Annotated in this window: 47 protein-coding genes and 1 tRNA gene; 20 read left to right on the forward strand and 28 right to left on the reverse strand. The window is 71.1% G+C overall.

Going from position 1 to position 53,867, the window contains the following annotated elements; genetic code table 11:
• Positions 1–152: 152 nt before the first annotated feature.
• From MHY49_RS08735 to MHY49_RS08750, 4 genes are all read right to left on the reverse strand, one after another.
• Positions 153–1,640 carry an FAD-dependent oxidoreductase gene (locus tag MHY49_RS08735; protein WP_239203623.1) on the reverse strand — a complete coding sequence of 496 codons (1,488 nt, stop codon included), beginning with the start codon at positions 1,638–1,640 and terminating at the stop codon, positions 153–155.
• Positions 1,641–1,916: 276 nt separating this feature from the next.
• Positions 1,917–3,200 (reverse strand): Gfo/Idh/MocA family protein, encoded by a 1,284-nt coding sequence (locus MHY49_RS08740; RefSeq protein ID WP_239203624.1) that lies wholly within the window; start codon positions 3,198–3,200, stop codon positions 1,917–1,919.
• A 172-nt stretch (positions 3,201–3,372) separates the two neighbouring features.
• The gene (locus MHY49_RS08745) at positions 3,373–4,050 is read right to left on the reverse strand and encodes an AIM24 family protein (RefSeq protein ID WP_228359320.1); all 678 of its coding nucleotides are present in this window, start codon (positions 4,048–4,050) and stop codon (positions 3,373–3,375) included.
• A gap of 174 nt (positions 4,051–4,224) precedes the next feature.
• Complete coding sequence (locus tag MHY49_RS08750) at positions 4,225–6,201, reverse strand: hypothetical protein (RefSeq protein ID WP_239203625.1); 1,977 nt, start codon at positions 6,199–6,201, stop codon at positions 4,225–4,227.
• 540 nt (positions 6,202–6,741) lie between these two features.
• Between MHY49_RS08750 and MHY49_RS08755 the strand changes: the two genes are divergently transcribed.
• A complete protein-coding gene (locus MHY49_RS08755; protein ID WP_239203626.1) occupies positions 6,742–8,757 on the forward strand; it encodes a DUF6020 family protein in 2,016 nt (671 codons plus the stop codon).
• Positions 8,758–8,901: 144 nt separating this feature from the next.
• Here the strand turns inward: MHY49_RS08755 and MHY49_RS08760 are convergent, their stop codons facing one another.
• From MHY49_RS08760 to hemE, 10 genes are all read right to left on the reverse strand, one after another.
• The gene (locus MHY49_RS08760; protein ID WP_239203627.1) at positions 8,902–9,399 is read right to left on the reverse strand and encodes a hypothetical protein; all 498 of its coding nucleotides are present in this window, start codon (positions 9,397–9,399) and stop codon (positions 8,902–8,904) included.
• 627 nt (positions 9,400–10,026) lie between these two features.
• Positions 10,027–10,100 (reverse strand) — tRNA-Met (locus MHY49_RS08765).
• Positions 10,101–10,463: 363 nt separating this feature from the next.
• Positions 10,464–11,846, reverse strand: coding sequence for a glutamate-1-semialdehyde 2,1-aminomutase (locus MHY49_RS08770; RefSeq protein WP_239203628.1), 1,383 nt, complete (start codon positions 11,844–11,846; stop codon positions 10,464–10,466).
• A 115-nt stretch (positions 11,847–11,961) separates the two neighbouring features.
• A complete protein-coding gene (hemB, locus tag MHY49_RS08775) occupies positions 11,962–13,026 on the reverse strand; it encodes a porphobilinogen synthase (RefSeq protein WP_255719809.1) in 1,065 nt (354 codons plus the stop codon).
• 7 nt (positions 13,027–13,033) lie between these two features.
• Entirely contained in the window at positions 13,034–13,924 is an 891-nt protein-coding gene (locus MHY49_RS08780) for a uroporphyrinogen-III synthase (RefSeq protein ID WP_239203629.1), read from the reverse strand.
• Positions 13,921–15,000 (reverse strand): hydroxymethylbilane synthase, encoded by a 1,080-nt coding sequence (gene hemC / locus MHY49_RS08785; RefSeq protein ID WP_370646068.1) that lies wholly within the window; start codon positions 14,998–15,000, stop codon positions 13,921–13,923. Before hemC ends, MHY49_RS08780 begins: the two co-directional genes overlap by 4 nt.
• On the reverse strand, positions 14,997–16,292 hold the full coding sequence (locus MHY49_RS08790) for a ferrochelatase (RefSeq protein ID WP_239203630.1): 1,296 nt from the start codon (positions 16,290–16,292) through the stop codon (positions 14,997–14,999). The genes hemC and MHY49_RS08790 overlap by 4 nt, the downstream gene beginning before the upstream one ends.
• Before the next feature lie 76 nt (positions 16,293–16,368).
• Positions 16,369–17,136, reverse strand: a complete 768-nt coding sequence (hemQ, locus tag MHY49_RS08795; RefSeq protein ID WP_239203631.1) for a hydrogen peroxide-dependent heme synthase — start codon at positions 17,134–17,136, stop codon at positions 16,369–16,371.
• Positions 17,133–18,668: an FAD-dependent oxidoreductase gene (locus MHY49_RS08800; RefSeq protein ID WP_239203632.1), complete on the reverse strand. Its 1,536-nt coding sequence runs from the start codon at positions 18,666–18,668 to the stop codon at positions 17,133–17,135. The genes hemQ and MHY49_RS08800 overlap by 4 nt, the downstream gene beginning before the upstream one ends.
• Positions 18,665–19,843 carry a uroporphyrinogen decarboxylase gene (gene hemE, locus MHY49_RS08805; RefSeq protein WP_370646069.1) on the reverse strand — a complete coding sequence of 393 codons (1,179 nt, stop codon included), beginning with the start codon at positions 19,841–19,843 and terminating at the stop codon, positions 18,665–18,667. The genes MHY49_RS08800 and hemE overlap by 4 nt, the downstream gene beginning before the upstream one ends.
• A gap of 143 nt (positions 19,844–19,986) precedes the next feature.
• Here hemE and MHY49_RS08810 point away from each other — a divergent pair, with 143 nt between their 5' ends.
• Both MHY49_RS08810 and MHY49_RS08815 read left to right on the forward strand, forming a co-directional pair.
• Positions 19,987–21,582, forward strand: coding sequence for a glutamyl-tRNA reductase (locus MHY49_RS08810; protein WP_239203634.1), 1,596 nt, complete (start codon positions 19,987–19,989; stop codon positions 21,580–21,582).
• Positions 21,583–21,612: 30 nt separating this feature from the next.
• Positions 21,613–21,900 (forward strand): hypothetical protein, encoded by a 288-nt coding sequence (locus MHY49_RS08815; protein WP_239203635.1) that lies wholly within the window; start codon positions 21,613–21,615, stop codon positions 21,898–21,900.
• 29 nt (positions 21,901–21,929) lie between these two features.
• Here MHY49_RS08815 and MHY49_RS08820 read toward each other — a convergent pair whose 3' ends face one another.
• The gene (locus tag MHY49_RS08820; RefSeq protein WP_239203636.1) at positions 21,930–22,454 is read right to left on the reverse strand and encodes a GrpB family protein; all 525 of its coding nucleotides are present in this window, start codon (positions 22,452–22,454) and stop codon (positions 21,930–21,932) included.
• On the reverse strand, positions 22,451–23,164 hold the full coding sequence (locus tag MHY49_RS08825; protein ID WP_239203637.1) for an HAD family hydrolase: 714 nt from the start codon (positions 23,162–23,164) through the stop codon (positions 22,451–22,453). The genes MHY49_RS08820 and MHY49_RS08825 overlap by 4 nt, the downstream gene beginning before the upstream one ends.
• A 316-nt stretch (positions 23,165–23,480) precedes the next feature.
• Here MHY49_RS08825 and folP point away from each other — a divergent pair, with 316 nt between their 5' ends.
• Complete coding sequence (gene folP, locus MHY49_RS08830) at positions 23,481–24,362, forward strand: dihydropteroate synthase (protein ID WP_370646070.1); 882 nt, start codon at positions 23,481–23,483, stop codon at positions 24,360–24,362.
• 50 nt (positions 24,363–24,412) lie between these two features.
• On the opposite strand, the gene folE is transcribed toward folP, so the two are convergent.
• Both folE and MHY49_RS08840 read right to left on the reverse strand, forming a co-directional pair.
• The gene (gene folE, locus MHY49_RS08835; RefSeq protein ID WP_255719814.1) at positions 24,413–24,958 is read right to left on the reverse strand and encodes a GTP cyclohydrolase I; all 546 of its coding nucleotides are present in this window, start codon (positions 24,956–24,958) and stop codon (positions 24,413–24,415) included.
• A 55-nt stretch (positions 24,959–25,013) separates the two neighbouring features.
• Positions 25,014–25,484 (reverse strand): hypothetical protein, encoded by a 471-nt coding sequence (locus tag MHY49_RS08840; RefSeq protein ID WP_239203639.1) that lies wholly within the window; start codon positions 25,482–25,484, stop codon positions 25,014–25,016.
• 123 nt (positions 25,485–25,607) lie between these two features.
• Here MHY49_RS08840 and MHY49_RS08845 point away from each other — a divergent pair, with 123 nt between their 5' ends.
• A complete protein-coding gene (locus MHY49_RS08845; protein ID WP_239203640.1) occupies positions 25,608–26,342 on the forward strand; it encodes a helix-turn-helix domain-containing protein in 735 nt (244 codons plus the stop codon).
• Positions 26,343–26,361: 19 nt separating this feature from the next.
• On the opposite strand, the gene MHY49_RS08850 is transcribed toward MHY49_RS08845, so the two are convergent.
• Positions 26,362–26,571 carry a DUF2945 domain-containing protein gene (locus MHY49_RS08850; protein WP_239203641.1) on the reverse strand — a complete coding sequence of 70 codons (210 nt, stop codon included), beginning with the start codon at positions 26,569–26,571 and terminating at the stop codon, positions 26,362–26,364.
• Positions 26,572–26,701: 130 nt separating this feature from the next.
• Here MHY49_RS08850 and MHY49_RS08855 point away from each other — a divergent pair, with 130 nt between their 5' ends.
• A complete protein-coding gene (locus MHY49_RS08855; RefSeq protein ID WP_239203642.1) occupies positions 26,702–27,418 on the forward strand; it encodes a hypothetical protein in 717 nt (238 codons plus the stop codon).
• 432 nt (positions 27,419–27,850) lie between these two features.
• On the opposite strand, the gene MHY49_RS08860 is transcribed toward MHY49_RS08855, so the two are convergent.
• Entirely contained in the window at positions 27,851–28,960 is a 1,110-nt protein-coding gene (locus tag MHY49_RS08860) for a Gfo/Idh/MocA family protein (RefSeq protein WP_239203643.1), read from the reverse strand.
• Positions 28,961–29,298: 338 nt separating this feature from the next.
• Here MHY49_RS08860 and MHY49_RS08865 point away from each other — a divergent pair, with 338 nt between their 5' ends.
• On the forward strand, positions 29,299–31,314 hold the full coding sequence (locus MHY49_RS08865; RefSeq protein WP_239203644.1) for a SpoIIE family protein phosphatase: 2,016 nt from the start codon (positions 29,299–29,301) through the stop codon (positions 31,312–31,314).
• 15 nt (positions 31,315–31,329) lie between these two features.
• Complete coding sequence (locus MHY49_RS08870; protein ID WP_239203645.1) at positions 31,330–32,043, forward strand: GAF and ANTAR domain-containing protein; 714 nt, start codon at positions 31,330–31,332, stop codon at positions 32,041–32,043.
• 28 nt (positions 32,044–32,071) lie between these two features.
• Here MHY49_RS08870 and MHY49_RS08875 read toward each other — a convergent pair whose 3' ends face one another.
• The 6 genes from MHY49_RS08875 to MHY49_RS08900 all read right to left on the reverse strand — a co-directional run bounded on the left by MHY49_RS08875 (position 32,072) and on the right by MHY49_RS08900 (position 38,541).
• The gene (locus tag MHY49_RS08875; RefSeq protein ID WP_239203646.1) at positions 32,072–33,886 is read right to left on the reverse strand and encodes a thiamine pyrophosphate-requiring protein; all 1,815 of its coding nucleotides are present in this window, start codon (positions 33,884–33,886) and stop codon (positions 32,072–32,074) included.
• A gap of 66 nt (positions 33,887–33,952) precedes the next feature.
• Positions 33,953–35,593, reverse strand: a complete 1,641-nt coding sequence (locus tag MHY49_RS08880) for an FMN-binding glutamate synthase family protein (protein ID WP_239203647.1) — start codon at positions 35,591–35,593, stop codon at positions 33,953–33,955.
• A gap of 121 nt (positions 35,594–35,714) precedes the next feature.
• Positions 35,715–36,041, reverse strand: coding sequence for a hypothetical protein (locus tag MHY49_RS08885; RefSeq protein ID WP_239203648.1), 327 nt, complete (start codon positions 36,039–36,041; stop codon positions 35,715–35,717).
• 184 nt (positions 36,042–36,225) lie between these two features.
• Complete coding sequence (locus MHY49_RS08890; protein ID WP_239203649.1) at positions 36,226–36,426, reverse strand: stress protein; 201 nt, start codon at positions 36,424–36,426, stop codon at positions 36,226–36,228.
• A gap of 128 nt (positions 36,427–36,554) precedes the next feature.
• A complete protein-coding gene (locus tag MHY49_RS08895; RefSeq protein WP_239203650.1) occupies positions 36,555–37,355 on the reverse strand; it encodes an SDR family NAD(P)-dependent oxidoreductase in 801 nt (266 codons plus the stop codon).
• 1 nt (position 37,356) lies between these two features.
• Positions 37,357–38,541 (reverse strand): NAD(P)/FAD-dependent oxidoreductase, encoded by a 1,185-nt coding sequence (locus MHY49_RS08900; RefSeq protein ID WP_239203651.1) that lies wholly within the window; start codon positions 38,539–38,541, stop codon positions 37,357–37,359.
• Positions 38,542–39,049: 508 nt separating this feature from the next.
• On the opposite strand from MHY49_RS08900, the gene MHY49_RS08905 reads away from it, so the two are divergent.
• Both MHY49_RS08905 and MHY49_RS08910 read left to right on the forward strand, forming a co-directional pair.
• Positions 39,050–39,622, forward strand: coding sequence for a TetR/AcrR family transcriptional regulator (locus MHY49_RS08905; RefSeq protein ID WP_239203652.1), 573 nt, complete (start codon positions 39,050–39,052; stop codon positions 39,620–39,622).
• A gap of 266 nt (positions 39,623–39,888) precedes the next feature.
• The gene (locus MHY49_RS08910) at positions 39,889–40,125 is read left to right on the forward strand and encodes a hypothetical protein (protein ID WP_239203653.1); all 237 of its coding nucleotides are present in this window, start codon (positions 39,889–39,891) and stop codon (positions 40,123–40,125) included.
• Positions 40,126–40,142: 17 nt separating this feature from the next.
• On the opposite strand, the gene MHY49_RS19345 is transcribed toward MHY49_RS08910, so the two are convergent.
• Positions 40,143–41,459, reverse strand: coding sequence for a cytochrome P450 (locus MHY49_RS19345; RefSeq protein WP_239203654.1), 1,317 nt, complete (start codon positions 41,457–41,459; stop codon positions 40,143–40,145).
• Positions 41,460–41,618: 159 nt separating this feature from the next.
• On the opposite strand from MHY49_RS19345, the gene MHY49_RS08920 reads away from it, so the two are divergent.
• The 10 genes from MHY49_RS08920 (at position 41,619) to MHY49_RS08960 (ending at position 52,196) form a co-directional block, all read left to right on the forward strand.
• Positions 41,619–41,855 (forward strand): acyl carrier protein, encoded by a 237-nt coding sequence (locus MHY49_RS08920; RefSeq protein WP_239203655.1) that lies wholly within the window; start codon positions 41,619–41,621, stop codon positions 41,853–41,855.
• Between the two features lie 104 nt (positions 41,856–41,959).
• Positions 41,960–42,859 (forward strand): SDR family oxidoreductase, encoded by a 900-nt coding sequence (locus MHY49_RS08925; protein ID WP_304502669.1) that lies wholly within the window; start codon positions 41,960–41,962, stop codon positions 42,857–42,859.
• A 44-nt stretch (positions 42,860–42,903) separates the two neighbouring features.
• Positions 42,904–45,138: a catalase gene (locus MHY49_RS08930; RefSeq protein WP_304502670.1), complete on the forward strand. Its 2,235-nt coding sequence runs from the start codon at positions 42,904–42,906 to the stop codon at positions 45,136–45,138.
• Between the two features lie 37 nt (positions 45,139–45,175).
• Positions 45,176–46,363: a zinc-dependent alcohol dehydrogenase gene (locus MHY49_RS08935; RefSeq protein WP_239203656.1), complete on the forward strand. Its 1,188-nt coding sequence runs from the start codon at positions 45,176–45,178 to the stop codon at positions 46,361–46,363.
• A gap of 393 nt (positions 46,364–46,756) precedes the next feature.
• Positions 46,757–47,041 carry a GlsB/YeaQ/YmgE family stress response membrane protein gene (locus MHY49_RS08940; RefSeq protein ID WP_239203657.1) on the forward strand — a complete coding sequence of 95 codons (285 nt, stop codon included), beginning with the start codon at positions 46,757–46,759 and terminating at the stop codon, positions 47,039–47,041.
• Positions 47,042–47,427: 386 nt separating this feature from the next.
• On the forward strand, positions 47,428–48,333 hold the full coding sequence (locus MHY49_RS08945) for an arginase family protein (RefSeq protein ID WP_239203658.1): 906 nt from the start codon (positions 47,428–47,430) through the stop codon (positions 48,331–48,333).
• Between the two features lie 327 nt (positions 48,334–48,660).
• The gene (locus MHY49_RS19350) at positions 48,661–49,203 is read left to right on the forward strand and encodes an adenylyl-sulfate kinase (RefSeq protein ID WP_370646072.1); all 543 of its coding nucleotides are present in this window, start codon (positions 48,661–48,663) and stop codon (positions 49,201–49,203) included.
• Positions 49,200–49,967, forward strand: coding sequence for a class I SAM-dependent methyltransferase (locus MHY49_RS08950; RefSeq protein ID WP_239203659.1), 768 nt, complete (start codon positions 49,200–49,202; stop codon positions 49,965–49,967). The genes MHY49_RS19350 and MHY49_RS08950 overlap by 4 nt, the downstream gene beginning before the upstream one ends.
• Entirely contained in the window at positions 49,967–50,797 is an 831-nt protein-coding gene (locus MHY49_RS08955; protein WP_239203660.1) for a sulfotransferase domain-containing protein, read from the forward strand. The genes MHY49_RS08950 and MHY49_RS08955 overlap by 1 nt, the downstream gene beginning before the upstream one ends.
• A gap of 58 nt (positions 50,798–50,855) precedes the next feature.
• On the forward strand, positions 50,856–52,196 hold the full coding sequence (locus tag MHY49_RS08960; RefSeq protein WP_239203661.1) for an MFS transporter: 1,341 nt from the start codon (positions 50,856–50,858) through the stop codon (positions 52,194–52,196).
• Between the two features lie 219 nt (positions 52,197–52,415).
• Here MHY49_RS08960 and MHY49_RS08965 read toward each other — a convergent pair whose 3' ends face one another.
• On the reverse strand, positions 52,416–53,666 hold the full coding sequence (locus MHY49_RS08965; RefSeq protein ID WP_239203662.1) for an MFS transporter: 1,251 nt from the start codon (positions 53,664–53,666) through the stop codon (positions 52,416–52,418).
• Positions 53,667–53,867: the final 201 nt, after the last annotated feature.

Consider the following 53,867-nt stretch of genomic DNA (forward strand, 5'->3'; position numbering starts at 1 on the left):
GGGGGTGGGCCTGGGGCCGGCTTCGATGTCGCTGAGTGAGGTCTCAACGCCTATATGGGCTTGAGACCTCACCCAGCGACATCGCAGGGTCCGCCGCCCTCGGCTGCGCCGCCCTCAGGTACCGCCGCCGTCGGCCGCTGGCCCGACAGCCCTCAGGCGTCGGCCGAGGCGCTCTCGTGCGCGCGCTGGCCCTCGCGGGCCACGCGCACCATCTCCTCGCGCGGCACCACCTTCACGCGCGGGCGCGGATTGCCCTCGCTGTCCTGGACGGCCGCACCCAGGCCGATCTCGTGCTCCTCGAGGGCGGTCCAGCCCTGCCAGGTCGTGAACTCCACGCCCTTGTCCTCCAGCAGGCGCAGGATCGAGTCGGGATCGCGGTCCGAGGCGCTGGGGATGCGGCCGGCCTCGAGGTCCTCGAGCAGGCTCGCGACGGTCTCCGCGGCGTCGGACTTCGTGGCGCCGATGAGGCCGACGGGACCGCGCTTGATCCAGCCGTTGGCGAAGAGGCCGGGGATGACCTCGCCGTCGGCCTCGGTGACGCGGCCGGCCTCGTTGTGGATGACGCCGCGGGACTCGTCGTAGGGGACGCCGGGCAGCTCGGAGCCGAAGTAGCCGATCGCGCGGTAGACGGCCTGGAGGTCGTAGTCGACGAGCTCGCCGGTGCCCTGCATGGTGCCGTCGGCGTCCAGACGGGTGCGCTCGAAGCGCATGCCGGCGACGCGGCCGTCCTCGCCGAGGACCTCGACGGGCTTGTGCCAGAAGTGCAGGTGCAGGCGACGCTGCACGGGTCCGCCGTGGGCGTCGGTGGGCTCCTCGCCCTTGGCCTCGCGCTCCTGCTGCGCGTGCAGCCAGCCCTCGAAGGTCGCAAAGACCTGCTCGCGGCGGCGGTCGGCGCGGATGGCCTCGCGCTCCTCGGGGGTGATCATCGCGAAATCGGCCGGGTCCATGACGATCTGCACGCCGTGGGGGTGGGCGAGCTCGCGGGTCTCCAGCGGCGTGAACTTCGACTGCGCGGGCCCGCGGCGGCCGAACACGTGCACGTCGGTGGTGCGCGCCGAGGTCAGGCCCTCGTAGACGTTCTCCGGGATCTCGGTGCGCAGCAGCTCGTCGGCCGACTTCGAGAGCATGCGGGCCGCGTCCAGCGCCACGTTGCCGTTGCCGATCATGGCGACCTGCTCGGCCTCCAGGGGCCAGGTGCGCGGGTAGTCAGGGTTGCCGTCGTACCAGGCCACGAAGTCGGCGGCGCCGTAGGAGCCCTCGAGGTCGATGCCGGGGATGTTCAGCTCGGCGTCCTTGAGGGCGCCGGTCGCGAAGATCACCGCGTCGTAGCGCTCGCGCAGCTCGGCGGCGGTGAGGTCGGTGCCGAACTCGACGTCGCCCAGGAAACGGATGTCCCCGCGGTCCAGGATGCGGTGCAGGGCGGTGATGATGCCCTTGATGCGCGGGTGGTCGGGGGCGACACCGTAGCGGATCAGCCCGAAGGGCGTCGGCAGAGCGTCGAAGAGGTCGCACTGGACCTCGAGCTCGCCGGACTTCACCTGCGGGGAGCGCAGCAGCGTCTCGGCGGCGTAGACGCCCGCGGGGCCGGAGCCGATCACGGCGAGTCGCAGGGGCTGGGCGGAAGGCTGGTTCGTGGTCATCGCACCTCGGGTTCCCGGGGCGAGCGCCCGCGGGCGCTGCACGCGTCCGGCGAGAGCGGCGTCGCCGTTGGTCTCGATTTACGCACCAGCCTATACGCGAAAATCACTGACCTGCAGACCCCGGGGGCCCGGAGCAAGCGGGATCACGCTCCGGGCCGCCCGGGGGACGCATCGGGGCGACGGATCGGCCGGCGGGGGCCGCCGGCGAGCGGCGGGCCGACGGGTCGGGGCCGACGGGCCGGCCGACGGCCGACGGGCCCGTCGGCCCCGAGCCGCTCAGACCTCCGCGAGCAGCGCCTGGATGCCGGCCTCGTCGAGGGCGGGCTGGTCGGCGTCGAGATTCTGGACCGGCAGAGGGCAGTCGCCGAGGTCGCGGATCGGGAGGCGGGCGCCGCCCTCGCGCATCGACTGGTGGGCGATGATCCCGGGCAGGGTGTAGCGGGCCGCCTGCCAGGCGTTGACCATCGGCTGCTTCCCGTTCGTGACCGCGCGCGCGAAGTCGTCGACCAGGAAGTGGTGGGCGCCCTCGTGGCCGTTGGGCTTGCCCTGGAACTCCGCGGGCAGGCGCTCCTGGTGGTGGGAGCGGGCCGCGCCGGCCACGAAGGCGTCGCGCAGGGTGGGGGAGACGTCCTTCAGGCGGGGGTCGTCCAGGCTCATGGTCGAGGAGGTGCTGATGAGGTCGGTGACCTCGAGGACCGACTTCTTGTCGTGCCAGTAGGTGACGTCCACGGTCTCCTCGAAGCTGCTGGCCTCGCCGAAGAAGCGGAAGCGGGACTCGCGCTTGTGGCTGGGGTAGCCCACGCGGCGCAGCTCGTTGGTGCGGAAGGCGCCGCCGTTGTCCATCTCGAACAGCGCGAAGGCGTTGGAGACGTCGTTGTCGAACATCGAGACGTCCTTGTCGAAGACGCCGTCGCCGCGGGTGTCGGGCCGTCCGAGCGCCGAGACCGAGATCGCGTGGCGGTCCTCGAGCACGCCCAGGATCCCGCCGATCGAGTGCGTGGGGTAGAGCAGGGGCGGGTAGGAGGCGGTCGACTTCCAGGCGTCGCCGCCGGAGTACTTGTAGGCGTCGTAGAAGCCCAGGTCCATGTCGTGGACGTAGTCGCCCTCGGCGTAGAACACCTCGCCGAAGGCGCCCGAGCGCTCGATCCGCCGGGCCAGCACCACGGCGGCGTTGTACTGGCTGGTCTCGCCCATCATGTAGACCAGGCCGGTCTCCTGCACGAGGCGGGTGATCTCGCGGATCTCCTCCTCCTCGATCGCCATGGGCACCGCCGAGTAGACATGCTTGCCGGCCTGCAGCGCCTGGATCGCGATCTTCCCGTGCGTCCAGCGCTGGGTGAAGATCGCGACCGCGTCGACGTCGGAGGCCAGCAGCTCCTCGACGCTCGAGAAGCGTCCGGCGAAGCGCACCGGGTTCTGCTCGCGCTGCTCGATCGCGTCGATGCGCTCGGGCACCGAGTCCACGGCATAGACCGCGGAGATGTCGGGGTGGGCGCTGAAGAGCTCGGCGAAGTGGGTGCCGAACTGGCCGATGCCCACGATGCCCAGGGTGAACGACATATTTCCTCCTTGAAACAAAGTGTGGGTCACACAGTAGCGCGCACAGTGCGCACGGGGGAAGGAGGAATCGAGGGACGGGAACCGACGGGCCGACGGCCGACGCTCGGGGTCCGGCCGTCGGCCCCGATCCAGGCTCGGAACCGCGCCCGGATCCCGAGCTCGGATCCCGGACTCAGGAACCGGTCGTGACCGGCGCGCCCTCGGAGGGCTGGACCACGACGAAGCCCGGGCCGTGGAAGCCCAGCTGGAAGGACTCGCCGGAGCCGCGGCCGATGAGCGAGCCCATCTTGAAGTCGTTCTTGATCTGCGGGGTGAGGTTCGCCGACCAGCACACCGCCGCCTGCGGGTCCACGTACGTGGGCTGCTGCGAGCAGTCCAGCAGCATCGGCGGGCCGTCGGACGTCACGGCGACCAGGCCCTGGCCCTGCAGGAACAGGTTGAACAGGCCGCCGGCCATGAAGCCCGCGCCGCCCGTTCCTCGGATGTCCCACTGGATCGAGGAGTCGAAGGCCAGCAGGTTGCGGGTGTTCAGGGTCAGCGCGTCGCCCTCGAGCTGGATCAGGAAGATCTCGTCGGCCCGACGGGCGAAGAACACCTCGCCCTGGCCGCGCACGCGCATGAGGTTCCCGCCCTCGCCCGTGGTCATCTTCTTCAGCAGCTTCATGCCGCCGCCCGAGCCCTGGTACGAGAAGTCCATCTGCCCCTGATAGGCGACCATCACGCCCTGGGCGGCGATGATCTCGGGGGACTGCGGCTGCAGAGCGCAGCGCAGCATCTTGGAGGACTGCAGGACCCAGCGCTCCTGGGTCTGCTTCTCCTGGTTCGAGGCGTCGAAGAGGGTGCTGCGCATGAGCGGTGTCCTTGTCTGGCGGGGTCCGGCGAGCGGGTCGTGGGGCCGGTCAGGTCGGGCATTCCGGGAGATCGTCTCACGGTCGCGTGGCAGCGGTCACTGGTCGGGCGGTCGGGCGATCGGCAGGTCGGGCCGACGGGTCGGCCGGGCCGGCCGGGCCGACGGGCCCGGCCGTCATGTCGCCAGGGCGCCCTCCCGGGCGAGCTGGTGCTGGAGGGAGCCGGGGAGCACCCAGAGGCGGTAGCCGTAGCTCGAGCCGCCGGTGACCGGTCGGGCACCCAGGTCCTTCATCGTCGACCCGTTCTTGCACGAGATGACGAGTTCGGTCGTGAAGGGCCGGCCCTTCGGCGGATCGGCGATGCTCACGGTGCGCGGCGAGAACCAGAAGCCCGACCAGTTGAGGATCTCGGCCCTGTTCAGGCCGGAGCTCGCGCACGAGAGGTCGACGTCCACCGGCAGCGGGCCCGTGTCCCCGCTCGCGGCGTCCGCCTTCTCGAGACTCGCACCCAGCTTGGCCGGCACGCGCCGTTGCTGATCCTGGTTCGCGTTCAGGGACATCGCGGCGGCGCCGACGAGCAGCAGGGCCACGGCAGTGCGCGGAAAGCGCCGCAGCACGAACAGCGCGGCCAGGGCGATCGCCGTCGCCAGCGAAGCCCATATCCAGAAGCGGTTCGCGTTGTCGAGCGTGGGCGTCAGCGGACGATGGAAAGGATGCTCGGGGAACATGCCCTGCCAGCTGTTCACGGCCGCCGTGTTCGTCCCCAGCCCGTACCACATGGGCACGTGCGGGGCGACCTTCAGCACCACGGCCGCGGCCCCCAGCACGAACACCACCAGGGCGATGCCGATCATCGGGGCGCTCACCCGGCGCAGCAGCGCGGCCGCGGCCACCATCACGACCAGGGCCGCGACCTGGTCGATGTAGCGCGAATAGAGCCAGGCCTCGAGGCCGTGGAAGCTCTTCCCCCACAGCGCCTCGGGCTGGTACCACCACACCACGCTCATGGCGACAGTGCTCACGGTGAGGCCGAACAGGAACGCCCCCGGTCCCAGACGCAGGGTGCGCAGCTCCCGCAGCGTCCACACCACGATCACGACGAACCCCAGGGCGAACAGTCCGGCGGTGCCCACGACCTGCGCCCAGCTCTGGCCCGCCAGGAGTTTCGCGAGTGCCTCGGGCTGGGCATGGAGGATCGCCTGCATGGCCAGGTCCGTCTTGCTGCTGCCAGTCAGCAGCATGCGGTGGTTGATGGCCGAGGCGATCCGGTCCACGATCCACCAGGACGCGACCAGCGCGAGCACGCCCACGAGCGCCTTCGCGACGCTGCGGCGAGTGAAGAAGAGCAGCCACACCACGGCCGTGAGCACGAGCGCGAGAGCGCGCGTGTGCGTGAGGTAGGCGGCGGCGATCGCGCCGACGAAGAGCGCCAGGCGCCACCACGTCGGCCGCTTCCAGAGCACGAGCATGCCCAGCGCCGCCCAGGCGTAGCAGAACATGAGCAGCGGCTCGCTCATCGCGTAGTCCGCGGGCTCGATCCGTCCGGGCATGCACATGGCCAGACCCGCGACCGCGATCGCCTGCGGCGTGCTCATCCCCAGATGGCGGCCCGCGAGGGCCAGCGGGAGGATCGTCGCGACGCCGATGACGTTGCCCAGGATGATCGCCGCGCGGTACACCGTCGCCGGGTCGTGCGTGAACCACCAGATGGGCGTCATGAGGATCGCCCACCCCGGGTAGTAGCCGCTCCCGGAGAGCTTGGGGACGTCGTGGTCGCCGGAGAGCATCCGCGCGATCTGCAGCGGATGGATCTCGTCCCATGGGGTGCGCGGCGCCACGGCGCTCTGCGCGACCACCACGTGCAGGACGATGCAGAGCACGACGGCGGCCCCCGCGAGCACCCACCACAGGCGGGAGGCCCCGGCGGCCGAGCCCGACCTGACGTCGGTCCCGGTCCCGGCCCCAGGCGTGGTCCCGGGCTCAGCGCCGGGCCGCGTCTCAGCGCGGGCCCGCCCCTCAGTGCCGGCCTGCGCCGCAGTGCCGTCCTCCGCCTTCGTGCCGGCCGCGCGCTCGGCTCCGGTCTCGCGCGAGCGTCGCAGCGCGGTGGGAGGGAGCGCGATCTCCGCGGAGCGCGCGGCAACGGGTGATGACACGGTGGCGAACCTCCGGCGACGGGAACAGAGGGCAGGTGCGGCCGCACGGAAGGAGCAGAGGCACCGGCGCGGTGCGGATGGGCGGGCCCGTGAGGCACGGGACCCTGCCCCGACCCGGCTCGCGATCCCCCACGAGGCCGGGTGCGGCGTCCCTGCGCGGGACGCCGTGCCACCACCGGGCCGGCCATCCGCGACCCGCCGTCGTGAGAATAGCCCCGGCGGCACCGGCGTCCTGGGAGAGATCGTGCCGTCCCCGCGCGACGCACCAGGACAGCGCCCCGGAGCGCGGGAAGCTTCACACGGAGTTCATCGGACCGACGCCCGACGTTGACCGACGAGCGGACGGGATGCGACGTGGGGCACGGAGCGGCCGCGCAGACGTGGGCAGAAGCGGCGCAATGGCCGCGCAGAAGCGGCGCAGAACGGGACAAGTGGGGCGCCGTCGGCGCGACTTCCGCGGGACGACGGCCGTGTCCTCCCCGCTCGTGGCCTGCGTTCCTGGACAATGGTCCGCAGGCACGGACGAGGGGAGTGGCCGGAGTGGAGCGCGCACTGCGAGGTGTCCAGAAGTTCGGCGCCGTCGCCGTCCCGATCCTGGTGGTCTGCGCCCTCACGGTGTGCGCGACGATGGGCTGGATCGCGCGCCATCCCTTCGATGACCAGGGCGAGCACCTGCTGTTCCTGAGCGCCTTCGACGCCCACACGAAGCTCGTCGTGGGCCTGCTGATCTACACCGCGGTCATGTACGCCGCCCTGCTCACCGTCGTCGGCGGCCTGCTGCGCTTCACGCTCGCGCGGGCCGAGGAGCGCGCCGGCGAGCTGGCCGCAGATCCCGCCCGGCGACGGCCCTCCCGGATCGCACGGTCCGCGCGCTGGCTGCTGGGCAGCTGGTGGCGCCTCGCTCTGCTGCTGCTCGTGATCTGGTCGCCCATCCTGCTGGGCGAGGTGCTCGGCGGGGGCGGGGCCTGGGCGGATGCCGACCTCCAGGGCGGATCGCTGCGCGGCGAGGGCATGTCCGGCCACCGCAGCCCGCTCGTGATCATCGCCTTCGAGTGCGTGCTCGCGATCGGCCGACTCCTCACCGGCGGCATCGGGGCGGGCCTCGGCGTCCTGGTCCTGGTCCAGCTGGCGCTCGTGCTCGCGGCCCTCGGCCGTGCGGCGGCGCTGTTCGGCCGCTGGGTGCGCAGCGACGGCCTGTGTGCCCTCGCGCTCGCGGTGCTCGTGATCGGCGGCATCCCGATCGCGCTCTGGTCCCTGTCGCTCTCACCCGCCGCGCTCGGCGCGGCCTCCCTGTGCTGGTTCCTCGCGCTCGTCATCGACCACGTCCACTCGCGCGAGCCGATCCACGGCGGGAGAGTGCTCGAATGGGCGCTCGCCGCCCTGCTGCTGCTCAGCTGCTCCGCGCTCGCGGTGCCCCTGGTGATCGTGCTGCTGGTGATGACTCTGATGATGCGCCGCGGCCGGGAGGCCTGGCGGGTGGCGCTGGTCGCTCTCGTCGTGCCGCTGCTCGTGGTCCTCGTGGGCACGCGCCTGGGCGCCTCCCAGGGGATGCTGGGCACGGAGGACCCGGTCGCCCAGCACGGGCTGCAGGCGCAGAGCATCGCCCTCGCCCTGCGCGAGGACCCCGACGCGCTGTCCGCGGAGGACGCCGACGCGCTCGCGAAGATCTTCGACGTCGACGACCTGCGCGACCGCTACGCGCCCGGAGCGCCGGCGAGGCTGCTCGAGGCGGAGAACGACGATGTCAGCGCGGCCCAGGCGGAGCGGCTCCCGGACATCTGGTGGCACCTCGCCCAGAACCATCCCGGACTCGCGGCCGACGGCATCCTGCTGGAGGTCTCCAGCACCTTCGACCCCTTCGCCCACGGCCGCCAGAACCTCCCGGGCACCGCGGACGACGGCGCGCCCGGCGCGGTCGCCTCGGTCCTCGACGGGACCCCCGGCCTGCGACTGCTCGTCGAGTCGCCCCTGCGCGTCGTGGCCGTGCTGCTGGTGGGCGTCATCGCGGTCGCCCTGCGCCGCCCCGGCGTCTGGTTCTGGGCGGTGCCGATCGGCATCCTGACCGGGGCGCTCGCCCTCATGCCGGCCGACGCCTCGGGCGGCGCCGCGCTCGTGATCGGCTGCTTCCTCCCCTTCGCCCTGCTCGCGCTGTCGGCGAGCAGGGAGCTCGTCGAGGTCGGCTCGCCCGACGGCGCGGTCCGCAGGATCCGCCGCGTCACCCGGCGGCGCAGCGCGCCGGGTGCGGGTGCGGGTGTGGGCGCGCGCGGCGGTCGCCGGGCCGACGGTGGGGTCGGTGCTGGCGACAGAGGTGCGGACAGCAGTGTCGACAGCGGTGCTGACTACGGAGCTAGCCCGGCTGACGGCGTGCCGGGCGGCGCGGCCGATGACCTCAGTTGGATCGGCGTGACCAGCTCACCGCGCGATGGCGGGCCCCAGGGGCGGCACCAGCGCTCCGCCGAGGCCGAGAAGGAGGGCCGCTACGGACCGGTGCGCAGCCTGCCCCAGCGCCCGCTCGCGCCGCCGAAGGGCCTCCACCGGAAGCCCCCGCGGCGCTGAGTCCGCGGCGGTGAGTTCGCGGCGGTGAGTCCGCACTGAATTGCGCCCGCCGCGGTGAGTCTGCGTGGCTGAGCTCGTGGCGGTGGCCTCAAGGCGGTGGCCTCGAGGCGGTGACCCGAGGTGCTGCACGGGTCCCGTGGAGACTCAGCCTCGCTGCGAACGACGCTGCCACCAGCGGCGGCGCGACGTCGGTCCGTGATCCGGCGCGCTCGGAGCGTTCGCTGTGTCCGCTGAGTCAGCCGAGTTCCCTGAGTCCGCCGACTCCGCCGACTCCGCCGCACTCTCGTCGTGCGCCCTTTCGACGTCCGCTTTCTCGTCCTCCGATGAGGTCGTCGGGTCGTCCTCCGTCGGGTGTGCGGCTCCGTCCTCGTCGTCCTCGATCCAGACGTCGGTCCAGCCGATGTCGGACTCGTCGTGCGGACGGAAGGGACGGCGCTCGCCGATCTCCTCGGTGACGTCCTCGAGGTGGATCTCCCGGGGCGGCCGCACCTCCTCACCGCGATGCGGCACCGGGCACGTCCAGAAGTACGGGCAGCCGGGGCATCCGGCGAGCTCCGCGTCCGGTGCGACCTCCCGCTGGACCTGCACCTGGTCCTGCGCCTGCAGGATCCGCTGGCGAGTGTCGTACGGGTTGATGTCCACCGGTGCAGATTACGCGTCCCGGCTCCGCGTGCGGTGGTGACGGCACCGACGCGCGGCGATGGTCACGCGAGGGCCGCCGAGCGCGTGCATGGCAGATCAGCCGATGCCATCGGGAAGGGGCATCCCAGAACGGCGGCACGGGACGCGGCAGCCCGTGATGCGCCCCGAACCTCGCTGAGGCCCCGGTGTTGGACCGAACGGTGCTTGGGAACCGGAGCCGGCCCGAACAGTGCTGCGCAACTGTCGTTATGGACGCTCAGAACGACGACTACGCAGCACTCAACGGTCCGGCCGGCCCGAAATCGGCCCGAAAGGTGCTGCGGACCGAGTGAAGGCTCGAACAGTGCTGCGTACCGGTCGCTATGAGTGCTCAGAACGACCATTACGTAGCACTCGACGGTCCGGCCAGCCCGAAATCGGCCCGAAAGGTGCTGCGGACCGGGTGCTGGCTCGAACAGTGCTGCGTACCGGTCGTTATGAGTGCTCAGAACGACAACTGCGTAGCACTCAACGCTTTTCCTTGTGGCCCCACGGCCCCACGGCCCCAGCGCGTGAACCGACGCCGGGCGGGGGCCGGGCCGGGGGAGCGGGCGCCGTGCATCCGGGTGCCGAGCACCCGGGCGGCGGACACTCCGGCAGGATTCGAACCTGCGACACGCTCCTTATGGGGGAGCTGCTCTACCGGGCTGAGCTACGGAGCGGGACGGCCTGCACGTCGAGAACCCGTGTCGAGGTCGACGAGGGATCCCGGCGAGGCGACCGGCGCGCGGGATCGACGTCGGCGGCCATGCGCGCCATCCCGGAGGACGACGCGCATCCATGGTGCGCAGGGAGCCCCGTGCCGTGCCACCCATGGGACACACGGCGACGCACAGCGAGACCGGCGCCCAACTTGGACTCGAACTCGAACGCGAACCCGAACCCGAGTCCGGTCCCCGCCCCGAGCGACCTGGTGCGCCCGCTCGGCCCAGCCTGCTCAGCTCTGCGCGCTCGCTCAACCCAGCCCGGCGCGCCCAGCCTGCTCAGCCCGGCCCGCTCAGCCCAGCCCGCTCAACCCCGCTCCCTCAACCCTGCGCGGCCGCGCGCGCCGCGGCCGGGAGGGTCTGGGCGATGCGGTCGACGATCTGCTCGTCGTGCGCGGTGGAGACGAACCAGGCCTCGAAGGCCGACGGCGGCAGGTAGACGCCGCCCTCGAGGAGCGCGTGGAAGAAGCGGCCGAACGCGGCCGTGTCCTGGTCCTTCGCGTCGTCGTAGGTGGTCACGGGCTGGTCGCGGAAGAACACCGAGAACAGGGTGCCGGCGGTCTGGATGACGTGGGGGACGCCCGCGGTGGTGAGGGCGTCGGCCACGAGAGACTGCAGGGTCGAGGAGGTGCGCGCGAGCTGGGCGTACGCGGCGTCGTCGAGCCCGGCGAAGGTCGCGAGGCCCGCCGCCGTGGCGAGCGGATTCCCCGAGAGCGTGCCCGCCTGGTAGACGGGGCCGAGCGGCGCGAGCAGGTCCATCAGATCGGCGCGGCCGCCGAAGGCACCCACGGGGAGTCCGCCGCCGATGACCTTGCCGAAGGTCATGAGGTCCGGAGCCCAGTCCGAGCCGTCGGCCGGAGCGGATCCGGCCCCGTCGGCCGTGCCCGCCCCGCCGGCCGTCGAGGACCCCGCCCCATCGGCCGTCGGCCCGTCGATGCCGTAGTAGCCCTCGGCGCTCGCGCGGAAGCCGGTGAGCACCTCGTCGGTGATCAGCAGTGCGCCGGCGGCGTGGGCGGTCTCGGCGAGGAAGGCGTTGAAGTGCTCCGGCGGGGTCACCACGCCCATGTTCGCGGGCGCGGCCTCGGTGATGATCGCGGCGATCTCGCCGCCGCGCTCGGCGAACAGGGAGGTCACGGCGTCGCGGTCGCCGTAGGGCAGCACGATCGTGTCGCGGGCGGTGCCCTCCGTGACGCCCGCGGAGCCGGGCATCGCGAAGGTCGCGACGCCGCTGCCGGCCTCGGCGAGGAGGGCGTCGACGTGCCCGTGGTAGCAGCCGGCGAACTTCACGACGACGTCGCGGTCGGTCGCGGCGCGGGCCACCCGCAGAGCGCTCATGGTGGCCTCGGTGCCGGAGTTGACCAGGCGCACCTTCTGCAGCGGGCGCACGCGCCGCACGAGCTCCTCGACCAGGCTGACCTCGCCGGTCTGAGGAGCGCCGAAGGAGAGGCCGCGGCCGGCGGCCTCGCGCACGGCCTCGACCACGCGCGGGTTCGCGTGGCCCAGGATCATCGGCCCCCAGGAGCCCACGAGGTCCACGTACTCGTTGCCGTCGGCGTCGGTGAGCAGCGCGCCGGAGGCCGAGGCGATGAACGGCGGGGTGCCGCCCACGGAGCCGAAGGCCCGCACGGGCGAGTTCACGCCGGCGGGGATCACCTGCTTGGCGCGGTCGAACAGGGACTCGGAGGTCGACTCGTCGAGGGTCATGGGGCTGTCTCCTTCGGGGAGTGCGGACGGGTGGGGTTGCGGGCGGCGCCGGGACGTCGAGCGGTGCCCGAGCCAGTGCTCGAGCCAGTGCCAGAGCCGGCGGTCGAGCGGGATCTCAGACGAACGGGCGCAGGTGGGCGGGCAGGCCGTCGCGGATCCAGCCGGCGACCTCGGACGCCCAGTAGGTGAGGATCATCGAGGCGCCGGCGCGCTTGAAGCCGAGCAGCGATTCCATGATGGCGCGGTCGCGGTCGATCCAGCCGTTCGCGCTCGCGGCCTCGATCATCGCGTACTCCCCGCTGATCTGGTAGCTGCCCACGGGCACGGGGGAGGACTCGGCGATGTCGCGCAGCACGTCGAGGTAGGGCATGCCGGGCTTGACCATCACCAGGTCCGCGCCCTCGTCGACGTCGAGCTCGACCTCGAGGCGGGCCTCGCCGCCGTTGGCGGGATCCTGCTGGTAGGTGCGGCGATCGCCCTCGAGCGAGGAGTCGACGGCTTCGCGGAACGGGCCGTAGAACGCGGAGGAGTACTTCGCGCTGTAGGCGAAGATCGAGACGTCCTCGAAGCCGCCCTCGTCCAGGGCGTCGCGGATCGCGGCGATCTGGCCGTCCATCATCCCCGAGGGGCCGATCATGTGGACGCCTGCGCGGGCCTGGGCGAGCGCGATCTCGCGGTAGCGCACCAGGGTGGCGTCGTTGTCGACGCGGCCGCGGGAGTCCAGGATGCCGCAGTGCCCGTGGTCGGTGAACTCGTCCAGGCACAGGTCGGCCATGATCACGAGGTCCTCGCCGATCTCCTGGGCGAGGCGCGCGATCGCCCGGTTCACGAAGGAGTCGGGATCGCTCGCGGCGGAGCCCACCGCGTCCTTCGTCGCGGGGACGCCGAACAGGATGATCCCGCCGACGCCCCGGTCGGCGGCCTCGCGGGCGGCCTCGAGCAGGGAGTCCTCGGTGTGCTGGACGACGCCGGGCATCGAGGTGATCGGCACGGGCGCGTCGATCCCCTCGCGCACGAACATCGGCAGGACCAGGTCCGACGGTCGCAGCGTGGTCTCGCGCACCAGGGAGCGCATGGCCTCGGTGGTGCGCAGGCGGCGGGGCCGACGGGCGGGTGAGAGGTGGGCGGGAAGCTGCGCGCGGTAGTCGGCGACGCGCTGATCGGGGTCGATGGAGGTCATCGGGGTGTCACTCCTTCGGGGCGGCGGGGCGGGCCGGGCTGGTCCGGCTCGTGGAGTCGGTGAGGCTGTCGAGGCTGGTGGATGGGGGAGTGGTGGTCTCGGGCGCGAGCGCGAGGTGCACGGCTCGTGCGAGGGACGGGGCATCGGGGTGCTCGGCGCGCGCGTCGACCCGGAGTCCGGCGCTGAGAGCGGCCTCCTCGGTGGGGCGGCCGATGACGACGACGGCGGTGCGCGGGTGCACGCCGATCTGGGCGGCGCGGCGGGCGATCATCGAGCTGGTCAGCACGATCGCGTCGAAGCCGCCGCCGGGCAGGTCGCGCTCGACCTCCGCGGGCAGGGGCGCGTGCTCAGGGTGATAGGCGTCGACCTGCTCGACCCGCATGCCGGCGCCCTCGAGGCCTTCGCGGACGGTCGGGGCGGCGGCAGACGAGGCCGGCAGCAGCACCCGCGGAGCGGGAGCGGTCGAATCCGAGACTGGCCCCGAGACCGAGCCCAATTCCGGGTTCGTGACCTGGTCCGACGAGCCCACGGCCTCCCGACGGCGGCGCACCGCCTCGACGAGCGCGGCACCGGACCCCTCGGCGACCAGGTCGACCTCGAGGCCGGCCTCGTGCAGGGCGCGGGCGGTCGCACCGCCGACGGCGACGACCTCGGTGCCCTCGGGCACCTGCAGACCGACGGCGACGAGCGAGCGCACGGTCGCGGGGCTGGTGATGACCAGCAGGTCGTACTCGCCGCGGGCGAGGCGGTCGAGGGCGGGGGCGAGGTCCGCGGCGGGTGCGGGCTCGATCCGGACGAAGGGCGCGCGCACCACGTCGTAGCCGGCGATCTCGAGGAGGTCGGTCAGGTCGTCCCCGCGCCCCTCGGGGCGGGGGAGGAGGACACGGTCCCTGCTCACGATGCGGCGTCGCCCCCTGCGGTGCTCAGCACGCGGGCGGCGCCGGCCTCGAGGAGGTCGGCGGCGAGGTCCTGGCCCAGGCGCACAGCGTCGGCCTCGAGGGCTGCGGGGTCGGCGAGGTCGACGGGCGTGCTGCGGGTGCCCTCGAAGACCTGGGTGCCGTCCTCGGAGATCGCGAGGCCGCGCAGGGTGAGCACGGTCCCCTCGGAGGCGTCGTCGGCGCCGTCCGAGCCCGAGCCCGAGCCGGAGCCGGAGCCCGTGACCGTGCCGAGGGCGCCGACGGGCGCCGAGCAGCCGGCCTCGAGGGTGCGCAGCAGGGAGCGCTCGGCGGCGACGGCCGCGCGGGTCGGGGCGTGGTCGGCCGCGCGCATGCCGGACTCGAACCAGGCACCGGCGGAGGTCTCGGCGCACTCGACGGCCAGCGCGCCCTGCGCGGGCGCGGGCAGCAGCACGTCCGGGCTCAGCAGCTCGCTGATCACCTCGCTGCGGCCCAGGCGCAGCAGGCCGGCGGCGGCGAGCACCACGGCGTCGAGGTCCGCGTCCTCGCCGAGCGCGCGGGCGAGCCGCGTCTCGACGTTCCCGCGGATGCCCACGACCTCGAGGTCGGGGCGGGCGCGGCGCAGCTGGGCGGCGCGACGCGGGGATCCGGTGCCGACCTTCGCGCCCTGCGGGAGCGTCCCGAGGGTCAGGCCGTCGCGGGCGCAGAGGGCGTCGCGGGGGTCCTCGCGCTCGGGCACGCAGGCCATCACGATGCCGGGGACCGGCGCTGTGGGCAGGTCCTTCGCGGAGTGGACGACGGCGTCGACCTCCCCGCCCAGCAGGGCCTCGCGGACGGCAGTGACGAACACGCCGGTGCCGCCGATCTGCGCCAGTGGGCTGGTGCGGTCGACGTCCCCGTGGGTGCGCACCCGGACGAGCTCGACGCGGTCCTCGCCCGCGACGCGTCCGGCGATCTGGCCGGACTGGGCGAGGGCGAGGTCGGAACCGCGGGTGCCGACGCGCAGCACAGGGGCTGCGCCGTCGGGCACGGGGCTCGCGCCGGCCACGGGGCTCGCGCCGGGCTGCTCGGCGCTCACGCCGGCACCTCGGAGCCCGCGCGGGACTGCTCGGCGTGCGCGGCCTGCTCCTCGGCGATGAGCGCGCGCATCTGCTCGTCGGCCTGCATGGCGAGGGCGATCTGCTCGACCGTGTCCAGGGGCGTGCCCTCCATGGGGACGGGGCGGGCGTGCGCCGAGCCGTTCAGGCAGCACAGGGCGCCGCAGGTGTCCTCGACGACGCCGAAGTCGGTGACCGCGCGGGGGCTGTGACCGGGCTCGATGTGCTCGCGCACGAGGTCCACGAGGCCCTCGACGAAGCGCTCGTCGGTTCCGGAGGTCGCCACGCGCGTGAACGCCAGGCCGAGCTCCTCGGCGGTCTCGGCGGCCTCGGTGTCCAGGTCCCAGACGACCTCGACGTGGTCGGTGACGAAGCCGATCGGGACCACGATCACCGCGTCGGCCTCGTCGTGCTCGCGGATCTCCTGCAGGCGGTCGTTGATGTCGGGCTCGAGCCACGGCACGTGCGGGGCGCCCGAGCGGGACTGGTAGACGAGCTCCCAGTCGGGCACGGCGATCGCCAGGTCTGCGCCGGCCGACGCGCCGTCGGTTTCCCTGAGCTGCTCCATCACCCAGCGACACGCCGCGAGGTGCTGGGCGACGTACCAGCCGCCCACGTCGCCCGCCGACGGGTCCTGCGCGTCCTTCTCGGCGGGGCCGGAGGCGCTGGACATGACGTGCGGGATGGAGTGCGTGGAGAACAGCACGCGGGTGCGGGAGGCGTCGTGGCCGGCGTCCCGCATCTGCGTGATCGCCGCGCGGACTCCGTCGCGCACGGGCTCGAGGAAGCCGGGGTGGTCGAAGTAGGCGCGGATCTTCTGGATCTCCATCTGACCCACGAGATCGTTCGCGACCAGCGCCTTCGCGTAGTCCTCGCGGTACTGGCGGCATGAGGAGTAGGAGGAGTAGGCGCTCGTGGCGACCGCGAGCACCCGGCGGTGCCCGTCGGCGCTGATCCGCCCGACCACGTCGCTCGTGAACGGCGCCCAGTTGCGGTTCCCCCAGTAGACCGGCAGGTCGATGCCGGCCGCGGCCAGCGCCCGCTCGAAGCGCGCGATGAGGTCGCGGTTCTGGTCGTTGATCGGGGAGCGCCCGCCCAGCTTGCGGTAGTGCTCGCCGACGACCTCGAGCCGCTCGTCCGGGATCCCGCGCCCGCGGGTGACGTTGCGCAGGAACGGCACCACGTCCTCCTGCTGCTCCGGCCCGCCGAAGGAGGCGAACAGGATCGCGTCGTACGGGACGTCGTCGGGGAGGGGTGCGGGGTTCTCGGTCATGGTGACCTCCGGGTCGCAGTCGATGCTCCGGCGGGGCGGCCGGGGCGGAAGGGAATCGGGTGGGTGCGGGACGGGATCAGACGAGGATGCCGGCGACGTCGTCTGCCGAGGCCAGGCGACGGCCCACGTGGAAGGGCAGCTCGTCGCGCACGTGCAGACGGGCGCCGGTGTAGCGCAGGGCGCGCATCATGTCGACGAGATCGTGGAGGTCGTCGGACTCGAAGGACAGCAGCCACTCCCAGTCGCCGAGCGCGAACGCGGCGACGGTGTTCGCGTGGACCTGCGGGTAGGTGCGGCCCAGCGTGCCGTGCTCGATGAGCATGTCGCGGCGCTCCTCGTCGGGCAGCAGGTACCACTCGTAGGAGCGGGTGAAGGGGTAGACCGTGACCCACTGCTGCGGAGTGCGCGAGGGGGAGAGGAAGGCCGGGGCATGGGAGCGGGAGAACTCGGCCTCGCGATGCACGCCGACGCCCGACCACGAGCGCACCAGGCCCTCGGCGGCGCGCGTGCGCTCGAAGCGGCGCAGGGCGTCCTGCAGGGCCTCAGGGGTCTCGGCGTGCATCCACAGCATCAGATCGGACTCGGCGCGGAACAGCGAGGCGTCGTAGATGCCGCGCACCACGGTGCCCTCGGCCTCGATCGCGGCCACGACCTTCTCGATCTCCGCCGCGACCTGCTCGCGCGGGGCGTCGGCCGCCTCGACGCGCGTGAAGACCGTGTAGGAGGTGTACCGGACCGTCTCGCCGCCGGAGGGGGCCGACGTGGCCGAGGCGGCCGACGTGCTCGGTGCGGCCGACGGGGCCGAGGCGGCCGACGGGGTCTGGTGGGTGTCTTCGCTGCTCATGATGTCCTTCCATCGTGTCGGACGAGGGCGTCGAGCCCCGTCCCGGCGCGCCATGCGCCGGTCAGCTCCAGCGGCAGCCCAGCGCTGCCGAGGATGCGGTCGAGGTCTTCGAGGGCGGCGCGGTGGCCCGGGCGGGCCTGCCGCATGGTGCGCCGCCAGGTGACGGTGCGCGCGGCCCGCAGCTGCTCGCGCGAGAGCGCGGTGCCGAGGATCGCGGAGGCGTCGGCGAGGGCGAGGTCGGTGACCAGCTCGTCGGTGAGGGCGTCGTCCCCGGGCAGCACCTCGCCGGGGCGTCCGTAGGACAGGCGCAGCACGTGGGCGTGCGGTCCGAAGCGCTCGCGCGCGGCCCGCTCGACATGCTCCCACTTCGCGCTCGCGTGGGTGAGCCCCTTCGCACGGATCCCGCGGGTCCCCGGCGCGACCAGCGCTCCCGTGCCCGAGGGGAAGGCGTCGAGCTCGGGGGCGTCGAGCGCCAGCAGCACGAGGCGGACCGCGACGGCGGGGCTCGGGGGGATCGCGCGGGCGACCTCCGCGAGGCCGTGGTCGGCGTCCGCATCGGCGCCGGCGCCAGTGCCGACGCCAGGGCCGGTTCCGGTGCCGGCATCGGAACCGTCGGCCTCCGCGGCCCCGTTCCCGAGCAGCAGGTCGCGCGCGGTCCCGGGGTCGGTCGCGATCACGAGGTGGTCGGCCGCGAGCGTGCCGGTGTGCGCGCCCTCGAGACGGACCTGCCAGGCCGCGTCGGGATCGCCCGGCTGGATCTCGGCCGCGTCGGTGCCCCCGCGCCGCACGCTCACCGCGCGGGTGCCGCTGAGCATCGCGCCGCCGTGGGAGAGCAGATCATCGGCCAGAGCCCCGGGCAGCAGCGCCATCGTCGGATCGAGCGCGCGCACCGCGGTGCCCGCGGAGGCATGGGGCTGCGGGCGCAGGCGGCGCACGGCCGCGGCGAGGGAGCCGGTCTCGCGCACGGTCTCCTCGAGGTGCGGCAGCACGCTCGCGAGCTCGAGGGTGTGCGGATCGGCCGAGTGCACGCCGCCGATGATCGGGGCGACCAGGCGCTCCGCGACGCGCGCGCCCATGCGGCGTCGCACGTACTCGGCGACGCTCACGCCGTCGGCGAAGCCGACAGAGGCGGGCAGGAGGCGCTCGGCCCAGGCGCGCAGCGCGCCCGTCGTGCCGAGCGCCGCGCGCACCTCACGGGACAGCGGATCGCCCGGGATGCCCAGCAGACCGCCGGGCGGGGAGACGAGCGCGCCGGCGTCGGAGACCACGCGGGAGCCGAGCCCGGCGCGGGGGCTCACAACGCGCTCGCCGAGGCCGAGGTCGCTGAGCAGCGCGTCGACCGCGCCGGAGCCGGTGCCGTAGGCCTCGGCGCCGGCGTTCACGACGAGTCCGCCCAGGTCGACGCCGCGCACGGCACCGCCCACGTCCTCACGGCGCTCGACGAGGGTGACGCGGGCCCCGCCGCGCGCATGCCGGCGCGCGGCCAGGAGCCCGGCGAGGCCTCCGCCGAGGACGAGGACACGGGTGCTCACAGCGCGTCGGCCTCCCGAGTGCTCAGGGTGCTCGGGGCCTGGTCCGTCGAGGACGACTCGGGGGCCGCCGAGGACTGCTCGTGGAGGTAGGCGACGAGGTCGGTGAGGACCCCGGGATCGGTGTCGGGCGGGACGCCGTGGCCGAGGTTCACCACGTGGCCGGGCGCGGAGGCGCCGCGGGCGAGGACCGCATCGGCCTCCGCGTAGCGGGCGTCGGCCCCGGTGAACAGCACGGCGGGGTCGATGTTTCCCTGCACGGGCACGTCGCCGCCGAGGAGGTCGATGGCCTGGTCGAGGGCGATCCGGTGATCGACGCCCATCGTGGTCGCGCCGGCCGCGTGCATCTCGCGCAGCAGGTGGCTCGCGCCCACGCCGAAGTGGATCCGCGGCACGTCGAGGTCGGCGACGGCGTCGAGCACGGCCGCCGAGTGCCGCTGGACGTGGGCCAGGTAGGTCTCGGCCGAGAGCGCGCCCACCCAGGAGTCGAACAGCTGCACGGCCTGGGCGCCCGCGGTGACCTGGGCGCGCAGGAAGCGGCCCGAGAGCTCCGCGACCCAGCCCGCGAGGCGGTCCCAGGCCGCGGGATCCTCGCGCATGAGGGCGCGGGTGCGCAGGTGGTCGCGGCTCGGGCCGCCCTCGACCATGTAGGAGGCGACGGTGAAGGGGGCGCCGCAGAAGCCGATGAGCGGAGTCGCGCCGAGCTCGGCGGTCACCAGGCGCACGGCCTCGCGGATCGGCTCGAACGAGTCCTCGAGGGAGTCGTCGATCGGGGGCAGGGCGTCGATGTCGGCGACCGTGCGGATCGGGTGGTCGAAGACGGGGCCGCGGCCGGGGACGATCTCGACGGCGAGGCCGGCGATCTTCGCAGGCACGACGATGTCGGAGAAGAAGATGCCCGCGTCCACACGATGGCGGCGCACGGGCTGGAGGGTGATCTCGGCGGCGAGCTCCGGCATGAGGCAGGCCTCGAGCATGCCGGTGCCCTCGCGGGCCTCGCGGTACTCCGGGAGCGAGCGGCCGGCCTGGCGCATGAACCACACGGATGCGGGCGCCGCGGGATCGACGGCTTCTCCACGCAGCCGACGCACCAGGGTCGGGGTGTCCTGCGCGGTGGCCTGCGGGGCCTGCGCAGTGCCCGGACGGGCGGCGGGGGCGGGGCTCATCTGATCTGACATCCTGTCGTGAAAAGTGGCTCTGACGTGCACGATCGCCGTGCTCTGCCATTGTGCCCCCAGCCCGTGGGCGGTCCGCGGGAGGAAGGTCCCGGGGTGGTCAACACCTCACCGGCCCGGCCGCGGCCCGGGCCTACCATGGAGTGATGCTCGCCGCCGTCCGTGCCACCCATGAGCACCTCGATCTCGGGGTGCTGGACGTGCTCACCCGCGATGCGGCCGACCTCCCCGAGGTCATCGAGAACCTCAATGCCGACGGGGGCCCGCTCGACGGCTGGGTCGTCATGTCCACGTGCAACCGCCTCGAGGTCTACCTCGACACGCAGCGCTTCCACGACGGGCTCGAGCTCGTCGTCGAGGCCGTGAGCGAGACCAGCGGCCTGGACGCCGAACTGGTCTCCGTGTGCTTCGAGACCGCGATGGGCGCGCCCGTCGCCGAGCACCTCTACGAGGTCACCGCGGGGCTGCGCTCCGTCGTCCTCGGCGAGGCGGAGATCGCCGGCCAGGTGCGCGCGGCCTTCGACGCCGCCCGCGGTGCCGGCCACACCACCGCGCAGCTCAACGACCTCTTCCAGATCGGCTTCCGCTTCGCCAAGCGGGTCGCCTCCCGCACCCCGGTGGGCGCGGCCGGCCGCTCCGGCGTCGCGATCGCGCTCGACCACGCCGTCGGCCTCATCGGGCCGCTGCAGGACAAGGACGTGCTGGTCATCGGCACCGGCGCCTATGCGCGCCTGGGCGTCGCCGACCTCACCCGCCGCGGCGCGGGCCGGGTGCGCGTGCACTCCGGCTCCGGGCGCGCCCTCGGGTTCGCCGAGCGCCACGGGATCGAAGCCATCCGCGCCGACCAGCTCGGGACCGCGATCCGCGAGGCGGACCTCGTGCTCGCCTGCTCCGGCCGCGGCACGAGCCTGTTCCCCGACCACTTCCGGGACGTCGGCCCCACGCTCATCCTCGACCTCGCCCTGCACTCCGACCTGCACCCCCTGGTGCGTCACCTGAACGACGTTCAGGTGCTCGACCTCTCCGACCTCACCATCGAGATCGACGAGGAGGCCGCCCCCGTGCTCGAGGCGGCCCGGCAGATCATCGCCGACGGCGTCGCCCAGTTCACCGCCCGCCAGGAGTACCGGCGCGTGGACCCGGCGATGGCCGCGCTGCGCCGCTCGCTCGGCGAGGCGACCGACTCCGAGGTCGCGCGGCTGCGGCGCGGCGGCAAGGGCGAGGAGGCCGACGACGTCGAGCGGTCGATCCGCCGCATCCTCGCCAAGGTCATGCACTCGCCCACGGCCCGCGCCCGCGAGCTCGCCGAGCAGGGCGACGCGGACAAGTTCGTGCAGGCCTTCCACACCATCTTCGGCGTCGACCTCGGGGAGGCCGACGCCCCCGCCGAGGGCGACCACCTCGCGAGCCCCTGGGTGCGGCTGGACCGCACCGTCCCGCCCGAGGCCGTGCGCGAGGGCGCCCTGCTGACGGGGGAGACGCCCGGTGCGCCGGCCGACGCCGCGTCGGCCGGTTCCGCGTCGACGGGTCACGCATCGACGGCCGCCGCGTCGGGGGCCGACGGGACGGCAGCAGGAGAGGGCGCCGCTCCTGCCACGCCGACCGCCGACACCATGAAGGCGCTCGCGAGACTCGCGCGCATGGGCGTGCAGGAGAACGTGCGCCAGAACCCCTCGGCCTGCCCCCTCACGCCTGCCCAGCAGCAGGCGTTCCTCGAGCAGGTCGGCCACGGCCGGTCCTGACCCGTCGCATCCCCTGAACCGGAGGACCCGATGACCACGCCGAGTCCCACCACGGCCGAGCTCTACCCGCGCCTCGCGGCCATGCTCACCGGCCCCGACGCCCCGAACGCCTTCGACGCCGCCGTCATCGACGTGCGCGCAGATCTCGCGATCGCCTGCGCCCGCGAGGGCCGCGCCGAGGACGCCGCCCTGCAGGTCGAGGAGCTCGTGAAGGACTGTCGCCGCGAGCTCACCGGGGACGACCCGCGCACCGCCCGTGCCGAGGAGGTGAAGGCGGAGGTGTGGCGCCTCATCGAGAGCGTCGGCGAGAAGGGCTGAGGCCTGGGATGGCGCGGGCCGCGGGTTTCTCAGCCCTTCCGATGCTCGTCGAGCAGCCTGCCGACGGTCGGGGCCTTGGCGCGGGTGTAGTCGGTCCACCCGGTGGATGATCGGGCCGCCTCGACCTTCGTGCGCAGATAGTCGGCTCGAGCATCGGCGTCCCGGCGCAGGAGATCCCGGAAGTCGAGGCGCTCCGTCCAGATCCGTCCGCCGTGCTCCACGAGATGGAGGACGCAGTCGCGTGCGCGGCGCGTGGGACGGCTCAGCCAGCAGTGCTGCTCGCGCTCTCCCTCGAGGTCCCAGCCGTCATCCTCCAGGCGATGTGCCGCAGAGGCGATGGCGCTCTGCGGGAGGCCGACGATCACATCGACGACATCCTTCGCGGGAAGGCCGGGGACGGCGGTCGAACCGATGTGCTCGATCCGCGCTCCGGGCAGCACAGCGAGGACGTCGTCCTGGATCCGCGCGAAGCGCTGTGCCCAGTCCTCCGGTCTCGGATCGACGAGCAGGACAGCCTGCTCCGACGACGGGTCGGGACCACTCGACGAGGTCATCGCCGAGTCCGGTCCTGTTCGGGGTCCCCTGTGCGCACCGCGTGCCCTGCTGAGCCGGCCCCGTCCGCGATGAGCTGGAGCACCTCGTGCGTGGTCTCCGCCTGCACGGTGGGCCGCCAGTCCCGTTCCTGCTCGTGCCACGACCTGCCGTGGCGCACCCAGCCGGTCGAGAACCCCGCGGCGCGGCCGCCGGCGATGTCGGCCTCGGGATGATCGCCGACCATCCACACCGCTCCGGGCTCCGCAGCCGAACCGAGACGCTCGAGCGCCGCCTCGAAGATGCCGGCCGTCGGCTTCTTGACCCCGACCGATTCGGAGATCACGACGTGGTCGACGAGGTCGTCGATCCCCGTGAGGTCGAGCTTGCGGGACTGCTGCTCGGTGCGTCCGTTGGTGACCACCACGATCGGGATGCCGGCCCCGCGCAGGCTCTGCAGCTGCTCGACCACTCCGGGGTAGGGCTCGATGTAGGGGAGGTGGCCGCGCCTCAGCTGCGAGACGAGCTCCTCCGGGTCGGTGCTCAGGCCCAGCCTTTCCCTCAGTCCGTCGGCGAGGACGCGGCGGGGAGCGTAGCCGTGGGCATCGGCTGCGAGCAGCCAGTCCAGGTCCTGGTGACCCCCGCCCAGATCCTCGACGAAGTCCTCCGCCCAGCGCGCGAAGCCGCCGTCGCGGTCGATGAGCGTGTTGTCGAGGTCGATCAGCAGCAGCATCCGTCGAGACTACCGAGCACCCCCGGACACTTCGCGTAGCAGGAGGTCAGGTGACCCTCGTATATGCACGTGACCCGACCTCCTGCTACGCGAAGTGCACGCCCTCGCCGGAGACTGCGCTCCGGGTGCCCTGTGATCGCCGTGTCGCGGTGCCGTCGTGTCGTCGTGTCGCCGTGTCGCCGTGTCGCCGTGTGGCCTGGGCGCCCCGTGCCCCGCAATGTCGGGATCGCCCCGTAGAGTCGTGCCGAGCATGCGCCACCAGTGCGGATGCCACCAGCGCGGGCGGCGGGACGCCGTCGGGGAGAGAGGACGTCGGATGGAGCCCGAGCACCGCGGGATGAGCGCCCTGGATCTCACGCATCGCGTGGCCGTGATGGCCGTCGTGAACCGGACCCCGGACTCCTTCTACGACAAGGGCCGCACCTTCGTCCTCGACCAGGCGGTCGCCAGCGCCGTGCGCGCCGTCGAGCGCGGCGCCGACTGGGTCGACATCGGCGGCGTGCCCTTCGGGCGCGGCCCCGCGGTCTCCGTCGAGGAGGAGATCGAGCGCGTGGTGCCGGTGATCGAGCGGCTCACCGCCGCCCATCCCCAGGTGATCGTCTCGGTCGACACGAACCGCGCCGCCGTCGCCCGAGCGGCCCTCGCGGCGGGCGCCGCGGTCATCAACGACACCAGCGGCCTGACCGACCCGGAGATGGCGCGCGTCGTCGCCGAGGGCGGCGCGCACGTGATCCTCTGCCACAGCGCCGGCAGGCCCCGCGAGGAGAAGCCCGCCGCACACTACGAGGACGTGGTCGACGAGGTCCGCCACGCGCTGTTGGACCAGGTCGCGCGCGCCGAGGCGGCCGGGATCCCTCGCGAGCGGATCATCGTCGACCCCGGGCACGACCTCGACAAGAACACGCTCCACTCCCTGGAGATCACGCGCCGGCTCGAGGAGCTCACGCAGATCGGGCTGCCCCTGCTGGTCGCGGTCTCGAACAAGGACTTCATCGGCGAGTCGATCGACCGGCCGCAGGGGGAGCGCCTCGCGGGCTCGCTCGCCGCGATGACGGTGTGCATCCTCAAGGGCGCGCGGATCGTGCGCATGCACGACGTCGCCGAGACGGTGGACGCCGTGCGCATGACCGAGGCGATCCTGGGCCTGCGTGCACCCGTGCGCCTCGAGCACAACATGCACCCGACCCACAACGTGTGAGAGCGGGGCGGGGCAGCGGCCACAATGGCCCTGCATCCCGCCTCGCCCTCTCAGCGGCCGCTCGCGGCGAGCGCGAGGAACTCCTGCCGCGAGCGCGGATCGCTGCGCAGCGTCCCCAGCAGCGAGGACGTCACGGTGCTCGAACCGGTGGCCTGCACGCCGCGCAGCGTCATGCACGAGTGCTCGGCGCTGAGGACCACGCCCACCGCCTTCGGCTCCAGCTGCTCCTCGAGCCACAGCGCGACCTGTCGCGTCAGGCGCTCCTGCGTCTGCGGACGGCATGCGAAGTGCTCGACGATCCGGGCGAGCTTCGAGAGGCCCAGGATGCGCTCCCCGGGCAGGTAGGCCACGCACGCGGTTCCGACGAACGGCAGCAGATGGTGCTCGCACACAGACCGGAAGGGGATGTCGCGGGCGAGCACGAGCTCGTCGTACCCCTCGTCGTTGGGGAACGTGGTGGCATCGAACGCCCGCGGCGTGAGCATCTCCGCCCAGGCCCGCGCCATTCGTCCCGGCGTCTCCCGCAGATGCGGGGAGTCGTGGGGGATGGCGAGGGCATCGAGGAACGCAGACGCCGCGCGCTCGGCCGCGCCCATGTCGCGCGCGATCTCGGTGCCCACGTGCAGCGGGTCGGGAGCGGTTCCCACCGGGTCACCGCCTCTGCGGGCGGTTGTACGTCCTGGAGAGCAGGCCGAGCGCGATCGCGGCGACGAGCAGGCCCACGTCGCGCAGGGCCACATCGAAGAAGCCCGAGTAGGACAAGAGATCCACGATGATCCCGAGCAGCCAGAGGGCGACCACCCAGGCGGCGAGGCGCGGACGCACGGCGACCGCGATGCCCGCGACGATCTCGACGATGCCGACCAGATGCATGGCGGTCTGGGCGCCGATGGGCAGGATGCCGACGATCCACGGGGCCAGGTAGCCCGGCCAGTCGGTGAGCAGGTTCGTGAACTTGTCCAGGCCCATGAGCAGGGGGAGTGCGACGAACCCCACGCGCAGAACCCAGAACGCTGCGAGCGCCGGGTCCCTGCGGAGCGCGTCGGACAGCGGGGTAGTGCCGGCGGCAGCCGGGGCCGCTGCGGAGGAGGCGGACGAATCGGGGGTCGCAGTGGGGGACATGGGGCGCTCCTTCTAAAAACAACAATGGTGTTTATTAGAGTCTGCCCGCGGTGAAGGTTTGTCAAGAACGCTTGGTGCTAGAGTCGGCGGACGCAGCGCGACGAGCCGACGGGAGGAGCTGCCGTGGACCGAGAGTCAGGGGGCGGCGCGCCCGATTCCGGAACGGGAGTCGACGCCGGAGCCGGCGTCGAGGCGGCGAACGGCGACGGGCTCAGCGACCTGACCGCGCTCGCGGACCCTGCGCGTCGACGGCTCTACGAGATCGTCGCCGCCTCCGACGAACCAGTGACCCGAGACGAGGCGGCCTCGGCCTCCGGGATCAGCCGGACGCTCGCCGCCTACCATCTGGACCGTCTGGTGGAGGCGGGGCTCTGCACGGCGACCTATGCGCGTCCGGAGGGGAAGGGCGGCCCCGGCGCGGGCCGTCCGGCGAAGCGGTACTCGCGCGTGCAGCAGGAGCGCATCGTGTCGGTGCCGCCTCGGAACTACGAGCTGCTCGCGGAACTCCTCGCCTCGGCCCTCGACGAGGACGGCGACGGCGCCGTGCAGCGCGCGCTCCTACGGGCCGCGGCGGCAGAGGGACGTGCGGCCTCGAGCGCCCACGAAGACTTGCTCGCGGTGCTGCGCGCACGGGGCTACGAGCCCGCGCAGCTCCCAGACGGGGACATTGACCTGCGCAACTGCCCGTTCCATCGCCTGAGCGCGACGCACACCGAGCTCGTGTGCGGGCTCAACCACGCGATGCTCGGCGGAGTGCTCGAGGGCAGGGGAGAGGACCCTGAGCGTGCGGAGCTGTGCCCGCGCGCCGGGCGCTGCTGCGTGGTGATCCGGGCGGCGAAGACCGCCGACGCCCGCTGAGCCTCGTCGGACCGCCGGGTCACTCGATCTTCGTCAGCGCCCCGCCCTTGTGCATCGCGACGTGATCGGTCTTGTCACTGCGGATCTCGTATTGGGGATCCTCGGGGCTGCAGTGCCGCGTGCGTCCCTTGAACTCGACGTCCTCCTCGTGGACGTCGGTGATCACGCCGGAGACCATGCCGGCCTCCGAGTTCCACTGCACGTGGTCGCCCTTCGCGAACTGCGTCATCGTGCGCCTCCCATCGGCCGAGGAGCCCGACGAGGGCCGTCCCGAGTCCGACCGGGGTCCGATCGTCGGCCCCGGTCCTCGCCCCCTCGGCGGATCCATCGTGCCACGCGGCGCCTGTACTCTCGGCGGCATGACGCTCGCGGGCCTGCTGACCTTCTTCGGCCTCGCCGTCGTCACCATGGACGTGCTGGGCGGCGTCATCGCCGCCACGTTCCTCGCGCGCGGGATGCGCCCCTTGCACCTGCTCTACTTCCTGGGCGGATACGCCGTCGCGGTGCTCGCGGTGACCCTCGTGCTGAAGCCGATCCTCGTCTTCGCCGGCCGCTGGGTCGCCCCGGTGCTCGATTCCGGGGTGCGGGTCTCGGTCATCCAGCTGGTCGTGGGCTGCGCCCTGATCGGCTTCGCCGCCTATCAGTGCCGCAGCGCCCTGCGGCCGCGACCGCCCAAGGACCACCACACGATCGACCAGGTGGGTTCGCTCGCCGTCGGCGGGCTGCTGCTCTCGCTGACCACGTTCGCTGACCCGACCTTCACGATCGCGGTGGGCCTGGCGATGCAGACCCACAGCCTGCTCGAGGAGATCGTGCTGCTGGTGGCCTGGAACGTGATCTACCAGCTGCCGCTGGTCACCGTCACCGTGCTCTCCCAGTTCGGACTGCACACCCGCGCGCTGCGCGCCCTCGAGAACTTCTTCGGCCCGCGCCGACGGGCCCTTCTGCTCATCTTCTCGGCGCTGCTCGCCACGGGCGGGATCGTGGTCATCGTCGACGGCATCGTGGCGCTGACCAGCACACATCACTCCTGGCTGCAGTCGCTGCTCCTGCTGCGCTCGGAGCACGGGGCCTGAGCGGCGCGAGGAGGACGGGTTCGGGCAGGCCCGGACACCCGGACACCCGGGCATCCGGGCAGGCCCGGACAACCGGACAACCGGACACCCGGGCGCCCGGGCGGGCCTGGGCAGTCCGGTCAGGGCTGGACAGTGGCGGACAGGGCCGGACGGGCCGAGTGCGCGCCCCCGATCGGTGTCGCCCCGACCCGCGGTGAGCCATGGCGCCACGTCCCGTGTCATGGGCCGGCCTATACGCGACATCCGTGCGAGATCTGGCACGGGATGTCGCACATACGCCTTTCGGTGACATGTGCAGCGGCGATGCACCCCTCTGGGGCATGCACGGTGAAGCGGTGCACCCCTCCGTAGCACGCACGTCGGAGCGGTGTGCCCCTCGGCCGCAGATGCGGGGCGGCGGCGAGGGCAGTGGGCGCTATGCGCCCCCAGCGCTCAGCTCTCGACGATCTCCCCGTTCTCGTCGAGCCGGACCTCGCGGCCCTGCCGCGCGGAGGCGTAGCAGGCGTCGACGATGCGGGCGCGGCTGAGGCCCACGCCGCCGTCGTGCTGCGCCCAGGACGCCTCGTCGCGCACGTGCTCGAGGAAGCGCTCGACCACGGCGCCGTGGCCCCGGCCCTCGGGGGCGGTGACCGGGGTGTCGGTCGCCTCCTCGCCGTCGCCCGTGAAGATCGTGAGCTCGCCCGAGGGCGCGTACCCCTCCACCTTCAGGTCTGCGCCGCCCTCGGTGCCGTAGAGGGTGATGCCGAACTGGTCGGGAGTGGCGCGGTGGGTCGCCCAGCTGGTCTCGAGCATGATCGAGCCGCCCTCCTCGAGGCGCAGCAGCGCGCTCGCGAGGTCCTCGACCTCGTAGGCGGAGTCGGCGCCGGACTTCGCCCCGCCGACGGCGCCGCCCAGGCCCCTCGGGCCCAGCTCGGCGTGGGTGACGGCGGAGACCGCGGTGACGCGCGGCTCGCCCATGATGTGCAGGGTCCAGTCGAGGACGTGCACACCGAGGTCCACGAGGGGTCCGCCGCCGGACATCTCGGCGTTCGTGAACCAGCTGCCCAGCGCGGGGATCCCGGCGCGGCGCAGCCACATGGAGCGTGCGTGGTACGGCCGGCCGACGGTGCCGTCCTCGACGGCCGCGGCGATCGCCTCGATGTCGCCGCGACGACGGTGGTTGAACACGACCTCGAGCACCCGGCCGGCCTCGCGGGCGGCGTCGACCATGGCCTGGCCCTCCTCGCCGGTGCGGGCGATGGGCTTCTCGCTGAGCACGTGCGCGCCAGCGCGCAGCGCCCCGATCGCGATCGGCGCGTGCAGGAAGGTCGGGACGGCGACGCTGACCACGTCGAGGTCGCCGCGGGCGATCATCGACTCCCAGTCGCGGTAGGTCGCCTCGATCCCGTAGCGCTCGGAGAGCTCGGCGCGGACGTCGTCCTCCATGCCGGCGATCGCGACCAGCTCGACGCCGGGCGCCGCGTCGTAGGCGGCCATGTGCTGCTGGCCGGCCCAGCCGATGCCGACGACGCCGGCGCGGATCGGAGTGTTCTGAGAGGTCATGGGGGAGCGGCCCTTCCGTCGGCGCTGACAGGCGACCCGGAAACCTCGGTCAGGTGGCGAATCGCCCCCGGTGCAAGGAGTTGATTTCGGGTCTATAGATAAGTGCTGCGAGCGTATCACCGGGGCGTCCGCAGTGAGTGCGGGTGTCCGCGCCGCGCGTCCCCCGGCGATCGACCGCACCGCGTGGCCGTTCCACGGCTCGACGCCCCGTGGCATGCTCGAAGGCGTCCGGCCATGGACCGAGCGCTCGCGACGGCCCGGCCCGCCCTCGACTCGCGAGCGCCCTGGCCCGTCCTCGACCCGCATCGGCCCGGACCGCCCCCAGGAGGTGGACGAGCATGACGCCACGCATCGAGCACAGCGACGAGGCAGACCTCGACCGCCGCGTAGGGGAGTCCCGCGCGGTGCGGGACGGCTTCGACGACCTGCCCGTGCCCACCGTCGTCCTGCACGGCCCGCAGCTCCGCGTCGTCGCCGCCAATGCCGCCCATCGGCGGTTCACGGGGCGTGAGCACCCCGTGGGCGCGACCGTGCGTGAGGCGTTCCCGGAGCTCGAGGGGCAGCGCCTGTTCGAGATCGTGGAGCAGGCCTATCGCACCGGCGAGGAGGTCACCGCGCACGAGTGGCGCACGCCGTCCGATGCCGACGGCAGCACGTGGGAGTCCTACCGGGACTTCGTGCTGACACCGCAGAAGGATGCGGAGGGTCAGGTCACAGGTGTCGTCCTCCAGCAGATCGACGTCACCGACAGGGTGCTGGAGCGCCGCCGCGCGGAGTCCGCGACGGCCGCGGCGGAGCGCCGGTACGACGAGGCGCACGAGACCGTCGTCGAACTGCAGAAGGCACTGCTGCCTCCGTCGCTCCCCGTTCTGCCGGCGGTGCGCACTGCCGCCCGCTACCTGGTCGCGGACCGCGAACGGGCCACCGGAGGTGATTGGTTCGACGCCATCCCGCTGGGCGGCGGGCGTCTGGCCCTGGTCGTCGGGGACATCGTCGGCCGCGGAGTGGCGGCATCGGCGGCGATGGGGCGGCTCCGAGCGATTCTCGGGGAGTTCATCACACGATCCTCAGACCTCAGGGAGGCGGTGCAGCGCGCGGATGAGTTCGCCTCCATCAGCTCCGATATGCGTGCGAGCACCCTCTGCGCGGCGGTGCTGGACGTCCGCGAGGGCCGCATCGACTACAGCACCTGCGGGCATCCAGCACCTTTGCTGGTGGGCGCTGACGCGTCCAGCCGGCAGCTCGCGCCCAGCGGCGGGACGCCGCTGGGAACCGGCGGCCCCGTGCGCTCGGCCTCGGCGCCCATCGCGCCGGGGGAGACGCTGCTGCTGTTCAGCGACGGGCTGATCGAGCGCGCCGGGCACACTCTCGACGAGGGCCTGGGAGCCGTGGAGGAGGTCATCCGGGACGCCGTCCGCGACACCGCCCTGCCTACGGGATCCCCATCCTCTCCCGCCGAGCGGATCTGCCAGCTCGCCGTCGAGCTGCTCTCGCGCACCGGGTACGACGACATCACGACGCTCGCGGCGCATGTGCTGGCCTCTCCCCAGCTGCCTGTGCGGGTCGTGGTCCCAGCGACCGTGGACGGACTGCTCGAGGCTCGGGGGAGGCTGAGCGAGTGGGTGAGGCCGCTCGACCTCTCGCCGGAGGAGCTGCAGGGGCTCGATCTCGCCATCACCGAGACGCTCACGAACGCGATCGAGCACGCCTACCCGGAGCAGGGCATCGCGACAGTGCGGGTCGACGCCGCTCTCGGCGAGGACGGTGTGCTCGAAGTATCCGTCATCGACGAGGGAACCTGGGACGAGCGCACCCAGCCCTCAGTCACCAGCGGACGCGGCCTGTGGATCGCAGAGTCCGCCACCGACCGCCTGCGGATCGCGCATCGGGGCCGTCCGGGGGACCCTGGGAGCCGCGTCGTGATGCGCCGAGCGCTGAGGCACCCGCCCCACCTCACCATGCCCCAGGGGCGCACGCCCTCCCCTCCGGGCGACGATCACGACGGACTCGAGATCACCGAGGACGAACGCGATCCGTCCCGTCTCGTGCTCAGGGGCTCTGCCGACATCTCCTGCACCGAGCACCTCACCGAGCAGCTCGGCCGCAGCGGTCGCGGCGGCTTCCGCGACCTCACGGTCGATCTCTCGGGTCTGCAGCTGCTCGCGAGCTCGGCCGTGCGGGTCCTCCTCGATCTGCGTGCGCGCCACGACGCGCATGGTCACGAGCTGTGCCTCATCGCCTCCTCAGGGACGCCCGCGCAGTCCGTGCTGGACGTCGTCGGCCTGCCCTGGAGCGAACCCCACATCCACGACGGCCCGCCCCGCGACCCAGGGTCCACCGCACCAGCGTCCTGAGAGGACAATCCTCCTATGCCTTCCGACAGCATCGAGCACCTCGCCCGAGACTTCCGTGACCTCAGCGCCTTCCTCCACGCCGGCGGTGCGGCGTCGACCGCGCGCCAGCGCCTGGTGGACCTCGCCACGTCCTCCATCGACGGGTGCGACTGGGCCGGCATCACGGTGCGCCCCGAGAACCGTCCCGCCTTCAGCCTGACTCGCTTGGACGACGTCGTGCGCGAGGTCGACGAGTGCCAGTACGAGTTCGGGGAGGGGCCCTGCCTGGACGCCGCGCGCATGCACGAGCCCGTCCTGAGCCGGGACTTCGAACAGGAGACCAGATGGCCGCGCTTCAGGGCGCACGTCCTCGAGCACAGTCCCGTGCGCGGCGCGCTCTCCTTCCATCTGCTCGACGATCCCTCGCCCACGGCGCTGAACCTGTATTCCGCATCGAGCGACGGGCTGGACGACGAGGCCGTCGCGACCGCGAGCCTCTTCGCCATCCACGCGTCGGTGATGATCGCCCATGCCGACAGCGCCGACCGCGCCGCGACGCTGGGGGCGGCGCTCACCACCAGCCGGCAGATCGGCGCGGCGGTGGGGATCCTCATGGCCCTGCACCGGATCTCCGAGAACGAGGCCTATGAGCTCCTCCGGGTCGCGAGCAACCATCTGAACCGCAAGCTGCGCGACATCGCCAGGGACGTCACCGAGAGCGGCGCCCTCCCCACGGGGACCGATGGCTGAGAGGCAGGGGAGGCGCGGACCGCGCCCCTCAGCGATCGCGCGTGACGGCGTGCTTCGCCGTGGCGAACAGCTCCGCCGCGACGCTGCGGGCGGACTCCACGATCACCCGGCGCTCGGCCGGATCGCCCTTGAGCAGGGACTGCGCCATCGAGCGCGCCTGGTCGAGCGTGACGTGCGGCGGCAGCGGCGGCACGTTCGGATCGGTGAGCACGTCGAGCACCACGGGTCCGTCGGCCGCGAGCGCCCGATCCCAGGCCGGTCCGACGTCCGCCGGGTCCTCGACCCTGATCCCGGTGAGGCCCAGCAGCCGCGCATACCCTGCGTAGTCCATGTCCTCGACCAGCTGGCTGGTGTCGTAGCGGGGGTCGCCGGCCTCACGCATCTCCCACGACACCTGCGTGAGGTCGTCGTTGTGCAGCACCATCACGATGAAGCGCGGATCCTCCCACTCCTGCCAGTGGCGCTTGACGGTGAGGAGCTCGTTCATACCCAGCATCTGGAAGGCTCCGTCGCCGATCGTGCAGATGACCGGTCGGTCAGGATGCGCGAACTTCGCGGCGAGCGCGTAGGGCATGGCAGCGATCATCGAGGCCAGGCTGCCTGAGAGGCTCCCCATCATGTCGCGGCCCAGCCGGATGTGCTGGCCGTACCAGTCGGCCGTGCTGCCGGCGTCGGCGGTGACGATGGCCCTCCGGGGCAGGCGCTCGTTCAGTTCCTGGAACACGTACCGAGGATTGGTGGGATCGGCCGTGGTCGCGGCCAGGCGCCCGGTGACCTCATCCCACTCGCGCATGCCGTCGACGATGCCCTGCTGCCAGGAACGGTCCGATTGGCGCTCGAGGAGCTCCAGCAGGGCGCCGAGGGTGCTGCGGGCGTCCCCGAGCAGGTTGACCTCCATCGGGTAGCGCAGGCTGAGGTTCTGTGCCTTGAGGTCGATCTGGACTCCGCGCGCCTGCCCGGTGGCGGGGAGGAATTCGGTGTACGGGAAGCTGCAGCCGATCATCAGCAGCGTGTCGCAGTTCTTGAGCATGTCGTAGCTGGGGCGCGATCCCAGCAGACCCGCCTGCTGCGTGTGATGGGGCACGTCCCCGGGGACGACGTCCTTGCCCAGCAGCGACGTCACGATGCCGGCGCCCAGCCGGTCCGCGACCGCGAGCACCTCGTCGGTCGCGCCTGCGGCGCCCGCGCCCACGAGCATCGCGACCTTCGATCCGGCGCCGAGCACCTCGGCCGCGCGGCGGAGCTCGTCGGCCGGGGGCAGCAGACGCGTGGAGGGACGCCCGATGCCGGTGCGTGAGACGAAGTGGGCGTCGGCGGGCTCCTCCATGGGCTCGTCCTGGACGTCGGCGGGGAGGATGACCACGGTCGGGCAGCGATCGGCCGTCGCGATGCGCAGGGCGCGGTCCAGCACGGTCTGCGCCTGCATCGGCGTGGTGACGGTCTCGACGTACCCCGCGACGTCCTGGAACAGCCGCTCGAGGTCCAGCTGCTGCTGGAAGTCGGTGCCGATCGAGACCCGCGCCTGCTGGCCGACGATCGCGAGCACCGGCTGGTTGTCCATGCGCGCGTCGTAGAGGCCGTTCAGCAGATGGACCGCACCGGGTCCTGACGTTGCGATGCACACCCCCGCCTCGCCGGTGAACTTCGCGTGGGCGGTCGCCAGGAACGCGGCGATCTCCTCGTGGGTGGGCCGGATGTACCGGAAGTCCTTTCCGGAGCGTTCGGCGCGCTCGAGGGCTCCGTCGAAGCCTCCGATGCCGTCGCCCGGGTACCCGAAGAACCGGTGGAGGTCCCAGGCGATCAGCCGGTCGATGATGAAGTCGCTGACGGTGGTCTCGGCCATGATGCTCTCCTTGTCCGGTCGCGCCCATGCGCGGCCCCTGGTGTGCAGAAGGCCGGGTGCTGGCCCTCAGCTGTCCTGCGGACTGCCCCGATGCGGATCCTCGGGGTGTCCCTCCGCCCGGTCGTGCTCGCGGCCATGCTTGCGATGGCGCTGGTGGGCAGGGCGGGCGCCCCGGAAGCGGTGGGCGTCGGCGATCTCCCAGTCATGGGCCCAGGCGGCGTCGCGGGCGCCGTCGAGCAGCTCGCCCTCCTCGAGCCAGGGGTAGAGCTCCTCGAAGGTCATCACGCGTGCCGGGTCGATGCGCCGCAGCACATGGCGTGGGCCGAGGTCGTCGAACGACTCGAGTCCCATCGCCGCCAGCAGCTGCATCGCCGAGAGCACGGTGGCCCGCTGGTAGCGCATCACCCGGGGCCCCTTGTCCTGGACGACCACGGCACGTGAGCGGCGGGGATCCTGGGTGGCGACTCCGCTGGGGCACGTGTTGGTGTTGCAGCGCTGGGCCTGGATGCACCCGGTCGCCATCATCATGGGGCGTGCGGCGCTGCAGAAATCCGCGCCCAGTGCCACGCGGCGGATGATGTCGTTGCCGCCTGCGATCTTCCCCGAGCAGCCGATCGCCACCCGGTCCCTCAGGCCCGTGCCGACCAGGGCGTTCTGCACGGTCACCAGGCCGTCCGTGAGCGGGGTGCCGACATGATCCTCGAGCTCCAGCGGGGCGGCGCCGCTGCCGCCCTCCGCCCCGTCCACGGAGATCCAGTCCGGCGTGATGCCCGTCTCCAGCATGCCCTTGCACATCGAGAGCACCTCCGAGCGGTCGCCCACGCAGAGCTTCAGGCCGATGGGCTTGCCGTCGGTCAGCTCGCGCAGCCGCGCCACGAAGCGCATCATCTCCGCCGGGGTGGAGAACGCGCTGTGGGCGGCCGGGCTGACGCAGTCGCGGTCCTGGGGGACGTCACGCGCACGTGCGATCTCCGGGGTGATCTTGGCAGCGGGGAGCACGCCGCCCACTCCGGGCTTCGCGCCTTGGCTGAGCTTGATGAGAATGCCCTTGACCTCGGGCTTCGCGGCCTTCTGGGCGAACTCGTCGGGGTCGAAGCGGCCCTCGGGCGTGCGGCAGCCGAAGTACCCGGTGCCGATCTCCCAGATGATGTCGGCGCCGTGCTCCAGGTGGTATCGCGTGAGGCCTCCCTCCCCGGTCTCCTGGGCGAAGCCGCCCAGCGCTGCGCCGAGGTTCATCGCCAAGACGGCGTTCGCGGAGAGCGACCCGAAGCTCATGGAGGACACATTGAGCATCGCCGTGTCGTAGGGGCGAGTGCAGTCGGGCCCGCCCAGACGCACCCGCGGGGGAGTTCTGCTCGGCTCGCGAGGGCTCGAGGCATGCAGGATGTGGTCGTAGCCCGCGCCCGTGATGTCGTTCTGCGTGCCGTAGGCGTCCTCCGCCCCGAGGCCCTTGGCACGCTGGTAGATCATCGTGCGCGTGTCCCGGTCGAAGGGACGGCCATCGGTGCTGCTCTCGATGAAGTACTGCTGGATCTCGGGACGGATCGCCTCGAAGGCCCAGCGCGCGTGACCCACCACGGGGTAGATCCGCAGGATCGAGTGCCTGCGCTGCAGGAGGTCCCGCGCACCGAGCGCGGCGACTCCGGCTGCTGCCAGGGCGGTCGTGGCGAGGCCGAGAGCGGCGCGGGAAGGGCGTCGGGAGGTCATGGGGCGTGCACCTCGTCGTCGGGGTGTGCGGCGCCATCGAGCGCCGATGATCCCTTCGATCGTTGCACAGGCGCGGCACATCTGGTGGTGTCCGAACCCAGCGCGCCCTGGGTGCGGCGCCTCATGACGGTGTCATGGTTTCGTCGAGCGGGCAGCGGGGGAGCGGCGACGGCAGCAGGAAGCGCACCGGGACCGAGCGGTGCCATCGGGTGTCCTGGTCCTCCGGGTTGTCCACCCGGGAGCGCAGGAGCTGGAGCGCGATCGGGTCGACGTGCTGGGCGTCTCGGGCATCGACGACGAGCGGGGAGGCGGGGTCCAGCAGGCGGGCCCGCTCGATCTGGCGCGCGAGCACCTCGCGCGTGGCGCCGGTGAGGCAGCCGGTCACCAGGATCGTGACCACCTCGCTGTCGACGTCCGCGCGCACCAGTATGGAGATCTTGTGGGACATGTGGGAGGCCTTCGTTCTGCTCGGAGCGCCGGGCTTCCGCTCGATGGCGCGGCGACCGTGGTTCGGATCGTGGGCTCGTGCCCGGGGCGGCAGCGCACTGGACGCGCGCGCTCGGCACGGACGCGCCGGGCGGCGGACCGCTGTGCGGCCCGCCGCCCGGCGGTCGACCGGAGCGCGGTGCGGGTCAGGAACCCTGGCCGCTGTTGCGGCCGCCCTCGCGCTTCGCCTCGGTGGGCTGTGCCTCCGCGCCCTCGCGGCCGGCCTCCTGCGGGTCGGCGGCGTTCGACTCGCCGAAGCTGCCGGTGCTCGCCTCGCCGCCCTTGTGGGCCTGCTGCTCGGTGTCCTCGCGGTTGCCGAACTGCCCGGGGTTGTTCGTGTCAGCCATGTCGATCTCCTTCGTGTCATGCACCAGTCGGAGGACCGGCGTGAGCTCCGTGCTCGTCTTCGACGCTACGGAGGCGAGGGAGCACTCGGCAATGCTCGGGACCGAGCGGTAAGCCGGTGAGCCCCGAGTCAGATCGTCGCGACCGACCCCGCGTCGACGCGGTAGTTTGAGCCGTTCACGAACGACGCGCGCCCCGAGCACAGGAAGGTCACGACCGCTGCGACCTCCTCGGGCCGACCGCGCCGACGGAGCTCGAGATGAGGGCGCTCCTCCTCGAGGAACGATCCGATCGCCTCGTCGACGTCCGTTCCCCTCTGCTCGGCGCGGCGCGACATCATCGCGTCGGTCATCGGAGTGCGGATGAACGCGGGGGACACCGTGTTCACGAGCAGCCCCTCGGTCGCGTAGGACCGCGACAGGCCCTTCGCGAGGGCGAGCACGCCCGCCTTGGCTGCGCAGTAGGGGAGCTCGTCGTCGTAGGGCTGCACGGCGTCCTCCGAGGTCAGGTACACGATCCTGCCCCAGCCGCCCCGTCGGAGATCGGGGAGGAATTCCCGGGTCACGCGCACCGCGCCGAGCAGGTCGACCTCGAGGGTGTGCACCCACCCCTCGTCGTCGATCTCGTGGAAGAGACCCTGTGCGCCCGTGATCCCCGCGCAGTGCACCAGGATGTCGATCTCGCCCACGGTCTCGCGGACGAAGCGCCCGAGCGCGCGGAGGGCCTCGACGCTGGTGATGTCGGCCCGGTGGTGGACGAGTCTGCCGGGCGGCGCCTGCAGACCTCGTGCGGCGGCGTCGAGCGCGTCCTCGTCGAGATCGGTGAGGACGACGGTCGCGCCCTCCGCGAGGAGCTCCCTCGCGGTGTGCCAGCCGATGCCCGAGTCGCCGCCGGTGACGAGCGCGGTCCGTCCCTCGAGGCCCATGTCCATGTCAGCGGATCCTTCCGTCGAGCTGCTCCGGGTCGGTCGGTGCGTCGGCGAGGACCTGGCGCGCACGATCCCGCGCCCCCTCGACGTTCCACAGCAGCACGCCGACCGGACGCTTCTGCTCGTCGAGGTAGTAGACGACCATGCGCTGCGCATCGAGATCGACCTCGTGCGTGCGCAGCTCGGCGCGCACGCTCCCGATCGCCTCCCACGAGGTGCCGAGGATCGCCGAGTAGAAGTACGGCGTGTGGTCGTAGGGGGCGTCGTCCCCCGCCATCGACCTGCCGGCTGCGTCACCCGATGCACGGGCGTGATCGACGTGCTCGATCCGCGTGCGTCCGAGGATCGCATCGGGGTACTCCGCGATGTCGCCGGCCGCCCAGATCGACGGGTCCGACGTGCGCAGGCGGGTGTCCACCACCACCCCTTCCCGGACCTCGAGGCCCGCGCGGGCCGCGAGGTCCACGCGCGGGGTCGCGCCGAGACCGACCACGATGACGTCGGCCGTGAGCGCGGTGCCGTCGTCGAGCACGGCTTCCAGGGCACCGTCCGCACGGCGACGCGTCTCGTCCACCCGCCGACCCGGCATCAGGTGCACGCCGGCATCCTCGAACAGCTGCTGGTGGCGCCGGGCGATCCGGGTGGGGAACTGTTCCCCGCCCAGGACCTCCTGGGGATAGCAGAGGGTGACCTCCACGTCGTTCTGGACCAGCGCGGCCGCGAGCTCGGAGCCGATGTAGCCCCCGCCGACGACGACGGCGCGCGCTCCGGGCTGCGCGCGACGGCGCAGCGCCCGATAGTCCGCGAACGAGCGGAAGACGATGACGTCCTCGTCCTCGTCGCCGGGGAGCCCCTGCGGCTCGGATCCCGTGGCGAGGAGCAGACGCCCGTACCCGATGTGCTCGCCGTCGGCGGTCACCACCTCGCGCCCGCTCGGGTCGACGGCGGTCACGCGGACACCGAGGCGCACCGTGGCGCCGGTCGCCTCCGCGGTGCCCAGCGGCACCTGCGCCTCGGTGAACTCCGGATCGGTCCACAGCTTCTTGGTGAGCGCCGGACGGGTGTAGGGAGCATCGACGTCATCGCTGAGGATGCCGATCGAGCCGTCGCGATCCTTCTCGCGCACACCGCGGGCGGCGTCGTCGCTCACCTGTCCGCCGCCGATGATCAGATAGTCGTAGGAGGTCATGTTCGCCAACTCCTCTCCTCGTCCGTGACGGTGCGTTCCGCACGGAGGCCGACCCTCGTCGGCGCTGGGCGCGACCCTACGCGGGGCCCGAGAGGCGGACCAGGGCCGGTGGCCATCAGGGTGTGGAGCCGTGGTGACCTGTTGTGATCCGGCAAGGGCCGGGCTACTGTCAGAGGTGGTCCAGCAGAGGGCCGTCGAGCCGCAGGATGTCTCGGAGGATTCTGTCATGACCCCTGAAACCGCTGATCGTCTGCTGTCCCCCACACCCCCTGCTGGGCCCCGCGTCGAGCGCGCCGCTGGGGTTGGGAAGACCGAGGCCCCTGTGGCCGCCGCTCGCACCGCGGCCCCGCTGGGCGCAGAGCCCGTGATACCGGCGCCGGTGCATCGCACGCCGAGGCCCGGAGCGGCGCGACCGACGGCTGAGATCTCGCCCGACGCGCCGGCGCGTCCTGGACGGAGCCGGGCGGACGGCGCGAGCCCCGCCGGCCGCGGGTCGCGGCGCGAGCGGGTGATCGACGGCGCCGCACAGGTGTTCGCCGAGTACGGGTACCACGGTGCGAGCCTGCGCCACATCGCCGCGCACGTGGAAATCACCCACCCCGGCCTGCTCCACCACTTCGCCTCTAAGGAGGACCTGCTCGACGCCGTCGTCGACAGGATGGAGGCTCATGCGCAGGATGCGCTCGACCGCATCGACGAGCTCGCCGCGGACGCAGAGTCGTTCGGGCGTGCTCTCGCGGAGGTGTGGGATCCGTGTTCGGCGCCCATCCAGCTGCTGGCCACGCTGGACGCCGACGTGGTGAGCCACGACCATCCCGGGCGGTACCGGATCGCGAGACTGCACCGGGTGCATGAGCACGTCCTCGAGCAGTGCATCGCCCGCCTCGCGCGCAGCGGTGAGCTGTGCCAGGGCGTCGAGCCGGCCTTCGCGGCGCGGAGTCTGCTCTCGCTCGTGCTGAGCCTCGCGCTGCGCGAGAAGACGGTGCGGACGATGCAGCGGCCGACGCACGACGATGCGCCCATGACTGACCTCCACGACCTGGCCGGATTCTTTCTGCGGGGTCGCCCGGACGGAGCGTGAACACCTGCGGGGCCGAGCGCGGCATCCCCGGCGTTCTGCTTTCCGAACGGTAGGGAGCCGTCGGTCGCGCGCTTCGCGTTCCCGCTTCTGTGCGCGCTGCCGGACCGGATCCCAGCTCGCACCGGCGATCGGACGATGGCCGCGCCGCTCGCGGCACCGCGCCGGGTTCGACCCGCGTGCCGCGTCGACGCCGCCTCCCCTGTGCGGAGCGGGGATCGTGTGCGAGCTTTGAGGACCCGTGACCGACATGCGAAGGGGTGGACGACATGGCCCGATGCGATGTCTGCGAGAACGAGTACGACCGACCGATCACCGTCGTGCAGGGGGCGCGTCGAGGCGTCTTCGACAGCTTCGAGTGCGCGATCCAGGCGATGGCGCCGCGCTGCGCGCACTGCGGGTGCCGCGTGATCGGGCACGGCGTGCAGGCAGGAGAGATCGTCTACTGCTGCGCGAACTGCGCCCGCACGGATCTCGGGGCGCAGGTGGGTGCCACCAGCACCTGAGCCCGCTGCGAGCCCGTTCAGAGCCCGTTCAGGACCACCCCGCTGCGCGGACGGGTGGGGAAGCGGTCGAGGCGGAACGTCAGATCCTGGGCGGGCGCCGAGGCGTCGGAGCGGGAGAGCAGGCGCACGGCGCGCTCCAGGAGCTCCACGGTGCTCCATTCGCCGGGGCAGCGGTGGTCGACGTCATGGCGCCCGGCCCCCTGTGCGATCAGCGTGTCGGGATGCTCCTCCCACGACCAGCCGCGGAACCGCTCGGGTCGGAAGGCATCCGGGTCGGGGAAGAGGCGCGGATCGTGGCAGGTGCCGTAGAGGTCGAGGATCACCCGATCGCCCGCCCGGAACGAGTGCCCCCGCCAGGTGAACGGCGTACGCACCCGCCCGGGGACGGCTGGGAAGAAGGGGTAGTACCGGCGCACCTCCTGGACGAAGGGCTCGAGATCGTCCTCGTCGCCGGCGGCGAAGGCACGACGCCACTGGGGGTGCTCGATGAGCGCGACCGCCGCGAACTCCACGAACAGGGAGACGGCGAGGATGGGCCGCAGGATGTTCAGCAGCTCGACGGCGGCCGTCCCGGGATCCAAAAGCTGACCGTGCTCGTCGGTGTGGTGCGCGAAGACCTCCAGCGCGGTGCCCTGCTCGGGTGAGAGCGAGCTCGCGCGCACGCTCTCCACGAGCTCGGCCGCCCAGCGCTCGACGCCCCGGCGACGCCAGCGCGCATGCCAGTTGGGAGGGCCGAACTGCGCCACGCGCTCCACCATCAGGCTCAGGTCGGCGCTGAGGCGTTCCGCGTCGGCCCGCTCGAGCGGGATCCCCGCCCAGCGCAGGGCGGCGCGTGTGAGGACGGGCCGGACGATGGCGTCAAGCCTCGAGCGCCGCTGTCCGGGGTTCTGCGCCGCACGCTCCCATTCCTCCTCGAAGAGATCTCCCAGCCGCGCCATCGCGGCGGGCGTCATCAGGGACAGGAAGGCGCGCTTGCGCCGAGCGTGGGCGGCGCCGTCGAGCGACTGCACGGAGCCCTCGTCCTGCAGCAGGTGCTGGATGGCGTGCGGCATGGCCCCCTGACGGGTCATGTGGTGCCCGTCGTAGAAGAGTGCGGCGGCCTCGGCACCTCGCAGGAAGGTGACGGGCCGCAGTCCGATCCGGGTGGTGAACTGGTCGGTGCCCTCGGCGTCGCAGCGCGAGGAGATGAAGGGGTAGCCCTCACGCAGGAGCCGGATCGTGCTGTCAAAGGGGATGGTGAACATGGTGACCTCCGCGACGGCGTTCGGGAGGCTGCCGCCGACGCCGCCACCATACGCGCCGACCGCCGCGGCGGCCGACCGATCGGAAGGCACCTCGACCAGGCCTTTCACTGTTCGGCATTGAGGGCAAGGAAGGGCACTGGTAGGCCTGGACCGACCGAGCCGTTCTTCTGCTCGGCACCTGAGTACCGACGCTCGCGCGCAGCGACGCTCACGTGCGGCGCGGCGCGCACCGGATGGAGGAGGAGCACCATGCCCGCAGGACAGACCGGATTCGACGACGTCACCTTCGACCTGATCTCCGTGCAGTACCACTCGCTGAAGGCGGGGCACGACTACGGGCAGTACGCCCGCGACGCCCGCAATGCGGGGCAGGAGGAGATCGCCGCGTTCTTCGAGCGCGTGATGGAGCAGGACGCCGAGCGCGCCCACGCGTGCCACGAGTTCCTGGCGGACCTCGGGGGCACGGACAACACCAGTCCGCAGTGACCGACCGACGACCCTGCGGACGAGTCCGCGCGGCGCCCTGCCCGACCGGAGAGCCCGGACGAGGCGTCGGGCGCCCGGGGACCCTGAGCACCTGAGGAGGAGCCATGACCGAGCACGATCAGCTGACCTATTGCAACCCCGTCACCCGCTTCCCGGAGATCACCCCGCCCCGCCAGTCCCAGCCCGAGCCGGGCCTCGACGCCGAGCTCATCCCGGGCACCGACCGCGGCGAGCACAGCTACCGCGGCACCGGACGGCTCGAGGGGCGTCGAGCGCTGATCACGGGCGCCGACTCCGGCATCGGCGCCGCGGTCGCGATCGCCTTCGCCCGGGAGGGCGCGGACATCGCCCTGAACTATCTTCCGGAGGAGAACGAGGACGCCGAGCACGTGGCCGGCGTGATCGAGTCCGCGGGCCGGCGAGCGGTGCTGCTGCCCGCGGATCTCGCCGATGCGGACGCCTGCCGACGCGTCGTCTCCGAGGCGGCCTCGGAGCTCGGCGGACTCGACGCGCTGGTGAACAACGCCGGCAAGCAGGTCTCGGTGCCGCGCCTCGAGGACCTCTCCGACGAGGAGTGGACCACGACCTTCGATGTCAACATCACCGCGATCTTCCGCATCACCCAGGCAGCCCTCGAGCATCTGGGCCCCGGCTCGACCATCGTGAACACGACCTCCGTCCAGGCGTACGAGCCCTCGCCCCACCTCGTCCACTACGCCTCGACGAAGGCCGCGATCAACGCGTTCTCCAAGGGGATGGCGCAGCAGCTGGCTCCGCGCGGGATCCGTGTCAACGCGGTCGCACCGGGACCCATCTGGACGCCGCTCCAGGTCTCCGCGGGCCAGCCGCAGGACGCGCTCCCCGAGTTCGGCAAGAGCACGCCGCTGGGGCGCGCCGGACAGCCGACGGAGCTCGCTCCCGCGTTCGTCTTCCTCACCTCGCCGGAATCCAGCTATGTGCTCGGCGAGACGCTCAACGTCAACGGCGGGATGCCGACGCCCTGAGCGTCCCCGCACAGCGCATCACCCCCTACCGAAGGAGGTGGCCGATGATGGCCGCCGCACCGCACAGTCCCGACGCCCCGCGCACCCCCGAGCAGCCGCACGCGGCCGGAGAACCCTCACAGCCCCGCACCGCCACCGGCGCACCGGGCGTCGAGGATCCTGATTCCGAAGCCCAGCAGGGCGAACGGCTGACCACTGCGCTGGGCTCCCCGCTGTCGGACACGGACCACTCGCTGAAGGCGGGCCCCCGCGGGCCCGTGCTCCTGCAGGACCACCACCTGCGCGAGAAGATCACGCATTTCGATCACGAGCGCATCCCCGAGAGGGTGGTGCACGCCCGCGGCGCGGCCGCCCACGGGCACTTCGAGAGCTACGGGAACGCCGCATCGCTGACGGTCGCGGACTTCCTGGCCCCTGGCCGTGTCACGCCCGTGTTCACGCGGTTCTCGCCCGTGGTCGGCTCCAGGGGGTCCGCAGACACCGTCCGCGACACCCGCGGGTTCGCCACCAAGTTCTTCACCTCCGAGGGCGTCTACGACCTGGTGGGCAACAACATCCCGGTCTTCTTCATCCAGGACGCGATCAAGTTCCCCGATGTGGTCCACGCCGCCAAGCCGCATCCTGATCGGGAGATCCCGCAGGCGCAGAGCGCGCACGACACCTTCTGGGATTTCGTCTCCCTGCACACCGAGGCGCAGCACCACACCATGTGGCAGATGTCGGACCGAGGCATCCCGAGCTCGTACCGCATGATGGAGGGATTCGGCATCCACACGTTCCGGCTCACCAACGCCGAGGGCGAGACCTCGCTGGTGAAGCTGCACTGGAAGCCCAAGCTCGGGGTGCACTCGCTGACCTGGGAGGAGGCGCAGATCATCGGAGGAGTCGACCCGGACTTCCACCGGCGCGATCTCGCCGACTCCATCGAAGCGGGCGCGTTCCCGCAATGGGAGCTCGGCATGCAGGTCCTCCCCGACCAGGAGGACGAGATGTTCGAGGGCATCGACCTGCTGGACCCGACCAAGCTCGTCCCCGAGGAGATCGCGCCCGTCCAGCCCGTCGGGCTGCTCACGCTCGACCGCAACCCCCGCAACTACTTCGCGGAGACCGAGCAGGTCGCCTTCCACCCCGGGCACCTGGTGCCCGGCATCGACGTCACCGACGACCCGCTGCTGCAGGGCCGGCTGTTCTCCTATCTCGACACGCAGCTGACGCGGCTCGGCGGGCCGAACTTCGACCAGATCCCGATCAACCGGCCGCACGCGCCCGTGGACGACATGCTGCGTGACGGATACGGGCAGCAGGCGATCCACACCGGCATCGCGCCCTACCAGCCCAACTCCCTGGACGGCGGCTGCCCGTTCGCCGTCGGCTCCGACGAGGCGGTGCGCGACATCCCGATCCCGGTCGCCGCGGCGAAGAAGGAGCGCCGCAGCCCGGCGTCGTTCGCGGACCACTTCAGCCAGGCGCGCATGTTCTGGCTCTCGATGACGCCCGTCGAGAAGGAGCACATCGTCGCCGCGTACTCCTTCGAGCTCGGCAAGTGCACCGACGAGGGCGTGCGACGGCGCCAACTGGAATGCCTCGCCCGGATCGACGGGTCGCTGTGCGCCGACGTCGCCGACTCCCTGGGGCTGCCCGCTCCCAGCCCCGAGCAGGCGCCCGATGCGGACGCCGGCGCCAGCCCCGCCCTCTCGCAGCTGGGGCGGCACTGGCCGGTGGACGGGCGGAAGGTCGGCGTCGTCGTCGATCCCGCCCATGTGCCCGATGATCTCGGCGCCGTGCTCGAGCTCATCGAGTCCCTCGGCATGACGGCGTTCCTCATCGCCCCGCGGGCGGGCGAGCTGCTCGGTCGGCACGTCGACCGCACGTTCGCGACCGCACGCTCCGTGGAGTTCGACGCCGTCGCCTTCGCCGGCGCACCCGCGCCCGCCGCTGATGCGACGCTCGCGCGCGATGCGAAGGCCGGATCGGGCACGGTCGAGAACATCGATCCTCGCGTCGTGCTGCTCGCCCAGGAGGCGTGGAGGCACAGCAAGGTGGTGGCCGCATGGGCCGACGGCGCTCAGGTCGTCGACGCGCTCGGGTCCGCCGGCCGGGCCTCGGAGGCGGACCCGTCGGGAGCCGGGTCCGCGGGCAGCGCCGGTGTCATCGTCGCGATCGACGGTGAGGACGCGGTGCGCCATGCACAGGAGTTCCTGAGCGCCCACCGCGTGTGGGAGCGATTCGGTCCGGTCCCCGGAGCCGCCGAGGAGCCTGAGGACGGCTCGAGCCTGTGAGCCGCACCATGAGGACCGACGACGAGGAGAAGGCACCATGAGAGCACTCACCTGGCAGGCACCCGGACGCGTCTCCGTCGAGACTGTGCCCGACCCCGTGATCGAACAGGACGCGGACGCGATCGTGCGCATCACCTCCACTGCGATCTGCGGATCCGATCTGCACCTGTACGACGTCCTCGGCCCGTACATGAGCAGGGGCGATGTCATCGGTCACGAGCCCATGGGCGTGGTGGTCGAGACCGGGAAGGACGTCACCCACGTGGGGGTGGGGGATCGCGTCGTGGTCCCCTTCAACATCGCCTGCGGGCGATGCAGCATGTGCCTCAGAGGGCTGCAGTCCCAGTGCGAGACGACGCAGGTGCGCGAGTACGGATCGGGCGCAGCGCTGCTCGGCTACTCGAAGCTGTACGGGCAGGTCCCTGGAGGGCAGGCCGAGCTCCTGCGCGTCCCCCACGCCGACTCGGGTCTGATGCGCGTCGGCAGCGAGCTTCCCGACGAGCGCTATCTGTTCCTCTCCGACATTCTCCCCACCGCATGGCAGGGCGTGCGGTACGCCGATGTTCCCGACGGGGGATCGGTGGCAGTCCTCGGGCTCGGGCCCGTCGGCCAGTTCGCCGCGCGGATCGCCCGACGCGAGGGTGCGCGGGTGTTCGGCGTCGACCCGGTGCCCGAGCGCAGGGAGATGGCGGCCCGGCACGGCGTCGAGGTGCTCGACCAGGGCGCCGATGCGATCCAGGCGATCTGCGAGGCGACGTCGGGGGAGGGACCGGACGCCGTGATCGACGCGGTCGGCATGGAGGCCCACGGGAACCCGGTGGCCGGGATCGCGCAGAACCTCGTCGGCAGGCTCCCCGGAGCGCTCGGCAGACCGGTGATGGAGCACGCGGGGGTGGACCGCACCGCCGCCCTGGGCGCCGCCATCGATCTCGTGCGGCGCGGCGGGACGCTGTCGCTCAGCGGCGTGTACGGCGGGACCGCGACGCCCATGCCGCTGCTGACGATGTTCGACAAGCAGCTCACCGTGCGGATGGGCCAGTGCAACGTGCGCAGCTGGACCGAGGACCTGCTGCCCCTCGTCGAGGATCCGGACGACCCTCTGGGCACGACGGACCTCGTCACCCATCACCTGCCTCTCGAGGAGGCCCCGGCCGGATACGAGCTGTTCCGCCGCAAGCACGACGGCTGCATCAAGGTCGTGCTGGAGCCGTCGGTTGGCGGGTGAGGTGTTCGCTGAGACCTGCGAAGGTCGTGTCTGGAACGGAGAGCGCCCCCATCTCCCGAGGGGGATGGGGGCGCCGGTCGAGCGGAGCGACGACCCCGCTCGAGGCGGACAGCCCCTGCACCGGAGGGCTCCCCTGCCGCCAGTGGCCACGGTAGGTCACCGGTTGCGCTGGCGGGCGGGTTCGGGCTCGAGCTGACCGGTAGGTCAGGGCGATTCCCGTCACGAGCTGGAGACGCTGTTACCAGTGCTTTCACGTCGACATGGCAGGCCGGACAGCGATCGGGTCTCACTGGCCTGCGCATCTCTGGGCCATGCGCCATATGGTCGGCGAGCACCGGAGCGGGAGGTAGACACTTCCCCTCCTTTCGCCCACATGTACTAGGAGTGTTCATCATGGGATTCATCGGAGCTCTCATCTCGTGGCTCATCATCGGAGCCATCATCGGCTTGATCGCCAGGGCGATCATGCCCGGTAAGCAGGGTATGGGGATCGGCACGACCATCGTCCTGGGGGTCGTGGGCGCGCTCGTTGGTGGCTTCATCGGCGGGCTCTTCGGGTCCAAGGGTGTCAGCGGCGTCTTCTCGGACCCGTGGAGCGTGTGGACGATCGTGCTCTCTGTCATCGGCGCACTGATTGTCATGGTCATCTATGGCCTGGCCACAGGCCGCCGCCGCTGACTCATTCAGGAGACGACGAAGCGCCCCGCCTGTCCGTGAGGTCGGGATGCGGGCGCTTCGCCGTGCGGGCTTCGCTCGGGCACACCCGATGAGGAGGCTGCGATGTGCGGACGGTTCGGGCTGAACTTCGAACTCAGCACTCTCCGGCGCGGTGGCCGGCCTGCTAAGTCTGGAGCCCGCGGCGACAGGAATGGCCGGCACCCTCCTCCTGTCTGAGTCCTGCAACCAACTCAGTGGGTCGCGCAGGCCTGCGTCGGCGTCGCCAGCATCGGCTCCGCCGTGGTCCGCCACCCACCACCTCGCGGACAGAAGGCAGACCGGATTCGATCGTGCCCGGATCCAGCTAGGCACAATGAACACAACGCGATACCCGAATCGGAGCTCTGATGTCAGCGATCAACATCCTTGGTGTGCCGAGCAGTGCTGGCAGCTACGCGGCAGGTCAAGAGCAGGCTCCCGCAGCACTGCGTGCGGCCGGCCTGCTCGCGGCGCTCACCGAAAGTGGGCACGAGGTCCGTGACCACGGGGACCTGACTGAGCAGGCCTGGCGACCTGATCGCGAGCGACCCTTCGCCCAGAATCTGCTCCAGGTCGTGCAGTCGGTCCGTGAGCTCACAGACGTTGCCGCTGCTGTGCTCGGCGCGGGAGAGCGGATCCTCGTCCTGGGTGGCAACTGCACGATCGCGCTAGGAACGTGCGCCGGAATGCGGCTCGCTGGCTCCGATCCAGGCCTGGTGTACATAGACCGCCACTTCGACCTCAACACGCCGCAGAGCACCACGGAAGGCGCGCTCGACTGGATGGGCCTGGCGCACGCCCTGGACCTGGAAGGGACCGCACCCGAGCTAGTGGACGCGCTCGGCCCGCGGCCGCTCCTGCGCCCTTCGCGCCTGTCCTTTCTCGGTGTGGATGTTGCAGGGGAAACCATCGAGTGGGAACAAGCATGGGTCGAGCAGCTCGCCCTGCGAGTCGTGTCGCAGGCCGAGCTTGTCCGGGCACCTGCCCGCTCCGCGGCTATAGCGCGGGATGCGGTCCTGCCCGGCCCCTTCGCCGTACACGTGGACGTCGATGTTCTCGACTTCATCGACGCACCCCTCGCGGAGAACGTCAACGGACGCAACAGCGGCCCGACCATCGAGCAACTCGAACAGGCCCTCGCCGAGCTCTGGAACCACCCAGACTGCCGAGCACTATCCATCGGCGAGCTCAACCCGGTCCACGCTGCCGCGGACCCCGACTCCCTCGGTCGGTTCGTCGCTGCCCTGGGCAGAGCCCTGACGCTGCGCGACTGAGTGCATGGGCCGACCATACCCACGTAAATAGAAGCAGACCGAGGCGGCCTGGGGTACACCCAACCCGGGAATGACCAATCGACAGGTGCCGCACCTGGATGTCCCCGATCCCGCTCGACCGGCGTCGCGTTGTGCCAGGACTCGGATCCGGCTACCAGACGGTCAGCGCCTGTTTGTGCAGGTGAGCTTGAAGAGAGGGCGCCGACCGAACAGGGCGAGATGTTAGGCAGATCACAATGCGGTAACGTGCTCTGATCGATGTGGATCCTCGAAGACGTGGGGCAGTAGCCACTTTTGCAATCCTTAGCAACGAAGGGGTGGAGACCATTGTCGGCCTACTCGGCAATCTGGCTAACCGGCTTAAGTTCTGTAGGGAAATCAACGACAGCCAGCCTCCTCGCTGAGAGATTGAGGTCAACAGGGTCTCCTGTGGTCGTGCTCGACGGCGATGAGATGCGGTCCGCCCTGCCAGACCGCTACGGGCACAGCACCCCTGAGAGAATTCGGCTCGGCATGTACTACGTCGACCTAGCGAAACTAATCGCCGACCAGGGGGTAACCGTCGTGGTCGCCACGGTCTCCCTCCTCGAGGATGTGCATATCCACCGACGTCGCGTATTTGGAGACCAGTGCCTCGATGTGGTACTACGCGCACCTCTACGCGCCCTCCGGGAACGAGACACCCGGGGTGTGTATAAGAGCGCATCTTCCGAAGTTGTTGGCCTCGGGCAAGTAGCACATTTCCCTGAGTGTGATTTCCTTGAATTTTCCAACGAAAAGCCCGAAGACCCTACCATTATAGCCCGAGAGGTCAGTCGCAAATTCCTGTCCAATGTTTCCTCATCAGATGACCAAAGGAGAGCGTCATGAAGCACGCCGACTTCACCGAACTCGCCGAGAACTACTCTAAGTACCGGGTTGGATACGCTCCCGAGGCGATTAAGGCATTAGTTGCACTACTCGGTGCTTCTAGCCCGCGGATTGTCGACGTGGGGGCTGGCACGGGAATCCTTACCCGCCAACTTGCTGCTGAGTCCGCTGCCAGCGTGCTCGCGGTTGAACCTAATGATGCAATGCGAGAAGCCGGAATTAGAGACTCTGCTGAGTTCGCGATCTCCTACCAGCACGGGAGCGCGGAGCAGACGGGTCTGCCTGATGCCTCTGCCGACCTGGTAACCATGGGCAGTTCCTTCCACTGGCCTGATACGGATATGGCCCTCCAGGAGTTCCACCGAGTCCTCGCTGATGGCGGCTATTTCGCGGCTATGTGGAATCCGCGCCTCGTCGACAGGTCACCGGTGCTTAGCGAGATCGAAAGTGCTCTACGCGCCGTCGCTCCAGGCTTGGAGCGCAAGTCTGCTGGCCTCTCCGGATTCCCAGAGACGCTGACCGAGAGGTTCCTCGATTCTGAACTTTTCAGCAACCCAGTCTATATCGAAGGCCACGAGGAAGTTACGCAAACGCTAGAACAGTATCTCGGCGTCTGGAGATCGGTTAACGACATTCCCGTTCAGATCGGTTCCGAACGGTTTGAAGAGTTCCTTGAAAAAGCAGCTCAGATCGTCGCGAGGCACGGGGGTAAGGTGACCACCACGTACCGAACTAGGATCTGGGCAGCTAGAAAGAAGGACTGATGTGGAGCTCCTTCGAAGACTACCGGGACGCCGGTTTCGCCAAACACCTGGAGAACCATACGTATGTGAAGTCCGACGATGTCTTCATGGCGTCAATAGGCGCCTCAGGCTCCACGCTCCTTAGTAACCTTCTTATCGCGTGCGGGCTCGAGTACGTGGACCTGAACCGGGATACCCTCGGGACTACGGGCGTAATTTCAGTAGCCGGAGACGAAGTTTCCCGGCGCGTTCGCGCCATCGATACATCCCCCGAAGCCATATCCTCCCGCCGCGTCTTGAAAACGCACCTCCCAGCCGACAAGGTGCCGGATGTCAGTCGATCAATTCTCTTGACAAGAGACCCTCGCGACTGCTTGTTCTCCTGGTTTAAGTACCATCAGAATTTCGGCAATGGTGGATGGGAGCAGGTCCCCGACAGCTTCGAACAGTTCCTCCAGAACCGATTTTTCATGGGTCTTACTCCTGTTCAGAGTTGGGCAACCCACACGCGCTCATGGCTGCAGAGGCGAGGCACCGCTGTGGTCCGCTTCGAAGACTTGAAGAGGGACGCGGCGCTGGCCGTAGCACCGGTAGTAGCTGATGTGCTTGATGTTGAGGTACAGCCAGCCAGTATCAATCGTGCAGTCGAGGTCTCGTCGTTCGAGGCGATGCGCAACCGAGAGGACACGCTGAGGCAACCGAAGTCCCAGCGGCGTGTCATGCGTAGAGGTGCGGTGGGAGAGTGGCGTGAGTGGTGGAGCGACGAACTCGCTGCCCACTTCCTCTCGAACGAAGAGCTGATCGAGATCGCAACAATGCTGGGATACGACTTCCATGAATCTCCGGACTGAGCAGAGGGCGCCGCGGGCTTCCGGCGTGCGCGCTGTTCTCGCAGCGACTGCGCTGTCGATGGTCAACCTGCTCGGGACGTTCGACGGCATGGTCGTCACCGTCGCCTTGCCAGCGATCCAGAGCGACCTCGGACTGGACCCCCTGTCCGGACAGTGGATCATCGGGCTGCACTCCCTGGCCCTGGGAAGCGTGCTCATCACTGCGGGACGCTTGGGTGATAAGTGGGGCCGCCGACGATGCGTGATTTCGGGTCTGATCGTCGTCGCCGGTGGGCTGACGCTCGCCGCAGTCGCCCCCTCTCCCGCGTTTCTTTTTGTCGCACGCGCCCTACAAGGCTTCGGATCTGGGCTGGCAATCCCGAATATTTTTGGGATTGTGAGCTCGTATCCCGATGCGGGCGTCCGCACCAGGACGATGGCGGCGATCGCAGTGGCCGGTAGCAGCGGCAGCGTACTGGGCGGCGTTGTCGGTGGCGCGCTCATGCAGGCAGGAAACTGGCGACTGGTGTTCGGTGCAATTGTTCCCGTCGCCTTGGGGTCCGCGGTGCTGTGCCTGGTTTCCCTGCCAAAGGATCGCCCCGACCGACAATCGCGGGCGCCCGGCGTCGTCGGTGCCGGACTCGTCTTCGTGGCCGTCCTGCTGACAGTGCAGACCATCACCTCCCTGTCGGACCTCGATTCCTTGTCCTGGACGGTCCTCATCTTTGTAGTTGGGACAGTCGGGGCGTGGTTGGCAGTTGTCATGCACCTGCGCAGGTCGCCAAATCCCATCATCGCCCCAAGAGTGCTGCATGTCCGATCGCTCCAGGCGGCAGCACTTGGTATGCCCGGCCAGGTATTCGCGTATCAGGGGTCCGTCTATCTCTGCCTGCTCGGGTTCCAGGAGGTCTACGACTGGTCACCGCTCAAGAGCGGCGTCGCTTTCGCGCCGCTCGGTCTAACCTGCTTGCTGACTTCGCTCGTGGTCTCGCGCATCATCAAGGATCGGGGATGGCGTCGGACAACACTGATCTCACAGACGTTGTGCACCCTGGGGCTCTTCGCTATCGCCGCATCGTGGCTGTTCGGGTACGGGATAGCTGCCCTCGGCCTGGCCCTGCTAGGCATCGGCATCGCCATCTCTGCCGTCACCTACAACCTGGCAGCCGGAATCAACATCGACACGGATGACAAAGCCACCGCGTACGGATTCTTTGAAACTTCGACGCATCTGGCCGGCGCCGTCGTCGTGGCAGTGTTGGCGTCATCACTGGCGCTCTCGGCCTCCTTGCCGACTTCCGCCCAGTTCACAGTTGCCTTCATGGTTGCCGGCCTCGGCTGCATCTCGATGACCATCGCCAGCATGGTCCGAGACCCGCGGGAGCAGGTGCTCTACGAAGAGACTCGCTCGAGTAGCTGACGGTTCTGCCCACCGCCCAGCACTGACCACCTCACCGTGACATCCGGAGCAGCTGTTTCCGAGCCAACCGAGCGCCTGTGGTACGGCATGTGACCACCGCGGCACGGGGGGCGGCCTGGGGGATAATTCTCAACCAAACGATGCCGGTCCCGCTGATCTGAGTATCAGTTCCGCCTGTGGTTGTGCGCGCTCAATCGTTGTCGTCACGTGATGCAGCCTTTATCCCGGGCGCGAGCTGGCTGCAGGTAGGGAGTTGCGGCGTCCAGCCACTGTGAGGCTGGCTGCGATGAGTGCCAGGGGTGCCAGGAACAGCGCCGAGGATGCTGTGGCGAGGTCGATGATGACTCCGCCAGCGGTGTTGCCCAAGGAGACGGCAACGAGGTTCGTGGCGACCATCGTCGTGAAGGCCACGGTGAGTTTGGAGCGGGGGACGGCGGTGTCTAGCAGTGCAGACATGGCGATCCCTGCGGGTGTGCCCATCGCACCGAGAAGGAACATGCCAAGTACTGCGAGCATCGGCCAGGCGATCAACGACGCCAGGAGCGTCGCGGCGAGGGTGGCGCAAAGTAGAGATGCCAGCAGGTGCTTCCGCAGCGTCCCGGACCAGTTCCGGCTCCCGTAGACCACGCCCGCAGCGAGATCTCCGAGAGCGAGGGCGCTGAACGCTGCCCCGACCAGGCCGGGACTCGTCGCATCGAGCACCGCGGGAAGCCCGACAGTCACCACTCCGATCGACACCCCAAAGCCGACCGTGCCGAGGAGCACCGTGATGTAGCCCTGGGTCAGCAAGGGGCGGTCGCCATGGGCCGGAGTCGGTGCGCGGGATGCTACGGGCACAGCCTTTGAAGACGTGAGGGAGGGCGGCGCAGGGGTGCTGGGGTGGGGCAACCGGGCGAGGCAGAGTGTGGCGGTGGCCGCGAACCCAGCGATCACGAAGAAGGCGTAGCCGCTTTCACGCAGCGAGGAGAAGGCGACGGCTGCCAAGGGCCCGACGGCCATCCCGGCCTGGAACGTCACAGCGATCGCCGCGTACAGCCGCAAGTGGAGTCTCTGGGGGTACATGCCGGGCACGGCCGCGCGCACGACACCGGTCACTGCCGGGAGCGACAAGCCGGCCAGGAAGAACAGTGCGAGGTAGACGATGTGCTGGGTCGAGTGCCACAGGGCTGCTGTGCTGAGCGCGGCGCAGAACAGGGCGGTCGCTGGATAAAGCACCCGGGGTGGAGTGAACCTGTCGATCAAGCGGCCCTGGACGACGAGCCCGGCAGCGTTACCCAGAGCGAAGGCGCCGACGACAAGGGCGGCTGGGGCGTAGCTCCCCAGTCGAGCAGAGACCATCTGCAGTGCAGCCAGGTTTACTGCACCGATCGCGGTCGCGCACAAGAGGATGGCAATCAGTCCCAGGAGGCCCCGACAATGGACGCTCTTGTTCGATGTTGATGGTGGTGAGCCTGGGGTGGAGGACGGCATAGAGGAGTCCTTGCGGTTCCCACCCACCCGAGAGACATACTCTCTATGTCTTCAGCCTAGCCTCGATCTTTCATGGTGCTTGAAGCGCCCTGGGTTCCGTTCCGAGTCTCACGAAGGAGAATCGGAGTATGCCCAAGAAGTTCAGCCCAGAGCTCCGTGACCGTGCCGTGCGCATGGTCCACGACCGTCAGGCCCGCGAGG

Source organism: Brachybacterium sp. ACRRE (genome assembly GCF_022346485.1).
Taxonomy (GTDB): Bacteria; Actinomycetota; Actinomycetes; order Actinomycetales; family Dermabacteraceae; genus Brachybacterium; species Brachybacterium halotolerans.

Coding starts and splice junctions, on each gene's coding strand:
- MHY49_RS08735 (WP_239203623.1), bottom strand. CDS start 1,640: ATGACCACGAACCAGCCTTCCGCCCAGCCCCTGCGACTCGCCGTGATC.
- MHY49_RS08740 (WP_239203624.1), bottom strand. CDS start 3,200: ATGTCGTTCACCCTGGGCATCGTGGGCATCGGCCAGTTCGGCACCCAC.
- MHY49_RS08745 (WP_228359320.1), bottom strand. CDS start 4,050: ATGCGCAGCACCCTCTTCGACGCCTCGAACCAGGAGAAGCAGACCCAG.
- MHY49_RS08770 (WP_239203628.1), bottom strand. CDS start 11,846: ATGACCCTCGACGAGTCGACCTCCGAGTCCCTGTTCGACCGCGCCAAG.
- hemB (WP_255719809.1), bottom strand. CDS start 13,026: ATGACCTCCATCGACCCCGATCAGCGCGTCGCCGACTACCGCGCGCAG.
- MHY49_RS08790 (WP_239203630.1), bottom strand. CDS start 16,292: ATGACCGAGAACCCCGCACCCCTCCCCGACGACGTCCCGTACGACGCG.
- hemQ (WP_239203631.1), bottom strand. CDS start 17,136: ATGAGCAGCGAAGACACCCACCAGACCCCGTCGGCCGCCTCGGCCCCG.
- hemE (WP_370646069.1), bottom strand. CDS start 19,843: ATGTCAGATCAGATGAGCCCCGCCCCCGCCGCCCGTCCGGGCACTGCG.
- MHY49_RS08810 (WP_239203634.1), top strand. CDS start 19,987: ATGCTCGCCGCCGTCCGTGCCACCCATGAGCACCTCGATCTCGGGGTG.
- MHY49_RS08815 (WP_239203635.1), top strand. CDS start 21,613: ATGACCACGCCGAGTCCCACCACGGCCGAGCTCTACCCGCGCCTCGCG.
- MHY49_RS08820 (WP_239203636.1), bottom strand. CDS start 22,454: ATGACCTCGTCGAGTGGTCCCGACCCGTCGTCGGAGCAGGCTGTCCTG.
- MHY49_RS08825 (WP_239203637.1), bottom strand. CDS start 23,164: ATGCTGCTGCTGATCGACCTCGACAACACGCTCATCGACCGCGACGGC.
- folP (WP_370646070.1), top strand. CDS start 23,481: ATGGAGCCCGAGCACCGCGGGATGAGCGCCCTGGATCTCACGCATCGC.
- folE (WP_255719814.1), bottom strand. CDS start 24,958: ATGGGCGCGGCCGAGCGCGCGGCGTCTGCGTTCCTCGATGCCCTCGCC.
- MHY49_RS08840 (WP_239203639.1), bottom strand. CDS start 25,484: ATGTCCCCCACTGCGACCCCCGATTCGTCCGCCTCCTCCGCAGCGGCC.
- MHY49_RS08850 (WP_239203641.1), bottom strand. CDS start 26,571: ATGACGCAGTTCGCGAAGGGCGACCACGTGCAGTGGAACTCGGAGGCC.
- MHY49_RS08855 (WP_239203642.1), top strand. CDS start 26,702: ATGACGCTCGCGGGCCTGCTGACCTTCTTCGGCCTCGCCGTCGTCACC.
- MHY49_RS08860 (WP_239203643.1), bottom strand. CDS start 28,960: ATGACCTCTCAGAACACTCCGATCCGCGCCGGCGTCGTCGGCATCGGC.
- MHY49_RS08865 (WP_239203644.1), top strand. CDS start 29,299: ATGACGCCACGCATCGAGCACAGCGACGAGGCAGACCTCGACCGCCGC.
- MHY49_RS08870 (WP_239203645.1), top strand. CDS start 31,330: ATGCCTTCCGACAGCATCGAGCACCTCGCCCGAGACTTCCGTGACCTC.
- MHY49_RS08875 (WP_239203646.1), bottom strand. CDS start 33,886: ATGGCCGAGACCACCGTCAGCGACTTCATCATCGACCGGCTGATCGCC.
- MHY49_RS08880 (WP_239203647.1), bottom strand. CDS start 35,593: ATGACCTCCCGACGCCCTTCCCGCGCCGCTCTCGGCCTCGCCACGACC.
- MHY49_RS08885 (WP_239203648.1), bottom strand. CDS start 36,041: ATGTCCCACAAGATCTCCATACTGGTGCGCGCGGACGTCGACAGCGAG.
- MHY49_RS08890 (WP_239203649.1), bottom strand. CDS start 36,426: ATGGCTGACACGAACAACCCCGGGCAGTTCGGCAACCGCGAGGACACC.
- MHY49_RS08895 (WP_239203650.1), bottom strand. CDS start 37,355: ATGGACATGGGCCTCGAGGGACGGACCGCGCTCGTCACCGGCGGCGAC.
- MHY49_RS08900 (WP_239203651.1), bottom strand. CDS start 38,541: ATGACCTCCTACGACTATCTGATCATCGGCGGCGGACAGGTGAGCGAC.
- MHY49_RS08910 (WP_239203653.1), top strand. CDS start 39,889: ATGGCCCGATGCGATGTCTGCGAGAACGAGTACGACCGACCGATCACC.
- MHY49_RS08920 (WP_239203655.1), top strand. CDS start 41,619: ATGCCCGCAGGACAGACCGGATTCGACGACGTCACCTTCGACCTGATC.
- MHY49_RS08925 (WP_304502669.1), top strand. CDS start 41,960: ATGACCGAGCACGATCAGCTGACCTATTGCAACCCCGTCACCCGCTTC.
- MHY49_RS08930 (WP_304502670.1), top strand. CDS start 42,904: ATGATGGCCGCCGCACCGCACAGTCCCGACGCCCCGCGCACCCCCGAG.
- MHY49_RS08935 (WP_239203656.1), top strand. CDS start 45,176: ATGAGAGCACTCACCTGGCAGGCACCCGGACGCGTCTCCGTCGAGACT.
- MHY49_RS08940 (WP_239203657.1), top strand. CDS start 46,757: ATGGGATTCATCGGAGCTCTCATCTCGTGGCTCATCATCGGAGCCATC.
- MHY49_RS08945 (WP_239203658.1), top strand. CDS start 47,428: ATGTCAGCGATCAACATCCTTGGTGTGCCGAGCAGTGCTGGCAGCTAC.
- MHY49_RS08950 (WP_239203659.1), top strand. CDS start 49,200: ATGAAGCACGCCGACTTCACCGAACTCGCCGAGAACTACTCTAAGTAC.
- MHY49_RS08955 (WP_239203660.1), top strand. CDS start 49,967: ATGTGGAGCTCCTTCGAAGACTACCGGGACGCCGGTTTCGCCAAACAC.
- MHY49_RS08960 (WP_239203661.1), top strand. CDS start 50,856: ATGGTCAACCTGCTCGGGACGTTCGACGGCATGGTCGTCACCGTCGCC.
- MHY49_RS08965 (WP_239203662.1), bottom strand. CDS start 53,666: ATGCCGTCCTCCACCCCAGGCTCACCACCATCAACATCGAACAAGAGC.